This window comes from Senegalimassilia anaerobia JC110 (genome assembly GCF_000236865.1).
Lineage (GTDB): Bacteria > Actinomycetota > Coriobacteriia > Coriobacteriales > Eggerthellaceae > Senegalimassilia > Senegalimassilia anaerobia.
This window is the reverse complement of record NZ_HE611014.1, coordinates 693,937-751,607: the sequence shown is the minus strand read 5'-3', so window position 1 is coordinate 751,607 and position 57,671 is coordinate 693,937. Positions and strand designations below refer to the sequence as shown.

The window sequence follows — 57,671 nt, the reverse complement described above, 5'->3', positions numbered from 1 at the left end:
CCGCCCGATACGGCGGCCTTTTCGCAACAACAACATTATGTAAACCTTTAACCGGTTTAGTCCGAACCCCGGAACCTGCCGGATTACTCGCGATGATCCAGTGCCGCGGCGACGAAGTCGCGGAACAAGGGGTGTGGCCTGGTCGGACGGCTTTTGAACTCAGGATGGCCCTGACTTGCCACGAACCATGGATGGTCGGGCAGCTCGATCATCTCAACCAGGCGACCATCAGGGGAAACGCCTGAGATGACCAGGCCCGCTTCCGCCAAGCGGTCGCGGAACGCGTTGTTCACCTCATAGCGATGGCGATGGCGCTCGTAGATGAGCTCCTCGCCGTATGCCTTGAAGGCCATGGACGCGGGAGCGACCTTGCACGGGTAGGCGCCCAGTCGCATGGTACCGCCCTTGTCCTCGACATCCTCCTGCTCGGGCATCAGGTCGATCACGGGGAACTCGGCGTTCTCGTCGAACTCCGCAGACGTCGCGCCGGGCATGCCCGCCACATCGCGCGCAAACTCGCACACCGCCGCCTGCATGCCCAAGCAGATGCCCAAAAACGGCACGTCATGCGTGCGGGCGTAGCGCACCGCGCAGATCTTGCCCTCGAAGGCGCGCTGGCCGAAGCCGCCGGGCACCAGGATGCCGTCCATGGACCCCAGCACCTCTTCGACGTTGCCGTCATTAAGTTCTTCGCCATCGATAAGATGCACGTTGACCTGGGTGTTGTTATAGACGCCCGCATGATGCAGCGCCTCGATGACCGAAAGGTACGCGTCCGGCAGGCTGGTGTACTTTCCGACGATGGCCACGTCGCAGTCATGCTCCACATGAGCGGCCGCATCCACGAAGGAGCGCAGGGGGCTCAAGTCGATTTGACGCTCGGGAAGGCCCAGGCGATCGAGCACCTTCACGTCGAAACGCTGATCGTACAGGCCGAACGGCACCTCGTAGATAGAAGGGCTATCGGTACACGCGAGCACCTCGTCAGGTCGCACGTCGCAGAACAAGGCGATCTTCTCGCGTACCTTGTCCGAAATCTCGTGGTCGCTGCGGCAGACGATGAAGTCGGGCTGCACGCCGATGGAGCGCAGCTCCTTTACGGAATGCTGCGTGGGCTTGGTCTTCACCTCGTGGGCTGCGGCGATGTAAGGAACCAGCGTGACATGGATGAACAGAACGTCGCCGCGCTCCTTTTCCTTCCTGAACTGACGCGCCGCCTCGATGAACGGCTGGGACTCGATGTCGCCGATGGTGCCGCCGATCTCGGAGATGACGATATCGGCGCCGGACTGATCGGCGATGCGGCGCAGGCGCTCCTTGATGGCCTCGGTGACGTGCGGGATCACCTGCACGGTGCCGCCGAGGAAGTCGCCGCGACGCTCGCGGGCGATAAGGGTCTTGTAAATGGAACCCTGCGTGAAATTCGATTCGCGGGACAGGTTCTCGTCGATGAATCGCTCGTAATGTCCCAGGTCAAGGTCGCCTTCATGACCGTCTTCGGTAACGAAGACCTCGCCATGCTGAAACGGGCTCATGGTGCCCGGGTCCACGTTGAGGTACGGGTCCATCTTCTGCATGGTCACCTTGTAGCCGCGGGCCTTCAGCAAATGCCCCAGGGAGGCGGCCGTGATGCCCTTGCCCAAAGACGACACGACGCCGCCGGTTACGAAAATATGCTTGGCCATAGTTCTCCTTCGCGCTTAGAAACCGGTGTATTTCCCCACCGCCGATCGCGCTGCGCCTAGGCCGATACGCCTGCAGCACGCCAACGGCAAACTCCAAACGTTGGTTTATTGTACGCGCCGCGCAACTTCTCCCGCAGCGCCGCGCAAGCCTTTTAACAGAGGGGAAACGAAACCGAAACGAGATGGACGGCAAGGGAGGCCTCGCCGCCTTTCCGGCTTATGCGGAACCGGCCCAGCAAAGCCGAACGTCATCATGCCGGACCGAAGGACGTGCCACTGCGCTTCTCTTCGCCTTCTTTATCGGACGCGATCGCTCTGGCTTCATCTCCGCTTTTCGCGTGTTGATAGGCACATCTCTTCTCGCTTTCGCGCGCGAGCCTTATACTGGTTCGGTTAAACCTACCGTCATGGAAAGGGGTTGCGCCCATGCGCATCGGTTTCGACAACGATAAATACCTGGCTTTGCAGGCTGAGCATATCCGCGAGAGGATCGGCCAGTTCGGCGGCAAGCTGTATCTGGAGTTCGGCGGCAAGCTGTTCGACGACTACCATGCCTCGCGCGTGCTGCCGGGCTTTCAGCCCGACAGCAAGATCCGTATGCTGCAGCAGATGGCCGAGGACGTTGAGATCATCATCGCCATCAACGCTAACGATATCGAGAAGAACAAGGTGCGCGGCGATTTGGGCATCACCTATGACGAAGACGTCCTGCGCCTGCTGGATATCTTCCGCTCCATGGGTTTCGCCACCGCCGGCGTGGTGATCACCCGCTTCGAGAACCAGCCCAACGCGCTGGCATTCCGTCATCGCCTGGACAGCCTGGGCATCAAGAGCTACCTGCACTACCCCATCGCCGGGTATCCCTACGATACGGCGCGCATCGTCTCGTCGGAAGGCTACGGCAAAAACGAGTTCGTGGAGACCACGCATCCCTTGGTAGTCGTCACCGCCCCCGGCCCGGGTTCCGGCAAGATGGCCACGTGCCTCTCCCAGCTCTACCATGAGCATGAGCGCGGCGTCGAGGCGGGCTACGCGAAGTACGAGACCTTCCCCATTTGGAACCTTCCGCTCAAGCACCCGGTGAACGTGGCGTATGAGGCTGCAACCGTCGACCTGGACGACGCAAACACCATCGATCCTTTCCATCTTGAGGCGTACGGGGAAACCACCGTCAACTACAACCGCGACGTTGAGATCTTCCCGGTGCTCAAGGCCATGATGGAACGTATCCTGGGCACCAGCCCCTACCAGTCCCCCACCGACATGGGCGTGAACATGGCGGGCATGGCCATCGTCGACGACGAGGCATGTCGCGAGGCCGCGAAGATGGAGATCGTACGCCGCTACTTCCAAGCCGCGGTGGACGAGCGCCGCACCGGTTTGCATCACGAGTACGTGGAGCACCTGGAGCTTTTAATGAACCAGGTGGGCGTGGACACGAACTTCTCGCCCGCACGCTCGGCCGCCCTGCTCAAGGCCGAGGCGACCGGCGCTCCGGCTGGCGCCATGGTGCTGCCCGATGGCCGCGTGGTCACCGGCAAAACATCGGACCTGCTGGGCGCTGCCTCCTCGCTGCTCATGAACGCGCTCAAGGGCGTGGCGGGCGTCGACGAGGACCTGTTCGTCATCTCCGACGAGGTTATCGAGCCCATCTGCGACCTCAAGACGTCCACGCTGCACGCGAAGAACCCGCGCCTGCATTCCGACGAGACGCTGCTGGCGCTTTCCGTGTCCAGCGCTACCGATCCGGTTGCCAAGCAGCTGGTGGATGCAGCCGACCAGCTGCGCGGCTGCGATGCGTTCTTCAGCGTGATCTTGAGCCCCACCGACGAGAAGCTCTACCGCACGCTCGGCATCAACATCTGCTGCGAGCCGAAATACGAGCAGCGCAGGTACTTCCACAAGTAGGAGCCAACCACATATTTGCTTGGCGCTCGTCGCCAAGGTACCCACGCCCCGCGAGGTTGCTCGCGGGGCGTTTTTGTTTGGGCAAGCGTTCGCGCGCGATGAGCAGTTTCCGAACCAGGGCGAATTTGAGGGCTTTTGCGGCGCTGCATACGATGCTAGCGATTCAGGCGACCTGCATGCAAAAGGTGCACTTTACCTGGTGTATATCGGTACTTCCTGTTGGGCATATGTTTACATCGGTCTTTCCTATTTACGCAGATTGATGGCTAGTTTGGCCTAGAAATACCTTTACTGCGGTTCCTAGAGGGTTCTAGAGGCAAGCAGGTGAACGAAAGGAAATCACGGTGTCAATGACCAACAACCAAAAAAGCGTGCAGACACTAGCACACACGATAAGATGAGGATATGTTTATTTGGCTGCAAAAATGACCAGCATGCTAGACATGCAACGCCAAACGAGTGCAGCGGTGAAATCCGAACGGGCAATAAACCAGGAATCGGAGTAGAGGGCGCATGACACAACCGTTAGATGAATTCCCTCGAAGAGAGCCTGGCAACGCATGTAGCGCACAGCAAAAGCCGTGCACATATACGCCTGCAAAGGCTTAGCAACAACCCACAACGCGCATCAAGCCGGTTACAGAAAGCAGGGGCAAGCAATTCCAAGAGCCCAAACGCAAACGTGCCTTGCGCTCTTGAAGAGCGCAAGGCACGTTAAGGCTCAATAGGATTCAAAAAGCAGCAAGCAAAGCAATACCACCCTACCGAAGGCGGAACGGCTACCGGCCCAGCTTCCCGCCGATCTTGCGAACGATGGTGTTGATGAAGGCGGCCTCGGGCACGTTAAGCTTGCAAGCCGGTACAAACGTGACGGCCAAGGCAACCAGCCCACCCGCCATGACATACACTAGAGCCTGCACGATAGAACCAGACAGCGGGGAAACCAGCGTCTGCAGCAACCACATCACAGCACCGCCGGCAGCGGCACCGGCACCGCCGAGCAACACGGCCGTAGCCAAGGCGCGCGCTACAGAGCGCAGACCGAATGGGCCCAGGATTCGTCGCAGATATCCGAACAGACACACGTCCAGCACCAAGTAGAACAGCGCCTCGGCAACGGCGATGGAACTGATAGGCATGACATCGGAGTGGCTTGCGGCAAACATGGTCAGGCCGATCTGGACGGCGCCCGCAATGAAATTGAAGCCAGCGAACACGCCCATACGACGAAGGCTGGAGAACGTCTTCTGCAAGTACGTGTTCACGCCGTACAGAGGCAAGGCAACGGCCCACACTGCCAGATACGTGGCGATAGCGGACACGTTCTCCATGGTGAAGGCGCCGGCATGATACAGGGTGACCAGCGGCATGCTGAACACGGCCAGGTACATAGCGAACGGGATCATGAAGAACAGGATCTGATTGGTGCCCGACACGATGCCGCGTTTCACGCCTTCCATGTTCCCTTCCGCCTGCATATCGGAAAGCTCGGTGAACATGGCGGTGGTGATGGGCACGGCCAAGAACGAATACGGCAGCGTGAACCACAGACGCGCGTATGCCAGGATGGAAGGACCGTTGTCAGCGAAGTTGTAAGAAGCGGCGTTTTGCACCGACACGATGGCGAAGGAGCACAGCATGACGAGAACCGCAGGAACGCCGATTCCCAACGTTTCGCGAAGAGAAGGGTCGCGCAGGTTCACGCGCGGGCGGATGCGGATGCCGTTGCGTTTGAGCGCGGGCAGCTGAATAGCCATCTGAATGAACACACCGGCAGGGTTGCCGATGGCGATGATATACAGCGCCAACTGCTGATCGTACGGAGCCACAAATGAATAGGCCAAGAACGTGACGATGACGATCAGGTTGTTCGCCACCGGAGCTATGGATGACCACAGGTAGTCGCGGCTTGCGTTGAGCAGGCCCGACACAATAGCCGAGCATCCATAGAACACGATCTGTATGGCGAAGAACTGGAAGAAGAACACCGAGGTGGCCATCTGCGACTGATCGGAGTAGAAGCTTTGCGTGTAGATGACCGCCGAGGGGAACAGCATGCACAGAAGCGAAACCGCTCCAAGCAGCAGCACCACGAGCGTAAGCAGATTCGAAGCGTATTCGTTGCCGGCACGCTGCCCCAGCTTCTTCTTCACCGAAACGTACACGGGCAAAAACGCGGTGACGATCATGCCGCCGCAGACCAGCTCGTAGAGCTGGTTGGGAAGATTGTTCGCCACCTGATAGGAGCTTGACAACAGCGTGGAACCGAGCGCGAAGGCCATAGCCCAGGTGCGAGCGAAACCGGTGATGCGGGAGATGATGGTGCAGATGCTGATGAGGGCCGCAGAACCGCCGATGGCAGCGGTGGACCCTTGGTCGGCACCGCCCTGAGAGGGACGAGGTTCGCCGGACGAGGATCCCGTCTCATGCAGGGTTTGTTGGGTTTGCGGGGAAGCGGCCGAGGCCGCGAGATCGGCAGAGCGTGTGTGTCGAGCTCGTGCGAGCTTGTCGGACATGAAAATGCGCTTTCTCGTGATGGTATGATTGCTCATCATAGCAAACACGGAAAGAGGCTCCGCATGCACATCCTCATCGTGCGTAATAATTCCAACTCGCAGGCGATCGATGCATCGTTGCTGCTGGTAACGTACCTGGCCACACAGGGAATCGACTACACCGTGGTGGACTCCTCGAAGCTTGCCTCCCCCCTGGCGGCTCCCGAGCTTTCCGAGCTGTTCGATCATGGCGTGGACATGGCGGTGGCCCTGGGCGGGGACGGCACCATCCTGCGCACGGCACGTCAGGTGGGCTTCCATGGTACGCCGATCCTCGGCATCAATTACGGCCGGCTGGGCTTTTTGGCGAACCCGAACGAAGCGGGGGTCATGGAACCGCTGGTTGCAGCGCTTTCCGGCGATGCGGCCCATGAGGTGCGCACGAACCTGGACATACGGGTGGTGTGCGAAGGCGAAGCCGACCCCTATGCCGATGATGGCGCCGGCGCCGAGCCGGACGAACCGCGCGAATTCTTCGCGTTGAACGAGGTAGCCGTCACCCGCGGCGCCAACGGCCGCATCATCGACTTCGGGCTGGGCGTTTCGGGATCGCACCTGGCGAACATGCGCGGCGACGGCTTGGTGGTTGCAAGCGCCACAGGCTCCACTGCCTATGCGCTATCAGCAGGCGGACCGCTGGTGGCGCCGGGCTTCACGGGTCTGGTGGCCGTGCCCATCGCGCCGCACACGCTGCATTCCCGCGCCGTGGTCACCGCACCGTCCGACGTGGTTGAGATGGACCTGTCCGAAAACCAGGATGATCGCGATGCCACCCTGTTCATAGACGGCGAGCTGGTTGAGCTCGACCGACCTTTGCGCCGCCTGTATGTTCGCCGCGGCGACGTGCCCACCACCCTTCTGCGTTACAAGGACGAAGGCTTTTACAACCATGCAGCGAAGGTGTTCTTCTAGAAAACGTCCCTCGCTGAAACGACAAAGGGCGTGCAAGCCTTAGAACAGCTTGCACGCCCTTTCGCGATATGCCGTCGGAACGCTTCTAGCAAGAAAGCTGGTTGATAAGCAGGAAACAGCTCGAGGCGTTGTGCCGCGCAAGCCGCCCACCCCAACCGCCGAGAGCAGCAAAACCCGCATGAAACCTTACAGTTCAACTCGCTCGAAGAACTCCTTGCCAACGCCGCACACCGGGCAGACGAAATCATCGGGCAGCTCGTCGACATACTCCATATGCCCGCAAATGGTGCAACGCCAGGCAACTTTGGGCTGTTCGTCGCCGTTCGACTGTACCGACGCGACGGCGGGCTGCTCTTCACCCAGATAGCTAGACGCCTTCGGAGGCGTCTTGCCGCCCTTAACCTGATGATAGAACGCATACGTCATAGGAGCGGCCGCGTCGGCAACCTTGGCGCACTCCTGCACCTCCCCCACGAACAGCACGTGCGTGCCCAGGTCAAGTTCGGAGACCACCTTCGCAGAAAACCACGCGCAGCATTGCTCCGCCACATAGGGCATACCGGCCTCATCGCGCGCACTTGCATGCTGCGCGAACTTATCGAGTTCAGTGGAGGTGTGGAACCCGAACGTGCCGATGAGCTGCATGTCGGCCTGTTCGGACAAGCAAGATGCCGTGAAGCGACCGGCTTGACGCACGGCGGCCGTGGTGGCGTTCTCCTTGTTCAGCGCCACGCTCACCTGCAAGGGAGATGAAGTGACCTGGGCAAACGTGTTTGCTACGCAACCGTAATCCCTGCCATCGCAACGCGCGCCGATGACATACATGCCATAGCTAAGCGAATGGAACGCCTGCTTATCGAACATAGGAGCCTCCTTAGTCCAGCTTTGCTTGTTTTCACAATAAATGATAATACTTCCTAATAGTATTATCATATCACTCCTGAACCGATAACGGGAAGGGTGGGATGATGACAATCGGAAGGCTGAAGCACCCAAAAACGATGCAGCAAAAAGCAAGGAGCCGAAAGCAACCGGAAACGTAAAGCGATCTGATGCAGCACGACCCCGGCAGCGCCTTCGACTGCACGCCGCACAGCGCTCTTCACCCCTCTACACCTTCGACTATACGCCGCTCAACACCTCGATTGCGGAGCAAAAGCAAAGCGTTACCGACATGCTGCATACGCGCAATGCCCCCAAAACGCAGGAAAGCCCGCTTTCGCGGGCCTTCCTGTTGCTTTTTGTGCAGTGCTTATTGTGCTTGATGCTGTGGTGCTATTCGGCAGCGGTCTCGGCAGCAGCCTCGACCTCGGCCTCTGCGGGAGCCTCGACGGCCTCGGCAGCAGCAGTGGCAGCCTCGATCTCGGCAGCCTTCTCAGCCTCGGCAGCAGCCTTCTTGGCGAACTCCTCGGCACGCTTTGCCTTAGCGGCGGCCTTAGCCTCGCGCTCGGCCTTCTTGGCGGCCTCGATCTCAGCGGCCTTAGCGGCGCGCTCGGCCTTCTTGGCAGCCTCGCGAGCAGCCACCTGCTCCTTAGCGGAACCGAACTTGTCGGCGAAGCGCTGGACGCGTCCGCCGGTGTCGACGAAGCGCTGCTGGCCGGTGTAGAACGGATGGCACACGTTGCAGATGTCGACCTTCAGCTCGGACTTCGTCGAGCGGGTGGTGAAGGTATTGCCGCAGCTGCACTTGACGGTGCACTCCACGTACTCCGGATGGATTCCTTGTTTCATAGTCTGGTACTCCTTTTACCGTGCCTTGGTTTCCGACCAAGGCGGAAGACAAGCCTTTGCATTATAGCACGGAAAACGCCGCGCGCGATGACGTTCGCGCGCGGCGTTCACATGTTTTCCGCGAATGAGAGCCCCAGGGGAAGGCCGCCGATGCCAGCCACAGGCCGACGCCGGCTCAACACTCCCCCGAGCCGTATCCCAACCGGCGATTGCCCTACTCGGCCTTCTCGGCCGCAGGCTCCTCGGACACGGTGATGTCGGCATGCTCGAGCAGCCAGCGGTTGGCCTTCAGGCGGCCTGCGGTCTCACGCAGCACGAAGGCCTGCCCGTTGCCCTCCATCTGACGGCGCGCCGTGGTGGGGTCGGCAGGGTTCATGGCACGGCAGGCGGCCATGATGTCCTCGTCGTCGAGCGTCATCTTCTCGTGGCGGAACACCGCGTCGAGCGCGTAGCCCTGCACGAGCATCTGACGGGCCTGTATCATGAGCATCATGCCGAACTGCTGGTCTCCGCCCTGGGCCTCGACGAACTGCTCGAACGGGATGCCCTGCTGGGCAAGGGAGCCGCGCACGTTCTGCATGAGCGTGTCGCGCATGGACTCATATACCTCGTCGGAGATGGTGCCCTGGAAGCGACGGGACAGCTCGTCGGCCACCATGGTCAGCTGCATCTCCTGATACTGGGCACGCTGCTCGGCCTGCAGGCGCTCGGAAACCACCTGACGAAGCGACTCCACGTCGCGGGCCATGGGCATGTTCTTCTCGATGAACGCCTGGTCGACCTCGGGCACATGCTTCTCCTGGCACTCGAGCACCGTGACCTTGCAGTCAAGGGGAGCCTCACCCTCGGGGGCGCCGGGCATATCGAAGGCGAACTCCTTGACATCGCCCTCGGTCATGCCGATGAGGTTCTTCTCGAACTCATCGGGCATAAGGCCCATGCCCAGGATGTAGGTGCGCCCGTCGGTGCACAGGTTATCCAGGCGCTTGCCGCCCTGGGAGACCTCGAGGGCGATCTTCGCGGCGCCGGAAGCGTCGAGCGGCTTGGCATCGCACTTCTCGTAAGTGGCGAAGCTCTCAGCGAGCTGCTGGATCTGCTGATCGACCAGCGACTCGTCGAAATTCAGCGGCGGGACGGTGATGGACACGGGCTCGTAGCTGGTAAGCTCGTAATCGGGCTTGGGAGTCACCTGCACCTTGAACTCGAAGACCTGGCCGCGCTTGATGGGCTGGTCGATGATGGGCGTAGGCGGGAACGCCGGGCACAGGTTGCGCTTGTCCACGGCGAACGGCACGAGGTAGTCGATAGCCATCTGCTGGGAAACAGAGTCCAGGTCCTTGATGCCGAGCTTCTCCTCGGCTGCCTGGGCCGGCGTCTGGCCCTGTGGAACTTCCACGCCCATGCTCGCGCAGAACGAATAATGCGCCACATTGAACGCCTGGGCCACCTCGGCGGTTGCAGCGGCGGCGGTGAGCTCGATGAGGCCGTCCTCGATCTTCTTCTCGGTAACCTTCATGGGATCCCCTTCTGATTGATGATGAAACGCTCACATTGTAACGCAACCCGGCAGTTGGCAACCCCTGGGGCCGCCAAGGCGCCCCTCCGCCCGCTCGCGAGCTGGCGAAAGGGGCGGCGGGACCTTTGCTCACGCCGCCCGCCAAGGGCTACTCGTTGGACTTCAGGCTTTCCACCATGTCGATGCGGCGCAGCTTGCCGCGCATGGCAAGGGCCACGATGCCCGAGAACACCATGGTGAGCGCGAACGCGATGGCGAAGCTTGCCGCGTGGATGTCGCGGCCGAACATGACTTGATCGACCTCTGCGGTGGTGATGACGAAACCTTCCATGAAAACGCCGAGCACCAGGCCGATCGCGGCGCCGATCACCGACAGCAGGATGGTTTCGCGGAAGATGTACGCATCCACCTCGCGCGAGGTGAAGCCGAGCACTTTGAGCGTGGCGATCTCGCGGGCGCGTTCGGTGATGTTGATGTTCGTGAGGTTGTACAGCACCACGAACGCCAGCAGCGCCGCCGCGACCACAAGCACCACCACCACGCTGTCGACCGTCTTGAGCATAGTGCGATAGCTGCCGATGGTCTCATCGCTATAGGTGACGGTTTTCACGCCATCCATGGAAAGCAGCTGGTCGGAGAACGCGGTACGATCCACGCCTTCCCCAAGGTCGGCATACACGGTGGCGAAATCCGCCGGTTTTCCCATGGCCTGCTCGTACACATCGGCGGTGACGTAGGCATACTGCGCCACATAGTTCTCCATGATGCCGCCGACGGTCACCGCGTGCCCATCTCCTACCAGGTTGCCGATGTCGTCCTCGTCGTAGAGCGTCAGCGTATCGCCCACTGAAACCCCCAGTTGGCTCGCAAGCTTCTCGCTGATGATGGCGCCGCCGTCATCGAGCGTGAGAGGCCGGCCGCCTACGCGTTCGCGCATCTGTACGAAACGCTGCAGCTGCTGAGCGTCTTGAGCGCACACCAGCTCCAGGCGATGCTCGGAGCCGCCATCGGGAGCGCAAGCGATCTTGTTCTCGGTGGAAACCCATGCAAATTCCTGGCCATCCGAGCCCACCGCATCCGAAACCGCATCCTTGGCCTCCTGGCCGGCTTCGTCGGCATCCATGCGCACGATGGTGTTGAAGCTATACACCTCGCCGTACTGCTTATCGATGATGTCGTTGATGGCGTTTTGCAGCCCCAGGCCCGTGAGCAGCAGCGCGGTACAGCCGGCGATGCCGATGATGGCCATGAAGAAACGGCGCTTGTAGCGGAACAGGTTTCGCGCCGTCACCTTCCAGCTGAACGTCATCCTGCTCCACAGCGGGCGGATGCGCTCGAGCAAGATGCGCTTGCCGGCCTTCGGCGCACGCGGCAGCATCAACGAAGCCGGGCGCTCGCGCAGGGTGGCAGCCGCAGCGAACCATGTTGCGGCCACGGTAATGCCCACGCCCAATCCGGCGGCGCTTGCGGCCACGCCCGGGTTCACCGGGGTGGGCATGCAGGGCACCATATACATGATGGAATACGCGTTCATGATGAACCACGGCAGGAACTGGGAAAGCAACGCGATGCCCACGGCCGCGCCCACGCCCGACGCCACCACCGCATAGATGAGGTACTTCGACGTGATGCGCGCATTTGAATAGCCCAGCGCCTTGTACGTGCCGATGAGCACCCGCTCCTCCTCCACCATGCGGGTCATGGTGGTCAGCGACACCAACGCGGCAACCAGGAAGAACATAAGCGGGAACACCGCGGCGATCTGGTCCATGCGGCCAGCATCGCTGCGGAAGCTCTCCGCACCTAGGTTCTTCGAACGGTCGAGCACGTACACGCTGGCGTCCTTATCGGCGATGGCATCGATCTCGGCCTGCGCATCCGCCAGCTGCCGCTCGGCGTCGGCGAAGCGCTGCTGCGCCTCGGCGCGCTTCCCATCAAGCTCGGATTGCCCGCTTCGCTGCTCGGCCAAGCCGCTTTCGTACTCGGCGCGACCCTGCTCGTAGCTTTGCTGTCCGGCGGCATATTGTGCACGCCCGGACGCCAGACGAGCCGCTGCGTCATCGAGCTGGGATTGCGCGCTATCAAGCTGAGCCTGTGCCGCGGAAAGCTGCGAGGCGGCCTGTTCTCGCTGCGCATCGAGCTCGGCCCGACCTGCGGCCAGCTGATCGGGTGCGCCGGCGGTTTGGGCATCGATTTGAGCGATTGCGGCCTCCAGCCGCGCCGCCACATCGGCAAGCTGAGCCGCGCGTGCCTGCTCGAGCTGCGCCTCGAGCAGGCTGCGTTGCGCCATGGCCTGGTCGTACTCCGCTTGTGCGGCATCGAGCTCAGCCTGGGCCTGCGCTATGGCCGACTGAGCCTGTTCGCGTTGCTCGGCAAGCTGAGCCGTGCCGCTGTCATGCTGCGCCCGGCCGCTGGCAAGCTCCGACTCGCCCTGGGCAAGCTGAGCCTGGCTGCTGGAGAGCTGCGCCGCCGCGGAGGAAAGCTGAGCCGCAGCGTTATCAAGCTGGGCGCTCGCATCGTCAAGCTGCGCTTGGGCATCGTCCATCTGCGCGACGGCGTCTGCCTTCTCGCGCTCGAACTCCGCACGCTTATCGTCAAGCTCTGCCTGAGCATCACGCTGCAGCTGCTCGACACGCGATGCAGACAACCGCGGGGAAAGGTCGTTCAACCGCTGCGCCACCGCGTCGACGCGCTCCTGATAGGCGCTATCGGGCCATGCCTCGCCAGCCGCCCCGTCGACGGTGAGGAACGCTTCCGTATAAGGATAATCGGCCGCGAACGCCCCTTCGGGCACGAACACGAAGGACGAAAGCTCTCCCGAGCCAAGCGAGGTGGCGCCGGTATTGGTAGTGCACGTGTAATACGAGGACCGCACGAAACCCGCGACGGTAAAGGTACGGGTGGTGAACACGCCATCCAGGTCTTGAGTGCCCTCAAGCAGCTCGACGGTATCGCCGATATGAACCGGGGACGTCCACACGTTGTCAACGGAAAGCAGGCACTCGTCATCCGATTCCGGCCAGCTGCCCTCCACCAAGATGGGCCGGTTCACGTAGTCGTCATCGTCCGATCGCACATGCATGCCATCGTCGCAACTGCTCGCTTTCGCAGCATCAACGTCAAGCGAATGGTAGCGCAGCGTGTACTGCACGCCTGCCAGCTGAGATACGGCATCCGCCTCGTAGGCGGGCATGACGCCCGATACGCCTTCGACGCCGCGCAGCATATCGACCTGCTCATCGGACATCCCGAGCGATGATACCACGCGAAGGTCGCACAGCTCGGTTGCGTCATAATACTCGTCCCCTGCCAAGCGCATATCGGGACCGGTCATGCGCAAGCCGGCATAGAAGCCGCAACCGAGCGCCGCCATCACGGCAATGGCCAAGAACCTTCCCCACGAATGCGTGATGGAGCGCAGGACTTCTTTACGAAAGGCTCCCATGTCTACCACTCCAAATCAGCGGCGTTGCCAGGATGGGGGTTGATATAGCAGCTGGCTACTCGGCCTTCGCGCACATGGATGACGCGATCGGCGATGTCGGCGAAAGCGGAGTTGTGGGTGATGAGCACCACCGTCTTGCCGGTAGTGCGGCACGTGTCCTGCAGAAGCTTCAGGATAGCCTTGCCGGTTTTGTAATCCAAGGCGCCGGTAGGCTCGTCGCACAACAGCAACTTAGGGTTCTTGGCAAGCGCTCGGGCAATGGCCACGCGCTGTTGCTCGCCGCCGGAAAGTTGCGCAGGGAAGTTGTCCATGCGATGCGAAAGGCCCACCTGCGCAAGCACCTGCGCCGCATCAAGCGGATGCGGGCAGATCTGGCTGGCAAGCTCAACGTTCTCGAGCGCCGTAAGGTTCTGAACCAGGTTATAGAACTGGAACACGAAGCCGATATCCAGACGGCGGTACTGCGTGAGCTGACGTTCGGTGAATCGGCTGATCTCGCGCCCATCAAGCGTGATGGTGCCGGACGTGCATGAGTCCATGCCGCCGAGCATGTTCAAAAGCGTGGTCTTGCCGGCGCCCGAAGGGCCCACCACCACCACGAACTCGCCAGCTTCGGCGGAAAAAGTCATGCCATCGGCAGCGGCAACCTCCACCTCGCCCATCTTGTACACCTTACGAACATCGTTGAATTCCACAAACGCCATGTCCCCACCTTGCTCTTCGGGTGCTTTCCTTCACCTGATTATACAAAAGAGCGCCCCGGCATATGTGCCGGGGCGCTCTAAGCGGTTCAAGCGTTAGCTTGGTGTAACGTCAACCTTAGTTGGCGCCGAACAGCTCGATGGTATCGCCTTCCTTCAGCGTCACCATGGCCTTCTTCCACGTACGGGTCTGACCGACCTGATAACGCACGCGCTTGGGCTTCGGCTTGACGTTCAGGGTGTTCACCTTGACCACGGAGACGTTGAAGATAGCCTCGATGGCCTGGCGGATCTCAACCTTGTTGGAGTCCTTGGCCACCTCGAAGGTGTACACGTTGTTCTCCATCTGGTCGTAGCTGTGCTCCGTCACGATAGGACGGATGATGACCTCGCGGGGATCCTTCATTATGCGAGCACCTCCTCGATGCGCTTCAGGGCCTCAGCGGTGAACACCAGCTGCTTATTGTCGAGCAGCTCGTAGGTGTTGGCCTCGGCGACGGGCAGGATGTTGACCTTCTCCAGGTTGCGGAAGGACAGCCACGTGGTGACGTCGTCGTTGCCGATGACCAGCGTGGTGCGCTGGCCCTCGAAGCCCATGGCCTTGATGAACGCCTTGGCGTCCTTGGTGCAAGGCTTCTCGAACTTGAACTCGTCGACAACGGTGAACTGACCGTCGGCCACCTTGGCGGACAGAGCGGAGCGCATGGCCAGCTTGACTTCCTTGTTGTTCACGCGGAAGGCGTAGCTGCGCGGATGCGGACCGAACACGGTACCGCCGCCAGCCCACTGAGGGGAGCGGATGGAGCCCTGGCGGGCACGGCCGGTGCCCTTCTGGCGCCACGGCTTCTTGCCGCCGCCGCGGACCTGGCCGCGGGTGAGGGTGTTGCTGGTGCCGGCACGCCAAGACGCACGCTGAGCGCGCACAACCTGGTGCATGACGGGCACGTTCGGCTCGATGCCGAACACGGAAGCGGAAAGCTCGGCGTCGCCGGCCTTCTTACCGCTTGCGTCCTTGATCTCGATAGTCGTCATGGTAGTGAAAACTCCTTATAGATAGTCCAGGTTACGCCATGCGCACGCGCACGATGCCGTTCTTGCCGCCGGGGATGGCGCCCTTGACCAGGATCAGGTTCTGCTCCTCGTCGACGCGCATCACGGTCAGGTTCTTGACGGTGACGGTGTCGCAGCCCATGTGACCAGGCAGGCGCATGCCCTTGAGCACGCGGGAAGGCGTGGCGCACATGCCCACCGAACCGGGAGCGCGGTGGAAGTGAGCACCATGGCCGCCCGGACCACCGGCAAAGCCGTAGCGCTTCATGACGCCGGCGAAGCCCTTACCCTTGGAGGTACCGGTGACGTCGACCTTCTTGACCTCGGCGAACGCCGCCACGGTCTGCTGGTCGCCGGCCTTGTACTCGGCGGCGTCCTCGACGCGCACCTCGCGCAGGTAACGGGTAGGCTCGATGCCCTGCTTGGCGAAATGGCCGCCCATGGGTTTGTTGACCTTCTTGGCCTTGATCTCGCCGAAGCCCAGCTGCACGGCCTCGTAGCCGTCGGTGGCCTTCGTCTTGACCTGGCACACCGTGTTCGGCTCAGCCTGGATCACGGTCACGGGGATGAGCTTGTCCTCCTCGTTGAAGATCTGGGTCATGCCGATCTTCTTACCAAAAATAGCGTTAATCATGCTAATTGACACCCCTTACAGCTTGATCTCGATGTCGACGCCGGCAGGGAGGTCCAGACGCATCAGGGAATCCACCGTGTTGGGGGTGGGCTCCAGGATGTCGATCAGGCGCTTATGGGTGCGCATCTCGAACTGCTCGCGCGAATCCTTGTCCACATGGGGGCCCTTGACGACGGTGAACAGGTTACGCTCCGTCGGCAGCGGGATGGGACCGGACACCTTGGCACCCGTCTTCTGAGCGGTATCGACGATGAGCTTCGTGGACTGGTCCACGATCTCATGATCGTATCCCTTGAGGCGGATGCGAATCTTCTGATTAGCCACTTTCATTTCCTCCGTTAAGCTTTCGGACGTTCAACGCTTAAGCGTTGCCGCCGGCCTTGCTGATAATCTCTGCAGCGACGTTCTTGGGAACCGGCTCGTAAGAGTCGAACTGCATGGTGTAGGTTGCGCGACCCTGCGTACCGGAACGCAGATCGGTAGCGTAGCCGAACATCATGCCCAGCGGCACCTTCGCGGAGATGGCGACGGCGCCGTTGCGCTGCTCCTGGCCCTGGATCATGCCACGGCGAGACGGGATGTCGCCCATGACGAAGCCCGTGTACTCCTCCGGGGTCTCGACCTCGACGGCCATGACAGGCTCGAGGATGACCGGGTCGGACTTGCGCAGAGCTTCCTTGATGGCCATGGAGCCGGCAACCTTGAAGGCAGCTTCCGAAGAGTCGACGTCGTGGTAAGAACCATCGATGAGCTCGACGCGGACGTCCTCGACGGGGTAACCGGCCAGAACGCCCGTGTTGAGGGCTTCCTGGATACCCTTGTCGATGGAAGGAATGTATTCCTTCGGCACGACGCCGCCGACGATCTTGTTCTCGAACTCGTAGCCCTTGCCCGGCTCCTGCGGGTACATGTTGATGACCGCATGGCCGTACTGGCCGCGACCACCGGACTGGCGAACGAACTTGCCCTCGGCGGAGAGGACCTCGTGGCCCGGACGCTCGCGGTAGGCAACCTGCGGCTTGCCGACGTTTGCCTCCACCTTGAACTCGCGCATCAGGCGGTCGACGATGATCTCCAGGTGCAGCTCGCCCATGCCGGCGATGATGGTCTGGCCGGTCTCATGGTTGGTGGACACGCGGAAGGTCGGGTCCTCCTCGGCCAGCTTCTGCAGGGCGATCTCCATCTTGGTCTGGTCGGCCTTGGTCTTCGGCTCGACGGCGATGTCGATAACCGGGTCGGCGAACTCCATGGACTCCAGGATGATCGGAGCGTTGTCATCGGCCAGGGTGTCACCGGTGGTGGTGTTCTTCAGGCCGACGACGGCGACGATGTCGCCAGCGGAGCAGGAATCGATGTCGACGCGCTGGTTGGAGTGCATCTGCAGCAGACGGCCGATGCGCTCCTTCTTGTCCTTCGTGGCGTTGGTCACGTAGGAACCGGCGTCAAGGGAACCGGAGTAGACGCGCAGGTAGGTCAGCTTACCCACGAACGGGTCGGTCATGATCTTGAACGCCAGGGCGCTGAACGGAGCCTTCGGGTCGGAAGGACGCTCGTCCTCCTCGTCGGTGCCGGGGATGGTGCCCTTGATGGCGGGAACGTCGACGGGAGCCGGCAGGTAGTCGACGACGGCGTCGAGCAGCTCCTGGACGCCCTTGTTCTTGTAGGCGGAGCCCACGAACACAGGGTTGATCTTGCAGGCGATGACGCCCTTGCGCAGAGCGGCCTTCAGCTCCTCGACGGAGACTTCCTCCTCCATGAGGACCTTCTCCATGAGCTCGTCGTCGCAGTCGGCGGCAGCCTCGACCAGCTCCTGGTGAGCCAGCTCGGCCTCGTCGGCGAACTCTGCGGGGATGGCATCCATGGGCTCGGGGTAGGTCATGCCCTTGTCGTCGGCCTTGAAGTCCCAAGCGGTCATGGTGACCAGGTCGATGACGCCCCAGAAGTTGTCCTCGGCGCCCATGGGCAGCTGAGCAGCGACGGCGTTGGCATGCAGGCGATCCTTCATGGTCTGGATAGCATGCTCGAAGTCTGCGCCGACGCGGTCGTACTTGTTGATGAACGCGATGCGCGGCACGCCGTAGTTCTCGGCCTGACGCCACACGGTCTCGGACTGCGGCTGCACGCCTGCAACGGCGTCGAAGACGGCGACGGTGCCGTCGAGGACGCGCAGGGAGCGCTCGACCTCGGCGGTGAAGTCCACGTGGCCGGGCGTGTCGATGATCTGGAAGCGGTACGTCTCGTCGTCCTTCTTCCAGAAGCACGTGGTGGCGGCAGCGGTGATGGTCACGCCGCGCTCCTGCTCCTGGACCATCCAGTCCATGGTAGCGGCGCCGTCGTGCACCTCGCCGATCTTGTGCGTCTTGCCCGTGTAGTACAGGATACGCTCGGTAGTGGTGGTCTTACCAGCATCGATGTGGGCCATGATGCCGAAGTTACGCGTGAGTTTCAGATCATTAGCTTTAGCCATGTTAGTTCACGCCCTAGAAGCGGTAGTGCGAGAACGCACGGTTGGACTCGGCCATCTTATACAGGTCCTCGCGCTTCTTCACGGAAGCGCCGGTGTTCTCGGCGGCGTCCATGATCTCAGCGGCCAGGCGCTGCTTCATGGTGTGCTCCTTGCGCTTACGGGAGAAGTCCACGATCCAGCGGATGGCCAGCGTGGTGGCGCGGCGGGAGTTGACCTCCATGGGCACCTGGTAGGTGGCGCCGCCGACACGCTTCGGCTTGACCTCGAGGGTGGGGCGGACGTTGTCCATGGCCTTCTTGAAGATAGCCAGCGGATCCTCGCCCGTCTTGGCCTGGACCAGCTCGAAAGCACCGTAGACGATGCCCTCGGCGGTGGACTTCTTGCCGTCCAGCAGGATCTTGTTGATCAACTGGGTGACAAGACGGTTGTTGTAGACGGCGTCCGGCTGAACTTCACGGCGGACTGCTGCTGCACGACGCGGCATGTAAAACTCCTTCTGATTCCTGCGCGCTTCGGGGAAGCTTTCTCCTTCCCATTAGGTTGCCGCCTTCCCGACCCTTTCGGGAGAGGCGCTTTCATGCAACCCGCGCGGCTTAGCGGTTACTTATTTCGGGCGCTTGGCACCGTAGCGGCTGCGAGCCTGCTTGCGGTTGTCCACGGCGGCGCAGTCCAGCGCGGCGCGGATGACCTTGTAGCGCACACCGGGGAGGTCCTTAACACGACCGCCGCGGATGAGCACCATGGAGTGCTCCTGCAGGTTGTGGCCGATACCGGGGATGTAGGCCGTGACCTCCATGCCGTTGACCAGGCGCACACGGCAGACCTTACGCAGAGCCGAGTTCGGCTTCTTGGGGGTGGTGGTGTACACGCGGGTGCACACGCCACGCTTCTGCGGGTTGCCCTTCAGAGCCGGCGTCTTCTTCTTGTCGACCGACTTCTTGCGGCCCTTGCGGACCAGCTGGTTGATGGTAGGCAAAATCTTCTCCTTCTATATTTGCCTCCGGCGGTGTACGAGACCACCGCCGCATTACTCTTGGGTTTCCAAGTGCGTTCAGCTGATACGCACGCGAAAACCCTGCCCCTTTCGGAGCGCGAGTTGGAACTTTATCACCGGGTATAGGGGCTGTCAAACGCCACGCACCCGGGCGTGTCTATTGGTATTTTACCGTGTTTTGGCAGGTCATGCAACGTTTTAATGATCTGCGATGCACGTTTTGCACACAATTTCGCGAAAAGTTGTTGCAAAAGTTGCGAATCGGTGCGGGGTCCTCATCGGCATGGTCGTCGCGCATCCCCGCAAGCCCTGCAACGGGCATGAAACCAACGTTTCACGGACGCCGGCAGCATCTCCCTGGGCCCTTCCCCGTCGGCGAAACCGCTCGAGGCACGGCCGATCCGCTATTTGCGAGCCTCGAGCACGAGCCGCTCGACTAGGCGCGCGCAGCCGTTCAAGTTGTCGACGGTGATGTATTCGTCGCAGGAATGGTAGTTGGCCATACCCGTGGCAAGCGTGATCGCCGAGACTCCGCGTCCCGCCAAGATGTTCGCATCCGCTCCTCCGCCGGATGCGGCAAGGCGTGGACGCAACCCGGCCGCCCGGGCCGCGTGCATGACGCCCTCGACCAACGGGTGATCGGAGGCGTAGGAGATAGGCAGGTAGTCGGTGCGCCACTCGATGTCGACGCTGCCGCCGGCCTGCGCCGCGGCCGCGCGCATGGCCTCGTCCATGGCGCTGCGCTCGGCACGGGCGCGCTCAAGGGAGGTGGAACGGCATTCACCCGACAGCCAGCAGGTGCCAGGCACCACGTTCGTGGCCCCGTCGCACTCGATGACGCCTACGTTGGACGTGGTATGCGCGGAAATGCGCCCCAAGGGCATATGGCAGACCGCCTGCGCCGCCATGGCAAGCGCAGAGACGCCGCGCTCGGGCTCGACGCCGGCATGCGCCGACTTTCCGCGGAAGGTTGCGGTGAACGTGCAGTGGCACGGCGCCTGGTTGATGATGGTGCCCGGATCGCCGTCGGCATCCAATACATAGCACGGCGTGCCTTCCGACAGGAACGAGACATCGAGAGCGCCGGCGCCCAGCAGGTGCATTTCCTCGCACGTGGTCAGGACGACATGCACATCCGGAAGCGCCTCCCCCGCTTCGATGAGGCTGCGAACTCCCTCGAAGATGGCGGCCACGCCAGCCTTGTCGTCGGCAGAGAGGATGGTATCCCCCGCGCTGCGGATCACGCCGCCCTCCACCACGGGCTCGATCCCCTTGCATGGGCGCACGGTATCCATATGCCCGCACAACGCCACGGCGCCGGGAACGATGCCGGCGCGGAAAGCGATCAGGTTGCCCGTGTCGGAACCGGTCCGTTCCGCGGAATCATCGAAGCGGACGGTGAACCCCAGGTCCTCCAGCTCGGCCTTGCACCGTTTCGCCATAACGGCCTCACGGCGCGACGGGCTTTCGATGCGCGCAAGTTCGCAGAACAAATCGAGCAGGCGGTCGGGCTTCACAGGCTCCCCTTTCAGTCAGCATGTCGGCGAATCGGGATGCCGATTCGCCGGGATACGCGGAAAGCCGCGCTCAGGCGGCTTTCCGAAATGGTTCATATATAGATATAGGCCAGCGCCCGCGCGAACGCAAGGAATGCTTGAAACGACCACGCGGCGCGGGAAGGCGCCGTTATCGCGCGGCATGCGCTTGCGCCATGGCGTCCTGCGCGTCCTCCTCTTTGCGCAGTCGATCGCGTTCACGGTCGATGGCGCAGTTACGGAAGTACACAACCCAATTTGCGGCGATGCAGACGACGTTGAGGAAATACACGGCAAGCACCCAGTTGATGGTGCCGGACACGAACTTCGCGGCGATGCCAGCGAAATAGCCGAGCGTGATCAGCAGGATGAACTGCCAACTGGTTCCCGCAGCCGTACGGGCCTTGAAGTTCTTGTATGCGTTCATAGGCCACGAAAGCCCGAAGCAAATGAGCATGATCGCCTCAAGCGCCTCTGCCATTTCCGTCATCTCCCTTGGTGGTATTCTGCAGGTTCGCCGCGGGTGCACGCCCTCGGCGATTTGCTATGGTAAAACAGTCAACGTTATAGGTTAAGCGTTTTCCATAATCTGCGCGTTATCGTCACATTGAGGTTGAAGGAGGTGCGCATGGAGCTGTTGCAGCTGCGCTATTTTCACGAGGTGGCGCAAACCCAGCATATGACGAACTCGGCGAAGCGCCTTGGCGTGGCTCAGCCGGCACTGACGCAGGCCATCCGCCGTCTTGAGGGCGAGTTGGATGCGAAGCTGTTCGAGCGCGCCGGGCGCAACATCAGGTTGACCCCCTGCGGCGAGGCGCTTGAGGCCAAAGTAGCGCCGTTGCTTGCCGCGTTCGACGAGATTCCCCAGACCATTGCACAGGCGAAGGGCCAAGAACGCGACACGGTGCGCATCGACGTCGAAGCCGCAACATCCATGACGGTCGACGCCATCGCGGTGTTTCGCGCGACGGTTCCGCAGGCCGCCTTCGTTATCAACCAAGCGAACAGCGAAGCTCGCTGGGACGTGCGGGTTCGCACGGTGACGCCCGGGGGCGGCGGCAAGCCGGATGCGCGCACATCCCAGGTGTTCCGCGAACGCATATGCCTGGCCATCCCCAAGGAGCAGGCAAAGGGTAAGTCGGTTTGCCTGGCGGATTTCGCCGATGCGCCGTTCGTGTGCCTGGCGGGAACGCGCGGGTTCCGCGGCGTGTGCGACGAGCTGTGCCTGAAGGCGGGGTTCGCGCCGAACGTGGTGTTCGAGTCGGACAGCCCCGATGTGGTGCGCAAGTTCATCGCGCTGGGGCTTGGCGTGGGATTTTGGCCTGAACGCAGCTGGGGTGCGCTGGAGGGGTCGGACGTGGTGCTGGTGCCGATCGCGGATCCCGGGTTCGCGCGCGATATCGTGGTGGAGACGGCCAAGCACCCGTTCGGCCAGAAAGCCGCCGAGTTCCACGCGTTCCTGCTGGAGTTCATAAGACGGCGCATGGGCGAAGCGGACTCATAAGCGGCGTATGGGTCCCGCAAGCAAAGGCCGGGCACCCGGGACCGGGATGCGAGGATCGCGCAGCAAGATAGGCGAGACCGGCAGGCGAAGGCAGTGCGGGACGAAACCTGACAGATAACGCTACGTCCCCGAAGCGTCCGAGCGTCGGCGAGCGGGCGCGCAATGCGTCCGGAAGCGAAAGGAAGCCCTCGCGCGGTTGCGCGGGGGCTTCCTTTCGCGATGACGTTTGCTAACGCAGGGTTAGAGCGCCAGGATGGGTGCGGCCACCTGCTTCTTGCGGGAAAGCACGCCGGGCATCCAGACGGATTTGCCGGTGCAGTCGATGTCGAAGGCGCGGTTGACGAAGTCGGTGTCGCCCTCGCAGATGAACTGGCTGCCCTCGGCCAGGATATCGGTGGCGAAGAACAGCACGAACTGGTAGCCCTTGTCCGCGACCAGGCCCTTGATGGCCTCGCGGATCTCGGCCTCGCGGCCGAGCACGGCCTGCAGGTCGACCGTTTCATACTGGCCGATGTAGACCTTGTTGCCGTTGGACAGCTCGAACTCCTTGGCGTCGGCGTTGACCAGCTTGTCGACGGGCAGCTCGGCGGGGTTGGAGCGGCACTTGAAGATGGACATGCCGTACTCGACCGGGTCGACGCCCACGGCAGCGGCCGTGCGGGCGATGATGTCGCGATCGAAATCGGTGGTGGTGGGCGACTTCATGATGACGGTGTCGGTGAGCATGGCGCCGAGCAGCAGCGCGGCGATGCCACGCGGCAGCTCCACGCCCTCGATCTCGAACTCGCGCGCCACGATGGCGGCGGTGGAGCCCACGGGCTTGGCGTTGAAGCGCAGCGGCTGCGCGGTGACCAGGCCGCCCAGGCGGTGATGGTCGACGATCTCGACGATCTCGGCGGCGTCAAGGCCGTCGGCGGACTGCAGGGTCTCGTTGTGGTCGACAAGGATGACCTGCTGGCCCTCGGAAAGGGACTCGATCAGACGCGGCGCCTCGATGCCGTTCTCGCCCAAGATCCACTCGGTCTCCGGCGGAAGGCCGCCCAGACGGCACGCCTCGTAGACGGCGTCGGAACCGGCGCGCTTGGCCAGCTCGTTTTTCAGGTACGCATAGCCAACAGCTGCGCTGATGGCATCGTTGTCGGGGTTCTTGTGACCGAACACCAGGATGGGTGCCGCCATGTGATCGCTCCTTCGCTAGCCGGGTTACGCCCGGCCTTCATCGTCCTACCCTTTTCGGCGAAGCGTTCACAAAAGACGCGACGCCGACCAACCATTATAACCTCGCTTGGCGCACATGCCCAAAACCCTAGCGAACAGCCACGAACCGAGCGCAAACGGCCGCCGGGCGCCGCACGCCACGACCACCGCTATGCAGCCGCGATGCCCGCGACCGCGGTTTCCTCCACGTGTTGGAACCGTTAACCATGCGTAAACCGCTACGCGCGCCGGCGGCAAGCCGATATAGTGTACGGAAACGAAAACGACCGCAAGGGGCGGCGACATGCTGCCCAAGCCGCGGCCGAAGGATGACGCAAGGTCTGTCTGCCGTCCATTACAGTCAGAGATAAGCCGCCGATGAACTTCGGTGGCGAGTATTCGGCACATGGCCCACAGTTCGGCCAAGCCGCGAGGGGGCCGCCGATCGAGCATCCCCGGATGGCCCTCTGCCCCTGCCCCTCGAGGGCCCGGGGAGGTGTTGCCGCCGAGGACGCTCGCTGATCCGAACGACTGACAGGAAGCCGCCGGGCCCGGAGACCACAGCCAGGTAATGTGAGGTGTCGAGGGCAGGGTTTCCGATCTGCCCACCGTCTGGGGGACGCCACCGTGGCACCACCCCCAGCGCACGCCAGGACGAAAACCGGGCCCCGAATCGTTAACCGAACCGAACAGCGAGTTCTCACGGCAAAAAATCGCCAATTCTGCCCAGCCGTGGTCAGAATTGGCGATTCTTCGCAGCCCCAAGGCCAAAACACACGATTATTTGCGCTATCGGAAAGCCCCTACGCAAACAACCGATAAAAAAGTCCATTTCCCACTTCCGAGACCGCGAAAAACCGTCTGTTTTGACCGCCAGCGACCAAAACCGACGGTTTTTCGCATCGCGCGCCCCCCAGGGCGAGGGCACGGCGCCGAGCTCGAAGGGCTTATGCAAACGACACGGAACCAAGCACGGCTTCCTCTACATGTTGGAACCGTTAACCGTGCGTAAACGGCTACGCGCGCCGGCGGCAAGCCGGTATAGTGTACGGAAACGGAAACGACCGCATAAGGCGACGAGGGCGAAGGAGCAGGCATGGAAACGATTGGGCTGACCGATATCATCGGGCCGGTGATGGTGGGACCGTCGAGCAGTCACACCGCCGGCGCGCTGCGCATCGCGTACATGGCGCGCAAGCTGGCCGGCGAGCTGCCGGCGCACGTGGAGTTCCGCCTGCTCGGCAGCTTCGCGCACACCCTGACCGGCCACGGCACCGACAAGGCCCTGGTCGCCGGCATGCTCGGCTTCGCGCCCGACGACCTGCGCATCCGCAGCTCGTTCGCGCACGCCCGCGAGGCAGGGCTCGACTTCACATTCACCCCCCTGCCCGACTGCGACGACTACGAGCACCCCAACACCATCGATATCGTCATCGACACCGCTGAAGGCGGCCGCATGGAAGTGCGCGGCGAAAGCATAGGCGGCGGCGCGGCGGTTATCCGCAAGATCGACGGGGTGGACGTCTACATCACCGGCGAGAACCACTCGATCGTGGTGCAGCAGCGCGACCTGCCGGGCGTCCTCGCGCACATCGCCACCAGCCTTTCGGCGCACGGCGTCAACATCGCCACGGCCCGCCTGTACCGCGAGCAGCGTGGCGACACGGCATGGACCGTGCTCGAGACCGACCAGCGCATCGACGACGATGCGCAGACGGCTATTCTGGAAAACCCGCTGATCCGCGGCGTGCGCGTCATCCCCGCCGCCTCGCTCGGCCAAGCGCAGGCTGCCATCGGGGAAACCGAGCAAGCAGCGGCGCTCGAGCGTCTGCGGGCGCTCGATTTCACGAACGGGACGCAGCTGCTCGCGCTTTGCGCTGCTCAAAAGGCCGCCATCTCCGAGGTGTTCCTGCGCCGTGAGGCCGCCGTGCAGCAGGCAGGCGGGCATGCCGACGGCACGAGCGCGTATCTCGCTTACGCGCTGCGCGTCATGAAAGACGCCGCGTTCCTGCCGCTCGACGCACCGGCCGCATCCATGGGCGGGCTTTTGGGCGAAGAGGCGCAACGCATGGCGAAGGTGCGCGATTCGGCTGGCGACGTGCTCGGCGAGCCCATCGCCAGCGCAGCCGCCTACGCCATGGCGGTGCTGGAGACCAATGCTTCCATGGGCCGCATCGTGGCGGCCCCCACCGCCGGATCGGCCGGCGTCATCCCCGGCGTGCTGCTGGCCCTGCAGAAGGCGAAGGGATATTCCGACGAGCAGCTGCAGCACGCGCTTGCCTGCGCCGCCGCCGTGGGCTACCTGATCACCCGCAACGCCACGGTCTCCGGCGCCGAAGGCGGCTGCCAGGCCGAGATCGGCTCGGCGGCGGCGATGGCCGCGGCGGCGTGCGTGGAGCTTGAAGGCGGCACGCCCGAGCAATGCTTGAACGCCGCCGGCAACGCGCTCACCAACATGATGGGCCTGGTGTGCGACCCGGTTGCCGGCCTAGTGGAGGTGCCGTGTCAGAAACGCAACGCCTCGGGCGCGGCAACGGCGCTGGTGAGCGCCCAGACCTCGCTTGCGGGCATCGGCAACCTGGTGGGCTTCGACCAAACGGCGGAGGCCATGTACAAGGTGGGCCGCAGCCTTCCCTTCGAGCTGCGCGAATCGGCCCTGGGCGGCCTGGCGGCAACCCCCGACGCCTGCGCCTGGTGCGAATCGCACATGTGCGGGAAGTAAGGAGAAGCCGCTATTTATCCGAATAGTGGCTTCTTGCTGAGTAAATGCGAATGGTATCGCCTTGCATATCGTAGACAAGGCGGTCCTTTTCGTTGATTCTTCTTGACCATAAGCCCGACAAGCTACCCCTGAGCTTCTCGGGCTTGCCCAGGCCTTCATATGGATTGCGCTGGGCATCTTCCACCAGCTTATTGATGCGTTTGAGGGTGCGCTTGTCCTGGGATTGCCACCACAAATAGTCTTCCCAAGCATCATCTGACCAAAGCTTAGGCATCGTCTACCTCAATAAGTTCGTGACTTACGCCGCGCCCTTCCGCAAACTGTTTCATACCGCGCTCGATTTTGCTCATTAATCGCGCGTTCGACTGAATTTCTAGGTTCTCGATAAGGTTATCGTAGTCCATGGCGTTCATGACAACCACATTCGCGCTTGGGTCTTTGCTGGTGACCAGCAACGGAGCGGCATCGTCGCGAGTTTTATCCAAATATGCCCGCAAATCCTTACGAAACGTCGAATAAGCAACCGCCTCCATGAGAAGCCTCCTTAGCTGTACAATTTTTTGTACGATATAGGCATTTTACGAAAGCAGCTAGAAAATCGCAAGCATATAACGTCTGCTGGCGTTTTACCAAATTGCAGATGATTCCAACACCCAGAGCACGAACACCGCGAACTTGATAACAAAGCCCCGAAACAACCGACTTTCTACAATCTCACAAGCAATCACACCACACCAAAGAGCGTTCGTTACGCGAACGAAGGCAGTGATGACATGCTGTTCTTTATCGTTAGATAAAGAACATTGACCAGCTGGTCAATGGCCACAACAAAAAGGAGGGACTATGTTTTCATTTCTAGGATTCGTCGGTGTAATCATGACGATACTCGGCATCTTGGGATGGTCTTTCATGGGAATCCCATGTCTTCCAATTGGCATAATTTGCCTGCTCATTTGTTTCGTAGGAGGCTGGTATGTCTCACCGCAAAGACAAGCATGTCTCCTTGAGAAAGCTCAACAAGAACGAAATAAAAAGCAGTAAACGTAGTGAGGCGTTTAATATGAACTCCACAGACGAACAGAAAATCAGAAAATATGCCGCACTCAGCGATGAGCTAGATATCGACCTAAGCGATTTAACGCCAGCAGAGGTTAGATACCTCAAAAGTAACCAAACGCTTGTTAACAATATTCTTATCGCGACCATCGCAAGCAGCATTGTTTCTTACGAAGACGCAAGCGACAACGACCGCGCAATGATTGAAAAGCTCTGGCCAACTGTCAAATCCGACATTCCGAAGATTAAGCCGCAACTAGTTGAGGTAATCGATGATTTTGAATCGGGTAGCCTCCTTAGAACCATTAAGGCCCCGTTCAAGCTTCAAAAGTTAGGGAAGATGCTTGGCAAAGCAATGCCTCAACTATAACTGCATCGCTAGATAGGAGGCACCATGGGGTTCGTACTCGCGCTAGAGGTTTTCTGGGCAGCATTGAGCATCAAGCTAATCAGCGACGGACAATACCTTGCCGGAATGGCAATGCTTGCCTGCGGCGCTGTATTTGGTTACTACACGCTCAAAGAAAAGTAGCGATGAATAAAACCTTCGCCAAAAGCTGCACTCTTGTGCGTAAGCATGCAACGCACAAGAGTGCATCGTTCTGTTTACGCGGCCCGTTGGCTCTTCCCTACCCGATCTTGACGATGGGCGCGTAATCTTTCAGCAGCTTCTTCGTTTGGCCGGACTTGGAGAAGCGGACGTAGAGCGTGTCGCCGTCCACCTTCGTCACCTTGCCGCGGCCGAACGTCTTGTGATCGACGGTGTCGCCTGCGGCGAAGGTCATCTTCGCTGCCGCCTTCTTCTCCGCCCCGGGGCGCACGTAGGCGCCCGACACGGAACGACCTGCGCCGATACGATTCGTACGCACCTCGCGGCGCTCGCGCTCGGACCTGCCGCCGGGGGCGCTGGCGCTCGAGCGGCCGAACACGCGGCCGCCGCCGGCTTCCACGCCGCTGCCGGAGATGCCCTTGCGGCTGCCGCGCTTCTCCCAGCCGGTGCCGGAGAAGCCCTGGCTGCCCACGCCCATGGTCTGGCGAAGCTCGCCGGGGATCTCGTGGATGAAGCGCGAGACGGGGTTCGCCTGCGTCTGGCCGAAAATCTGGCGCGTGTAGGCGCAGGTGAGGAACAGCACCTTGCGGGCGCGCGTGATGGCGACGTAGGCCAGGCGGCGCTCCTCCTCGATGCCGGCGGCATCGCCGACGCTGTTCATATGCGGAAACAGCGTCTCCTCCATGCCCGCCACGAACACACAGTCAAACTCCAGGCCCTTCGAGGCATGCACCGTCATCATGGTGACCGCCTGGCCGTCCTCGTCCATGGTGTCAAGGTCGGTGCGCAGACGCACCCACTCCAAAAAGTCGGCCAGCGAATCGCCGCGCAGCACGCGCACGGGCTCGGCGGCGCCTTCGCTTTCCCCGCCCTGCTCGCCTACCGTGGGGGCGGCGTAGTCGGCATCCTCCTCGTCGTGGGTGTCCACGAACTCATCGACAACGGACAGGAACTCCTGGATGTTCTCAACGCGCCCGCGCGCCTCGTCGGTGTTCTCGGCCTGCAAGGCACCGATCAGGCCCGACTTGTCGATGACGGCTTCGATGCACTTGCGCAGGTCGCCCGAGTAGGACTGCGCGTCCTTGATGATCTGCACGAACTCCCCTACGCTGCGGCGCGTGGCGGCACGCAGCTCGGGGTCGGCGATGGCGATCTCGGCGCCCTCCATGAACGTCATGTCCATCTCGCGCGCGAACTGCTCGATGCGCTCCACCGTGGACTTGCCGATGCCGCGGCGCGGCGTGTTGATGACGCGCTTGGCCGCGATGTCGTCGGCGGGGTTGACCACCAGCGTAAGGTAGGCCATGACGTCGCGGATCTCGGCGCGGTCGAAGAATCGCGTGCCGCCGACGATGCGGTACGGAACGCCGGCGCGCAGCAGCATATCTTCAAGCATGCGCGACTGGGCGTTGGTGCGGTAAAACACCGCCACCTGGTTGTAGGACAGCCCCTTCTGGCGCTGCTTCTCGATCTCGCCGGCGATCCAGCGGCCCTCGTCACGCTCGTCGGAGGCCATGTACACGTGGATCTTCTCGCCGTCCTCCTGGTCGGTGAACAGCTTCTTCACCTTGCGATGCTGGTTGTTCGCGATGACGGCGTTGGCCGCCGCCAGCACATTGCCCACGCTGCGGTAGTTCTGCTCCAGCTTCACCGTGGTGCACTGTGGGTAGTCCTTCTCGAACTCCAAGATGTTGCGGATGTCGGCGCCGCGCCAGCTGTAAATGGACTGGTCGTCGTCGCCCACCACCATGATGTTGCCGTGCTGCTCGGCCAGAAGGCGCGTGATCTCGTACTGGGCGTGGTTGGTGTCCTGGTACTCGTCGACCATGATGTAGCGGAAGCGCAGCTGATAGGCCTCGAGCACGTCGGGATGGTTCTTCAGCAGCAGGTACGCGTACAACAGCAAGTCGTCGAAATCGAAGGCGTTGGCCTGCTTCAAGCGCTCCTGCAGCTTCTCGTACACGCGCGCGGCCACCTTGCCCACCGGGTCGTTGGCCTCCTTGGCGAAGTTACCGGGCACCTTCAGCTCGTTTTTTGCCGTGGAAATACGGTTCATCAGGGCGTTTATCGGGAAACGCTTCGGGTCGATGTCCAGCTCGGCCATGATTTCCTTATACAGGCGCTTCTGATCGTCGGTGTCGTAGATGGTGAAGCTCTTCGAGAATCCCAGGCGCTCGGCGTCGGCGCGCAGCATGCGCACGCACATGCTGTGGAAGGTGGACACCCACATGCCGCGGCTGCGTGGGCCGACCAGGCCCTGCAAGCGCTCGCGCATCTCGGCGGCCGCCTTGTTGGTGAACGTGATGGCCAAGATCTCCCATGGCGCCACGTTCAAATCCTCCAGGATGTGCGCGATGCGGTACGTGAGCACGCGCGTTTTGCCTGATCCAGCACCAGCCAAGACCAAAAGCGGGCCTTCGGTGCATTCGACGGCCTGACGCTGGGGGCCGTTGAGCGTGGTGATGTCGACGGGCATAGGGCTTCCTAACATGATGTTCACGTGCGGTTGCAAGTTCAGGGCGCACAAGGCGCGACTGATGATTGTACCGCTTCCGAGCGGCGTGCGCCCTATCCGCGCCAAGCGTGCACAGCATGGCCAGAGGATGTTCGATTCCGCACACGAAAAAAGGCGGACCGGTTTCCCGATCCGCCTTCGTTACATTATGCAAAACGCTTCGCGACCGTTAGACGATCTTCTTCCCGAACACCGCGGCGATCTCGCGCAGCTCCTCGACCAGGACGCGGAACTGCGCCGGAGTCAGCTGCTGCGGGCCGTCGGAAAGCGCCGCCGGCGGGTTGGGGTGCACCTCGATCATGATGGAGTCGGCGCCCACGGCCACTGCAGCGCGCGCCAGGCTGGGAACCAGGTCGCGAACGCCGGCCGGATGGGACACGTCCACGCAGATGGGCAGCAGGCTTTGCTTGTGGATGACGGGCACGGCCGAGATGTCGAGCGTGAAGCGCGTGGCCGTCTCGAACGTGCGCAGGCCGCGCTCGCACAACACCACGTTGTCGTTGCCTTCCATGGTGATGTAGTCCGTAGCCGCCAGCCACTCGGCGATGGTGCCCGCGAAGCCGCGCTTGAACAGCACCATCTTGTGGGAGTCCTTCGTGACCTTGCCGATGTTTTTCAGCAGGCTGAAGTTCTGGAAGTTGCGGGCGCCCACCTGCAGGCCGTCCACATAGGAATGCACCAGCTCGCAGTGCTCGGAGTCCATGACTTCCGTAAGGGTTTTCAGGCCGTACTTCTCGCCGCCGGCCTTCATGATCTTAAGGGCTTCCTCGCCAAGGCCCTGGAAGCTGTGCGGGTTGGTGCGCGGCTTGTACGCGCCGCCGCGGATCCAGGTAAGGCCCAGGTCGCTGATGCACTCGGCCACTTCGAAGAACTGCTCTTCGCTTTCGACCGAGCAAGGGCCGGCGTAGATGGTTATCTCGTCAGTACGGGTGCCGTAATCCGGCAGTTTCGCTTCGATTCTCTGCTCGCTCATGCTGACGGGGTCTCCTTCATGACTTTCAGGATAGTACCGTAGATCTCGCGGAGGTTATCGTTATAGAGCGGGCCCTCGTTATAGCTATCCACCTTCTCGAAGATCTCCTCTTCGCGTTTGGGGTCGTACAGACCCAGGTGCGCACCGGGCTTCAGGCCGCGGATGACCAGCGAATGACCGGCGCGCTTGTTGAGCAGCGCGACGATCTGGCGGTCAAGCTCGTCGATCTTTGCACGATGTTCCTGGATCTGCTCGAACGAGCTGTTCTGATCAGACATCGGCGTTCCTTCCTGTTCTTGAGCGGTAACGAGCATGGCCGCGCGGCGCGTCGAGTACCAGACGCGCGCCGTGCAGGACGAAAGCGGCCCTCGTGTGCGCATCATGATAGCAAAACCACATGCCGATTCGGGAAAATCTGAGGAATAAAGTAGGTAAATGGGCCAAGCACCCCGTCCCGGCTACAAGACGGCCGAGAACGTTGCCAACAACGGGATGGTGACCAGCGCCAAGACGGTGGTGATGAAGGTGCCCTGCGCCATGGTCTTGGCGTCGCCGCCGTACTGATAGCAGAACATGGTGCCGTTGGTGGCCACGGGCATGGCCGCCAGCACCACGACCACCCCCAGCAGCGCGCCGCCGGCAAGAGGGCGCATGACGGCGAAGATGAACAGCGGGATGGCCACCATGCGCACCAGACACGCAATCCACAGGCGAGGGGTGCCCATAAGCTTGGCGGCGGGAAGGTTCGCCAGCGACGAACCCACGATGAGCAGCGTGGCGGGCGTGGTGAAGCTGCCGATGGTGGAAAGCGCGGGGCCGACCACGGGCACGGCATGCACGCCGCAAAACGCCAGCGCCATGGTGGCAAGCGTGGCGATGTTGCAGGGTGTGACGAAATCGCGCCAGCTCATACGCACCTTGACGCCGTATTCGTTGTCCGACGCGATGAGCCAGGCGCCGAAGGTGAACGACAGCATGTTGAACACGATGTTGTACACAACCGCGTATACAACCGTCTGCGGGCCGAAAATGGCGGACAGCACGGGGTAGCCGATGAAACCCGTATTGCCGAAGATGAGCATGAAGCGGTACACGCCGCGACGGCCGTCGGGGATGCGCAGCACGTAGGTGACGATATAGGCGATGGGGATGAACAGCACATAGCTGAGCACGGAAAGCCCGATGATCTGGGCCATAAGCACGGGATCGGGCAAGCTATCCACGTTAAGCACCGACGCCAAGATCAGCGCAGGCAACGTGGCGCTCAGGACAAGCCCCGAGAGCCTCTTGTCGAAATCGGCGTCCATAACGCCCGTTTTCTTGCAGATATAGCCGACGCCTATAGCGGCGAACAGGGCCACCATCTGCGTGAAGATGCTGCTGAACTGGCTAAGCACCGCTTCCCTTCCCTTTCCCTGCGCATTGCGTGAGCTCACGGAGTGGGGCGGGAAGCGCCGGGCGCGGGCCGTTACGCCAGGATGCCCGCGGTTTGCAGCGCGAAGACGCCGAGCACCAGCGCGCCCACCACGATACGGTACCAGCCGAACGCCGTGAAGTCGTTCTTCTTAATGTACCCCATCAGGAACTTGATGGACACCACGGACATGACGAACGCCGAAACCACGCCCGCTGCGAGAACGACCGCCTCGGTTGTCGTCATGGCAAGGCCCGCGGCGGCAAACTTGATGCATTTCACCAGGCCCCACCCGAACATGATGGGGATTGCCAGGAAGAACGTGAACTCCGCCGCGGCCGTCCTGCTGCAGCCGCACAGCATGCCGCCGATGATGGTGGCGCCCGAACGGGAGGTGCCGGGGACGATGGCGAGCACCTGGAAGCAGCCGATCTTCAGGGCCGTCTTCCAATCGACGTCGTCGACATCGGCGATACGGAAGATGCCGCACTCGGCCGCGGCGTCAAGGTCGACGGCGCAGGCATGAGCGGGCACGGGACGGGACGGAACCTGCACGCGGGCATGGCGGCCGCGCGGGACCGGAGGCTGCTCGACGCGAGCGCGCGCCTGGTTTCGCACCGCGGCACGGGCACGGCGCATGCGACGGCGATTACGGCCCTCCATGACGATGAAGACCACGCCGTACAAGATAAGCATGGCCGCAACGGTGACCTTGTTGTAGAAGTGAGCGTTCACCCAATCGTCGAGCAAGATGCCCGCGACAGCCGCCGGGATGCATCCGATCGCCACCATCCCCCACAGCCGCCAGGTCGCGCGCTTCTCGTCGGCGTTTTTGCGCGGACTCAGGGGATTGAGCTTGTGGAAGTACAGCGTGAGCACGGCCAGGATGGCGCCGATCTGGATGACCACCAAAAACAGCGCAAGAAACTCCGGGGAAACCTGGAGCTGCACGAAATCATCGACGAGGATCATATGGCCCGTCGACGAGATGGGCAGCCATTCGGTGACGCCCTCGACGATGCCGATGAGGAGGGATTTCAACGCTTCGATGATCATGTTCCGCCTTTCGGTGAGCCGTACGCGTGCAGACGCAAGCCGGATAAGCCCGCAACGCCGCACGGATTCGAAATTGTAGGAGGCAGCGAAGCGCCACGCAGGCCGCGAACTTCGGTCGACCCGATAAACCAGAGCGGGCGCACGTTTTCTTTACCTGCATTTGATATTGGAAGGGCAAAACGCAGGCGATAACATGGGCCTTGCGTAGCGTTGTATTGAAGATGCACAGCCGACAGGTATGGATTAGCGCAGCTTACTGTACAATCGTTGATACGAATACGCAGACAAAAGTGCAGCCGCAAGCGCGACCGGGCAGCATGATACAACCGAAGAAGGAGCCTTCTAGTGAGCACCGCATCGTCCAGTTCCACCAACCAGAAAGTCGTCGTGTTCGACTTCGGCGCGCAGTACGGGCAGCTGATCGCCCGCCGCGTGCGCGATTTGAACGTGTACTCGGAGATCGTCCCGTGCGACATCACCGCCGACGAGGTGCGTGAGATGGCGCCCGCCGCCATCATCCTGTCCGGCGGCCCGGCCTCCGTCAACGCAGAGGACGCTCCGCGCGTCGACCCCGCCATCTACGAGCTGGGCGTGCCGATCTTGGGCTTCTGCTACGGCCATCAGGTGACCTCCGTCACCTTGGGCGGCAGCGTGTACCACCCCGAGGTGGGCGAATACGGCCCCGCCACGCTGCACGTCACCGGCGGCCAGCTGTTCGCGGGCACGCCCGCCGATCAAACCGTGTGGATGAGCCATTTCGATGCCGTGAAGGACGTTCCCGCCGGCTTTACCGTGGTCGCCTCCACCGACGTGTGCCCCGTGGCCGCCATGGAGTGCCCCGAGCGCAAGATCTACACCACGCAGTTCCATCCCGAAGTCAAGCACACCGAGTTCGGTAACCAGATGCTCAAGAACTTCCTGTTCGACATCTGCGGCCTTGAGCCAAACTGGACCATGGACAACCTGGTGGAAACCCTGACCGCCGACTTCCGCGAGAAGGTCGGCTCCGACCGCGTCATCCTGGCCCTGTCGGGCGGCGTCGACTCCTCCGTGGTTGCCGCGCTGGGCGCACGCGCCGTCGGCAAGCAGATGACCTGCGTGTTCGTCAACCACGGCTTGCTGCGCAAGGGCGAGCCCGAACAGGTCGAGGACGTGTTCACCAAGCAGTTCGACGTCGACTTCATCCACGTTCACGCCGAGGAGCGCTACGCCAAGCTGCTCGACGGCGTCACCGATCCCGAGCAGAAGCGCCGCATCATCGGCACGCAGTTCTGGGAGGAGTTCTTCACCGTGGCCCAGCAGCTCGACGGCGTGAAGTACCTGGCCCAGGGCACCATCTACCCCGACATCATCGAGTCCGGCGCGCGCAAGACGGGCGGCAAGGCGGCAACCATCAAGAGCCACCACAACCTCATCCCGTTCCCCGAGGGCGTGCACTTCGACCTGATCGAGCCGCTCGACCACTTCTTCAAGGACGAGGTCCGCGCGCTCGGCACGGCGCTGGGACTGCCCGACCACATCGTGCATCGCCAGCCCTTCCCCGGCCCGGGTCTTGCCATCCGCATCATCGGCGCGGTTTCCCCCGAGAAGCTTGAGATCCTGAAGAACGCCGACGCCATCGTGCGCGAGGAGCTTGACGCGTACAACCAGCGCCTATTCGAGGAGACCGGCGAGCGCAACAGCGAGCACAGCTGCTGGCAGTACTTCGCCGTGCTCCCCGACATCAAATCGGTGGGCGTCATGGGCGACGAGCGCACCTACCAGCGCCCCATCATCCTGCGCGCCGTGGAAAGCTCCGACGCCATGACCGCCGACTGGGCGAAGCTGCCCTACGAGCTGCTGGCGAAGATCTCCAGCCGCATCGTTGCCGAGGTGCCGGGCGCCAACCGCGTGTGCTACGACATCACCCCCAAGCCCCCCGCGACGATCGAGTGGGAGTAGGCCGATAGGGTTCTGACCTGCATTTTTGAGTGCCGCGCTGTGCCGCTGAGTTTCGTTTCGTACGACAGTCATGGCAAAGCCACCGGCGACGGCGGTGAGTAAATACGATAATCTAGCCTCCGCTCCCATGTTGGAACGGAGGCTTTTTCTTTGCCTATTTACTCCCTTTCACCTGCGATTTCGCCATTTACTCCCCGTATTTCAAGACGGCAAAGCACTGGGCGGTATTCGGAGGAATGGGAGTAAGGATTCATCCCAAATGAGTAGACGCGCGGTTTTTGTCCCCGAGGACGAAACGAGGCCGTTTCGGGGCCCGTGAAACTCAAATCGAACTCAATAGGCTTTTCGGCGGTCTCCGCACGGCGTTTCCCCAGGTCGTTAATGGGGAGTAAAGAATCTCACCGTCTCAAGGAAAACGGGAGTAATCAGGGGAAATGCCGCGGCGTGCTGTCGCGTGCCGTCATATAAGCCACCGCGTCATTTACTCCCCAGGAGCGCCGAAAATGCCTTGACATGCAATGGGGAGTAAAAACTCAGCAGACGCAGGAGCGGGCGGAGCTCACCGCCTAGCCTGGCGTCCTGATTCGGTTGCGCTGGTTGCGAAATGCGGGGAGCCGCTACAGCGAGGCTTTCCAGCCCTCGTATTCGTCGGCGTCGATCTCGCCGTTCTCGAGCTGCGCGCGCTTCTCGGCCCACAGCTCGATCGCCATCGCGGCTTTGGGAGCGTGCGGCGCCTTGGGGTTCAGGGAGAGGCCCGAGCCGTCGGCTGCGGGAACGATGCCGAAGGAGTCCTCGAGCCGCACGAGCAGCGACATGAGGTCGCCCGCGGTCTCGACGCCGTAATCCTTGAGGGCGTTGACGGAAACGCCGAGCGCGGCGGAGATGGACTCGAGCAGCTCGGGCTTGACGGCGCGGATGCCGCTCTCGTAATGGCGCACGGCCCCCTCGGTCAGACCGACCGCCTCGGCGAGCTGCGCCTGCGTCATGCCGCGCAACTTGCGGTACCGCCTTATGTTCTCGCCTACGGACATGCGCCCTCCTCCTGGAATTACGTACCCGCACATCTTATCAGCGTACGCAAATGTACGCAATTCTATTGACAGTACGGATGCGTACGTTTACTCTCAATCTGTAAACCGTACATATACGTACGCTGTTGATTGGAGGAGCCATGGACGAGAAGGTGGCGAAGACGCCGAGGCCTCACATGCTAGACGCCGACGAGGTCGCGGAGCTGCTGAGGATCAAGAAAGGCAGCGCCTACGAGGTGATCAGGAGGATAAACGCCGAGCAGGAGGCGCGCGGGCGCGTGGTTATCCGCGGGCGCGTCCGAAGCGACGTCTTCGACGCACTGTACTTCCCGGAGGTGGACTGACATGCCCGTGTACAAGGATGACAACAACGGCACGTTCTACGTGCAGTGCTACTACCGCGACGCCCGCGGCTCGAAGCGCCACAAGACGAAGCGCGGCTTCTCCTCCGAGGTGGAGGCCGCAGTGTGGGAGAGCCAGTTCAAGAGCCTTAACGGCGGGGCCATGGACATGACGTTCTCCGAGTTCGTCGAGGTGTACGCCTCCGAGGTGAAGCCGCGCATACGCGAGCACACGTGGATCACCAAGGAGTACATCATCAACGACAAGCTCGTGCCGTTCTTCGGGGACATGCGCATGTGCGACGTGAGGCCGATCGACGTCATCAGGTGGCAAAACGAGCTCACCGAGCACCGGGACGCCGACGGGAAGCCCTGGGCGCCGACGTACCTGCGCACGGTGAACAACCAGCTCAACGCCATCTTCAACCACGCCGAGCGCTACTACGGCCTCACCGACAACCCGGTGCGCAGGGTCGACAAGATAGGGTCGAAGAAGGGCGGCGAGATGCAGTTCTGGACCAAGGACGAGTACCTGAGGTTCAGCGAGGCCATCATGGACAAGCCTCTCTCGTTCCACGCCTTCGAGCTGCTCTACTGGACGGGCATCCGCTGCGGCGAGCTCCTGGCGCTCACGCCGTCCGACTTCATGCTGGAGAGCTCGCGGCTGCGCATCAACAAGTCGTACCAGAGCCTCCACGGCATGGACACCGTGACCGACCCCAAGACGCCCAAGTCGGTGCGCACGATCGTCATGCCCGCCTTCCTGCGCGACGAGATGGCGGACTTCATCGAGATGCGCGACGACGTCGCCCCCGACGAGCGCCTGTTCGCCGTGACCAAGCACTTCCTGGCCCATGAGATGGAGCGCGGGTGCAAGGCGTCTGGCGTGAAGCGCATCCGCATACACGACATACGCCACAGCCATGTGAGCCTGCTGATCGAGATGGGGTTCTCCGCGCTTGCCATCGCCGAGCGCATGGGCCACGAGGCGGTTGACATCACCTACCGCTACGCGCACCTGTTCCCCACGAAGCAGGACGAGATGGCCGCCGCGCTCGACGGGGCGAGGGGGTAAGAAGGATGCCGTGCGAGAACAGCGCCCGCAAGCGCAGCAAGACGATGGCGTTCCGCTGTACGCCCGAGGAGCACAAGCTCATATGCGAGATGGCAGCTTGGAGCGGCATGAGCAGGCAGGACTACATCATCGCCAAGCTGACCGATACCAAGGTCGAGGTGAAGCCCTCTGTGAGCGTTCAGAAGGCGCTGAAGGACACGATGACGGAGTTGGCCAAGGAGGTCCGGCTGGCGGCCTCCTACGGCGAGCTGAGCGAGTCCCTGCAGCAGAGGATCGAGCTCGTGATGAGGTTCTTCCTGGCGCTCGGCGAGGGGGTTGAGGCACCAGTGACGGAAGCGCCACCGCAAACCTCGCATTTGGAAGAGCCGACAACATCCGTCATGGATGCGGGCTCCGACACCGCAAGCATCTTCGAGATGGGGCGCATGTAAGGTTTAACGCCAGACCTCCAACGCCTTGTCCGCAAGCCATTCGGCGCGATCGGCGATATCGCCCTCGTCCCAAGACTCCTTCTCCAGGGCGCCGGCCATGGTCGCAAGGCCGGCGGCGCAGAGGGCAAGACCGTCCTTGTATCCCTTTCCCTGCTTCTTGGTGGGCCAATCGGCATCGCGGATGGAGGCGTTAAGGGAATGCGTGATGATGGCGAGGTTGCCGAGCGTGAGGAGCTTCCTGTCCCTTCGCGTGGCAGCCTCATCGTCGAGGGCTCCCCATTTGTTGCGCCACTTCTTGGGCATCATGTGTTCGAGGGTGTACTGGTTGAACCCGAGCAGGGCCGTGCTGCTCATGTCTGGGCGAATGGCGCTTTCCAGCAGATAGAGAACGCCCTTGGACTGAAGGTTGTACAGACACGATTCCTCGAACGCCCTTCGAACCTCGTCATCGCCGGGCATGTACGTCGTCGCCTCTTCGTTGGCTTCAAGAGCCTTCCTCAGCGTCTCCGCGTCCTTCACCTCGTTCAGGATCAGCGAGGTGAACAGCCTGTTGTAGTTCTTCGTGGTCGCCTGAACCAGCGTTCGGCGGACGATGTAGCTCTCAAGCAGGGCGAAGACCTCGGATTCCTCGCCCGAAGACTCCGCGTTCTTGCGAACGTAGAGCACGTACGGGATGAGCGTCGAGTTCTTGAGGCCGAATATCAGCACGTTCAGGCGCTCGACGCCGGGAGCGGAGGGGATGTCCGCGTCGCAGTAGCCGGGGTCGAACGTGGACTCGAACACCTCGTGATTTTATCAATGATATTTCGCAATAGCCAGCAATGAACGCTTGCATTGCGCAAGACGTTACATTACCTTCTGAAACATATGGCGCACCTTGTCCAGGCGGCTGTTTGGACGGCGGGGCTGGATGACTGGCTTGCCGACAGCGGCCTGATACCCTTTCAGTTCTGTAAGGCATACGCTCTGCCCGTTGGTGTAAAAGGCCAGATCAGTACGGTATGCCTGTATACAGCGGGCGGGAATCTCGCCAGTAAAGACAACTTCATCCTTTTTTACCTGGGCCGTTTCGATGGTGGCACAGTATTTCGGTGCATCATGATAAGCCCTGGAAAGATATTCCCGGGGCGCATAGAGGGTGAAGGAGAGATAAGGTTCCAGCAGTTGCGTCCCTGATTCCTTCAATGCCTGTTCCAATACAATCGGGGCCAATGAGCGGAAGTCCGCCGGCGTGCTGACCGGACTGTAATAAAGCCCGTATTCAAAGCAAATCTTACAGTCCGTTACGTTCCAGCCGAACAAGCCCTGCTCCAGCCCGTAACGGATACCATCCCTGACAGCGTTTTGAAAACTCTGGTTCAAGTATCCCAGCGAAACCCGGCTCTCGTATTGTACACCGGAGCCAAGCGGGAGTGGTGTAACAGACAGTCCGATGGATGCCCAAAACGGGTTGGGCGGCACCTCGATATGGATGGTGTGGCTGGCTGCTTTGAGCGGCCGCTCCATATAAATGACGGTGGGTTCCTTTACCACTGTTTCAAGCTTGTATTTTTCCGACAGCAAAGCGGAAACAACCTCCAACTGCACCCGGCCCAAAAAAGAAAGAATGATCTCATGGGTGATGGAATCCACCTCGCAGCGCAAAAGCGGGTCAGTATCCGCAAGTTGCGTAAGAGCGTCCAGCAGCCGTTCTCTTTGCGCTGCCGTTTTCGGCGCAATCGACGTCCGCAGCATGGGGAGGGGGTCCTCACGCCACCTTTTACGAGGGAGCCGGGTTGGGTCCCCTAATACATCGTTTAACCTCACGCTGTCGCTGGGAAGGATAACAATTTCACCCGGATAAGCGGTGTCTGTCCGAACAATTTCCCCTTTGGATGGAATACGCATCTCTGTGATTTTCAGCTTTTCTCTCCCGGCCAGAGCCACCGTATCCCGCAGGCGCAGCGTTCCGCTGTATAGCCGCAAATAGATGAGCCGCTGGCCACAATCTGTATACTCCACCTTGAAAACGCTGCCGCATAGGGCGTCGCTCCCCTGTTCCCCAATCGGTTGGAACAGCCCTGTCACCGCATCCATCAACGGTTGAATGCCAAGGCCCTTTTTGGCGCTGCCATGATAGACCGGGAACAGGGAGGCGTCTTGAACCCGCCGCTGTTCCTCCTGCGCAAGTTCTTCCCGGCTGATTGGTTCTCCTGCGATATACTTTTCCAATAATTCATCGTTATTTTCGATGACCGCATCCCATGCTTCTATGTCGGTATTTTCCTCCAGGACTATTTCCGGGGACAGCGACACCGTCTGCTTGATGATAATATCGGCGGAGAGCTTATCCCGAACAGACTGATACACGCCCTGCAAATCAACGCCAGCCTGGTCGATCTTATTGATAAAGATAACGGTGGGAATGTCCATTTTCCGCAGGGCATGGAACAGAATACGGGTCTGGGCCTGCACACCATCTTTAGCGGAGATCACCAAGATGGCCCCATCTAAAACAGCCAAAGAGCGGTACACCTCCGCCAAAAAATCCATGTGGCCGGGCGTATCCACAATGTTGACTTTACATCTGTGCCACTGGAAGGAAGTGACTGCCGCTTGAATGGTAATCCCACGCTGCCGCTCCAAAAGCATGGTGTCCGTCCTCGTTGTCCCTTTTTCGACGCTCCCCGGTTCTGAAATGGCTCCGCTGGCATATAGCAGGCTCTCCGTCAAGGTTGTCTTTCCAGCGTCTACATGGGCAAGAATCCCGATATTGATAATGTTCATGTCTATCCTCCATACAAGGCCCAAATGGGCGCAAAAATCCCCAGCGGCTAATACTTTTACCGCTGGGGATCATGACTTCGGACAAACAGAAGTATGACGGCTTACATGAGCCGCTGTCCGTCACGATATTTACTAAAAAGGCAAAAGTATTCTTAAATTGGGTACAAAAACTAAGCCCCTGCAAGGGGCAATCATTTTTGCGCCCATTATCAAATTTTATTTAAGAATACCTTGCCGCATATTTTTTACTCCTTTTCTTGATTAAATCATTGTATCACATCAGTTTTAGGAAAGCAAGTACCTAAAAGAAATTTTTCTTCCCCTTATATGTAACAATCATACCGGCTTCCTAGCGTTCAGAATGTTTTCTGCTGTCTGCTGTGGTGTTTGGTTGGAATTGTCCAACCAAAAGCCGATCCGTGGTGTTGTCTGCATTTTACTAAATACAAATTCAATGTATACAGAAAGATATAAGGAGTGGGAGGGATTCCGCCGTAGTTGGCATTGTAGGAAAATCCAAAAGTTTAGATTTTCCCACAATGCTTATCTTTTGGTCTTTGGTTCGGAATAGTGTAGTGCTGGCGGTCTATCTATTGTTTTCGGTTGCTTGCTTCTTTACCGTACATGAGCATTCTCGACGGTCATCTCGTCATCGCCCATGTAGCCGTCGCCTAGGGCCTCGTATTCGTTGTCGGCCCATATGATGTTGCGCCCCGTAGTGCGGTCGCACAGCAACGTCTTGAGAATGAAAGTCGGGTATCGGCGGTCGAAGGACTCTATGAAGCCTTCGACCGAGATGTCGTGCATTGGCTCCGTCACGGGCTATTGTCCCTTCTTCGCGAGCTCTTCGATCATGCAAGTGCGCACAAAGGCGGAGAAGCTCATGCCGCGAAGGGCAGCCTCCTCCTTCGCCGCGTCGCGCAGGGTGTCGGGGATGCGCAGGGTCACAGATACCTGGTCGCCGTTTACCAGGAAGCTCCTGATCTCGGTCTCGCCGGGGTTACCCTTGATGAGCTCCTTATAGCCATTAGACATTCGCGCCTCTATCCCTCGAAATGCAATACAAATGCGTTTTCTGAATTATAACGCAGCGGTACGCCGCGGCACTGGGAATAGGGGGACATCAGCCGCTCGGACACAATGCGACACCGGGCGGCGGAGAAGATCATCCGGCCGGAATCAAGGAACAGTTTCCGGACCGGGTTTCGTTCCTCAGTTATCGCGCGGTTTGACTTTGGCCCGCTCCTCCGCATAGAGGACCTCGTTCTGAGCCTCCAGGATGCGCGCCGCGTCGCCGATGCGCTCGGCACACCTCTCGCTTATAGACCTCAGGACCAGGATCCCCTCGACGTCGAGCGGGTCCAGCTGGTCGGCGTGAGCCAGGGACTCGAGCAGCTGGTCCAGGCCCCTCGCCAGTCTCCCGGCATCGCACACGGCATCGATGAGCTCGATGCGCTCCAACTTCTCTTCGTGGCTCAACATCAGCTCGCCTCCTTCTCTCAACAGACGTGTCGCGCAGCACCGTAGCCGTTCCATGCGGAGAACCATCTCGCTGCCCACGGTCCCGTGCACATATCGACCGCAAGCGGCGCGGGAAAGCCATCTGTCCCGACTCATACCGCGGCACCACGACTCGGGATCCCGCCTCCGTCCCCGCCGCGACGTCGTCGCCAAGTCCCGCGGGAGCCCAGGACCGCCGACGGGCCGCATCCCATGCCCGGAGGGTTTCGGCGCCCACGCCCGATTCCATGCCGCACGCCTCCGCCCCTCCGACCCGAAACTCGCCCCGGCGCTCCTTGGACGCGCAGGGTCGCACGCCGGCAGGCGGCCCGCAAGGGCCGCGACACTTTTTCGGGTTCTTCGCCCCATGCGCTGCGCGCGCGAACAACGCGAAAAACTGACGTCGGGAGATTTCTATAACCACGCCCGACTTCGCTTCCTCCCTTGCAGGCACGCCCGCGCTGCATGCGACTCACGCGGCGCAAGGCACGCCACAGGGGCGGGCCTCAGAGTCTAAGGAGCAAGGCATGAACGACATGAAGGAAAAGGCGATGGGCGCGGTCAGGGCCTTCCTCGAGCGCAAGGGCTACGAGATCGTCGACGAGGCCTGGCAGGGGCCCGAGGGCATCGGCGGGATCGACCTCGTGGCGGTGGACGAGGACGGGACCCTGGTCTTCGTCGACGCCACGGTCCGGATCGGAACGGACGGCTTCCCCGAGGCCCACAGGGCGCGCGGGCTGCGCGAGGCGCTGGCGGCGACGTGGCTCGCGGGGAACAGCGACGACTACGCAGACACCCCGGTCCGCTTCGACGAGGTGGCGATGATGGTCGTCAAGGAGAACCGAGCGCTCCTTCGCCACCACATCAACTGCTTCGGCGAGATGGAGCCGCTCTCCTAGGCGGCGCGCCCGGCCCCGGGCTCCCGGGGCCGGACTTCCCCGAAATCCGACCCTGTACCACGAAAACGTACATATACGTACGTTTTCGTGGTACACTCCGCTTGTCGGACAAATTCGTACGGTTTTGTCCCGACGCTCCGAGACTCGGGGCGCGCCGGACCGGATGCGGCGAGGCGCGCCCCACGCTAGAGAGGACGCGACCCATGCGCACGATAGCCATTTCCAACTACAAGGGAGGCGTCGGCAAGACGACGACCGCCGTCAACCTGGCGGCCATCTTCGCCGCCCGGGGCCTTCGGACCCTGCTCGTCGACCTCGACCCGCAGGCGTCGGCCACCGACTTCTTCGGCCTCTACGACCGCGCCGCCTCCGAGCGGCGCACCTCGGTCGAGCTGCTCTACGGCGGCGCGCCCGTGGAGGAGGTCGCCTACGCCGCCGGGGAGGGCCTCGACGTGGTGGCCTCGACCATCGACCTCGTCGACCAGAACGAGATGCTCCTGCGCGAGCAGCGCCTCAAGTTCGCCCTCGACGACGCCTCGGGCTCCTACGACGTCTGCCTCATCGACTGCAGCCCCGTGATGCGCAGGCTTGCCTTCAACGCCTACCTCGCCGCAGCGGAGGGCGGCATGGTCGTCATCCCCGTGAAGCTCGACTCCACCGTGATGCGCGGCACGGCGCTCACCGTGGAGGCGACGCGCTCCATTTCAGACGCCCTGCGCATGCCCACGCCCAGATGGAAGATACTGCGCACCTGCGTGCCCGGCCGCATGACCAACGCCGAGGCCACGGGCGCGGCCGTGCTCGACGGGTTCTTCCCGGGCGAGCAGTTCGAGACGGTCATACACGCGAGCAGCAAGGTCTGCGAGGGCAGCTGGCAGTGGAAGCCGGTGGCGGCCTTCGAGCCGGGGAGCCGCCCCGCGCGCGACTACGAGGCTCTCGCCGACGAGGTGTCCCGTGAGCTCGCCTAGCCAGGTGGCCGCGGGCTTCACCATCACGGGGCTTCTCGACGGCGCGTCGCGCACCCGCGGGCGCTACCCGGTGTCCGAGATAGCGGTGGCCGACATCGCCGACCACCCGGCGAACGCCGCGTACTCCATGGACCCGGCCGGCATAGCCGAGCTCGCCGAGTCCATACGCGAGGACGGCCTCACCGACCTGCCGCTGGTGCGCAAGGTCGGCGACGGCTCGTGGCAGATGGTCTCCGGGCACCGCCGCAAGGCCGCCTACGCGCTGCTCGCCAAGGACGACCCCGCCTACGAGAGGATGCCCTGCCGCGTGATAGAGGGCATCGACGACGAGCGGGCGGTGACGCTGCTCCACGCCGCGAACTACTTCACCCGCGCGCTCACCGTGACCGAGCGCGCCGCAGCGACCGAGGCGCTCAGGGGCGACGCCGTGCGCCTGCGCTCCGAGGACCCGTCGCTTTCCGGCATGCGCGTCGACGACGTGAAGGCCGCCATCATCGAGCGGCAGACGGGCCGCAAGGTCTCCGGCAAGACCATCGCGCGCGAGGAGAGGCTGGCCCGCCGCATCGCCGAGGACCTCTCGCCCGAGTGGGCCGCCGAGGCCGACCGCGGCAACCTCAGCGCCGAGGCGGTGCGCTCGCTCGCGGGCATGCCGAAGGAGCGCCAGGCGGAGATGCACGCCGCCATGGAGCCCTGGCGGCGCACCAAGCGGGAGCTCTCCGACTACGTGAGGAGCGAGAGCGAAACGCAGGCCGGCCCCGACGGGCGCATCGCGAAGGCCGCGAGGCTCGTCGCCGACTTCCTGGAGAGCCCGCCCGAGAGCCCGAGCGCGGCCGACCTCTCGCTGCTGCGCGAGATGGCGCTCATGACCGCCCCGTACGCGGATGCGGGCAGCGATGCCCGAAAGCGCCGCAGAAGGGCCTCAGGTTCGAAATCCAGCAAGTAGCCTATGGCGTCCGACATCGCGTCGGGCGTCCATAGCACTTGGGGAACGGGCGGCTTCGGACCCGTCATGCCGCGGGCCGTTTGGGAGCCCGCTTTCGCGAGGCCCGGTCCCAGAGGCGGCGCCCGGGCCGGGCCACCGCCTGCGGGGGATCCCCCGCGCCCCCAGAGAGACGCGCCCGCCGCGCGGCGGGCCCGAGGAAAGGAATCCGCCATGGAAGAGGAAGCCGGCGCCGCCAAAGGCAAGGAGCGCCGCGTCACGTTCCGCATGGAGGGAGGCGACTACGACGCGCTCTGCGAGCGGTGCGAGCGCGCCGGCCTCAGCAAGTCAGAGTACCTGCGCTACCTCGTTCGCATACCGCTGTCGACGGAGGCCAACGCTGGAGACGAGCACCGCATACTCGTGGACCGCAGGGCCCTTTGGTCGATGTCTCGGGAGCTCACGAAGTGGGGCTACCACTACAACCAGGCAGTGCACGCGATGAACCTCATCAACTTCCACGCCCGCCACGGGCACGTCGACCGGGACCTCGTCGCGGAGAGCATCCCGACGATCGAGCGAGAGCTCGCCGACGTGAACGGCGCGGCCCGCGAGATGGCGGCGGAGCTCGGTCGCATCGGTGCCGACTCGCTCGTGGAGGGCTCGCCATGCCGATCCTGAAGCCGATAAGCGGCCACGGCTCGACGGGTGGCATCCGCCGCTACCTCGAGAAGGGAGGCCGCGCCCTGGCGCGCGACCTGTTCAACCTGAGCTACGACGAGCGCGATGCCGGCGCACTGGGAAACGAGGCCAAGGAGGCCTGCGCCTGGGACGCCGAGATGGACGCCACGCGCGCCGCCTTCGGCACGGACGCCCCCTGGAGGGGAAAGCCCGCGCGGACGTTCAAGCACTTCGTGCTCTCGCCGGACCCCGGCGACGATATCGACCTGGCGGCGCTGCGCGAGCTCGCGTGCTCGTGGGCTCTCAAGCACTTCGGCGACCACGAGATCGCCATCGTGTACCACGACGACAACGCCCGCGGCATACCGCACGCGCACATCGTCGTGAATAACGCCAACCTCCGCACCGGCTACCGCATGCAGACCCAGCACCCCGAGGACCTCAACCGAGACCTGCAGGACATGGCGCGCGAGCGCGGGCTGTCGGGGCTCTCCAACGACCGAGCTCCCGAATCGCCGTCGAAGGCGCGCGGGCGGGCAGGTGCGGGCGGGCCCAGGAGCCGCAGGAGCGTCTACCTGGGCCGGGCCGAGAAGGAGATCATGCGCTCGGGCGGCTACTCGTGGGTCGGCGACATCCGCGCCCGCGTCGCGCTCGCCAAGACCACGGCGCGCGACGAGGCGGAGTTCCTCGGCGTCCTCGACGCCCTGGGCGTGCACGTCGCCGACAACTCGGCCAAGGCGCGGCGGGACGACTGGGTGTTCAGCCTGGCCGAGGAGCCGTCCAAGAAGGTCAGCGGCGAGCGCCTGGGGTTCGTCTACGGCAAGGAGATGCTCCGCCGGCGGTTCGAGCGCGGGGGCGCCTACCGTCCCACGGACGCGAGCGCCGCGCGCATCCGCGAGGCCGCCGAGCGAGCCCTCGAGCTCAACGACCTCTCGGAGCTGAGCAGGCTCTCCTCGGCGCTCGAGACCTGCGCGAAGTTCGACGTCGAGTCCATCGAGGAGTTCGGTCTCAGGATGGCGACGCTCGAGCGTCGCGGCCAGGCGGGCGGCGAGGGCTACCGTCGACTCGAGGCGGCGCGCGACTACATGGCGATGAACGAGCTCATGCCGCTCAAAACCCGCTACGGGGACGATCGCGGGCGCGGTGCTGCCGAAGGAAGCTCGCGCGACGGGCGCCGCGAGGACGAGCAACAGCGCATCCTCGCCGTCGAACGCCAGCGGGCCCAGCAGGAGCATCGCAGGGAAAGGGGCCGGAGATGATGGTGAGGATAGAGTACGAGGGCGGCAGGACGACGCTGTTCGACACGCTCTCGTTCACGGAGGGCTCGCCGTTCTCCGGCGCGAACATGCTCACGGAGTTCGAGCTCGAGATGCGCGAGGAGCCCGAGAAGGGGCTCTGGCTCACGGCGAACTGGCACCAGGTGCGCGACGACTGGCGCGCCGAGGCGCCCGCGGACGGCATCCCGGCCGCGCGGAGGTCCCGCGGGTGGCGCTTCATGCTGGCCTCGGAGGCAGAGCTCGGGCGCGCCCGCCGCGTCCTGCTCGACGGCGACGAGGCGTTCGCCCGGGTGCGAGGGTACCTGTGCGACGCGGCTGCAATTTCCGCTTGCTACCGCGAGCACGTGGGCCCTCCCTCAAAACCGCTGAAGTCGCAGATAAGGGACCTTCAGCGCGCGCTGGGGAGGGCGGAGGTCCCGGGCGTGCCGGATGAGCTGGCGAGGCTGCTCGCGGAAGAGAAGGAAGAGGGCGCCGACGAGGGCGCCCGCAAGGTCAAGGAAGATTGGGGTGACGTCGATGAAGAGGCTTGGTAGGTTCCTCATGGCGGCGCTTAAGGTCACGCTGGGCTTTTTCGTCTGGCTGTTCCGCGCCGTGTTCAAGTGGGTGATGTGAGAACGAAGGCACCTGGTGCCTAGAGTAGCCCCTTGGCTCGCTCGTCGTAGATCTTGTCAAGCTCCGATTGGAGGAACTCCTCTTTGAGCTTGGCGACGAAGCGAGCATCCGAGAACAGTCGGTAGACGAGCACCGCCGCGCCTCCGAGATCGAGACACTTGGGGTTCTTCGTGATCGATGCCTGCACGATGCTGCTCGAGGTCGCGATGGTGTCGGAGATGAGGATGATCTTCTTGGTGCGCGCCTGGTACATCTCGGTGCAGTAGTCCGACCCGTCGTCCTTGAATATCAGGGAGCAGCCGTGGAGCGCCGCTATCAGCCAGTTGATGAGCACCGTCATGCCCGCCTGCATGCCGACTTTCAATATGTCGCCGGTGCTGACGTATTTGGTGAGGGCCTCGGTGTGCGCCTTGTCGAGGACGAGGTTGGCGAACGGGATCTGTATCCCGCACGGCGTGTAGAGGTCGGTGCCGATGTGGACCAGCTGCTTGATCAGGGCCGCCGCGGCGGCATCCGGCTCGCTCACGATGCGCCTTCCCGCCGCGACCAGCATCTCCACGGTCCCGGTGGGCGCCCCGATCAGCGGGTTCTTCCCGAATGCGTCGTAGGAGACCGAGTAGGTCGCGGGGATCCGCGCGCCGATCCCGAAGACGTTGGCGTCCTTCACGCAGGTGATGCTGTTCGTCATGATGTTCGAGGTCCCGAACACGAGGCCGAGCACCGGGTCGTGGCCGAGGGTCGCGAACCGGTGGTTCGCCCCCTTGAATATCTTGAGGTTCTCAGCCTCGTAACGTGTCGCGTCGTACGGCACGCCTCGCGAGGAGAGGATGTGGCTCTTGGAGGCGAACAGGCGGCCCGATTCCGCCGGAGCCCCGTCGTCGAAGCCCGAGAAAACGCGGCCCTGGAAGCTGTGCAGGGCGTCCTCCTTGGCGTTGCCCGCTCCCGCCCGCTCGACCTCCGTCAGGGAGTTGATGACGAGCACGCGGGCGACCTGGAGCATGGTCGCGGCGACGACGAAGGCCGCGTCGGCGTCCTGCAGCCTCGTCCGCTCCTTGAACTCACGGTCAATGCGCTCGAGGCTCTCGCCGTACTCGCGAACGGATTTCTCGACTGCCTGCTCGGCCCAGTTCTCGTCAACCGCCACGCATGCCGCCCTCGCGGCCATGTAGTCGGCGAAGAGCCTGCAAGCGTGCTCCTCTTCCTCCGTCACCTCGCCGTCCGCCGCCGCGGCGACCTGCAGCTGCTCGGCGATGGAGCCCAGCGACACGATGCTCACGTTGTCCAGGCAGTCCTTGACTTGGTCGAAGGACAAGCCCTCGTTGTCCGCGATTGCCTGCACCTTCGCCTTCACGTCGTCCGGAAGGCCGCCGTCCAGCTTGAGGTAGTCGAGGCCGTCCTCGAGCCACTCCTGCTCCTCATGGGAGAAATCGCCGTCGCAGCGCATCAGGAAGCAGAGCGTCGCCACGTAGGCGTAGATGAAGTTGTAACGTTTCTCGCCCGCAAGGTAGGCCCCCTGCTTGATGCCGTCACGGAACCCCTTGATGCGCGCCTTGCGGAGGCGCGCGGAGAACGAGTTCTCCTTGATGGCGTTGATGCCGCCCTCGACGGTCGACGCCGCGCCGGATGCAAGGGACGACGCCCCCTGGGCCAAACCCATTGCGGCGCCGACGGCGATTCCGCCTACCGCGTTCGCAGCCCCTGCGATCGCCTTGCCCGCATCGGACGACGCGATCTGCTCGCCGGCGCTCGACACGCCTTCCGCAGCCGAGCACATGGCGCTTCCGACGGCTTCGGATGCCGAGGCGGCCGTATCGACGATGGCGTTCCCCGCGCCCTCGGCCGCATTCGCGACGCCTTTGGCGGCGGACTCGACAGTTGCCGATGCGCCTTTTGCCACCTCTCCTGCGGCGTGCGCAGCTTGGGACAGGGCTTCCCCGAGATCGAATTTGAGCGCCATCCTGTATCTCCTGACGTAAACGAACCTTGTGTAAGGCGCTCATGCGCAGCCGATGCAACACGGCACGCACGACACGTCTCATGTGCTCTTCATTATCCCACCATGTGCAAGCCCCTCGTCCGACGGAGCGAGGGGCTTGATCGTTCGGTTCAGTTGCGATTTCGTTTTTCGGCAACTAGTCCCGGTCGTCGTCGCCGACTGCGCAGCATGCGTAGGCAGTGAGCGTGAGGAGCCCCATGAGGAGCCCTATTCCGAAGGGCGCGAATCCCATCCTTCCACCTCCTTCGCGTAGACGACGGTGCGCGAGTTGCTCGTCTGGTAACTGCACGTCACGAAGGCCCAGGCCTGCGCGACGTCCGACGGCTCTTCCAGGACGACCTCGCACCGGGACAATTTGTCCCCGAGGTAGGCGTCGAGCTCGGCCGCGTCGGCGAAGTCGGTCCGCTTGCCCTCCGAGCTCGCGTCGACCACGTCCACGGCGAAGACCTCGAGCTCGATCTCCTTCTCGCGGGTGTAGACCCGGATGGTGCGGTGCCCCTCGGCGAAACCGCGCGACGAGTACTGCGCGAGCGGCGCGAACATGGTGCCGTCGGACATGTGGTGCCCGTAGACGATGACGAGCGGGCTCTCGGCGCCCTGCGCGCACCCGGCGTCGATGTAGGGAGCGCCCCATGCGGATCTTTCGCCGCCGACGTCGTGCGTGAGGTAGAAGTCGGGCGATTCCTGCCGGCCCTGGATGATCGGGTAGTCGACGGTCGTGCCTGGCACTCGCACCCATGCGACGACGGAGGCGGGAAGGGCGTCCCAGTCGATTCCGCCTCCCGTCTCTTTCACCTCCATAGTCGCGTCCTCTTCCGTTGCGGGTACCTCGTGCACCCCGTACGGGTTCCTCTCGGGCTGCGGCAGGACGGCGAGCGCCGCCAGCGCCAGCAACGCCACGGCGACGGCGAGCGCCGTGGCGGCTTTCCCTTTGTTCATGTCCTCCCCCGTTCGCAGGGGAGGCCCCGGGCGGGCGCCCAGGGCCTCCGGCTCGGTATCGATGCGGCGCCGCTACTCTTCCGGCTCTTCGGCAGGCTCTTCGGCTGCCGCGTCCTTGCTTGCGCCGGCCGTCTTGCGCTTGCGGTACGCGAGCGCTCCGCCCGCGCCCGCCGCAGCTGCCAGAGCGATGCCCGCGGCCACGGCGTAGCCGGTGCCGTCGGGGGCGTCGGCCCCGGTCTTGGCGTAGGGCTCCTCGGGGACCTCGGGCGTGTCGGGGTTGTCCACGACGACGCTCTGCTCGGCGGAGTCGATGTCCTCGTGGGTCGCGACGACGTTGCCGGCGGAGTCCAGGACCTTCTCGAAGACGACGAGCTCGTCTCCCTCGGCCAGGCCCTCGGTGTCGAACTCGAAGGTCACCTCGACGGTGCCGGAGGGCGCCTCGGGCTCGAAGGGCGTGCGCGCGGTCACCTCGTTGCCGTCCTTGTCGAGGAACGGCTCTCCGGTGCCCTTGTCCATGAGCGTGCCCACGGCGATGTATGTCTTGCCGGGGACGAGGCCCTTGTAGGCCACCGTGTCGACGACCTTGGCCTTGCCGGCCTCGATTACCTGGTCGCCGTCGGCGGCGTCCGCCGCCTGGGTGCCCACCTCGACGGCGACGTGGACGGTCTGTCCCTCGTCGGAGAGGTCCGCATGCGACGCCACCTCGGCACCGTCCTTGCGAAGGCTCTCGAACACGACCAGGTCGCGGCCGCCGAGCAGGCTCGCGTCGAAGGAGATCTCGACGTCATGGCTGCCGGTCGAGAGCGCGGGCTCGAACTGGGCCTTGGCCTCCACGGGCTTGCCCGAGGCGTCGGCCACGGGCTCGCCGGTCGCCTTGTCGACGAGGGTTGCCGAGAGCTCGTACGCCTCGCCGGCCTTCAGCCCCTCGTAGGCCACCGCGTCGACGACCTTGGCCTCGGCGTCGGCCGAGACGTCCTTGTCGCCATCCGCCCCGTCCTTTGCCGTGGTGGAGATGCGCGGGCCCTCCTGGTCGTCGAGGCCCATCCACACGGCCTTCGCGACCGTCGAGTCGCGCTCGATCCAGAAGCTCCTGGTGATGAGCTCGAGGCCCTCGTTGGCCTCGCAGCGCAGCTCGGTCATGGTGTAGGCGCCGTACGGCAGTGCCGCCAGCGAGTCGTCGACCGGCGCCGAGGAGCCGTCCTCGCCGAGCGAGAACCAGATGCCGGCCTTCGGGTCCATGTCGGCGGGCTCGATCGGGCCCTCATGGCCGAGCAGGGCGTCGTTGGCGTTGGTGTCCCTCGAGTGCCTGTTCCAGCTGCTCGCGGTCGACGCGTCGCCGTTGCGGTCCGTGACCAGCACGTGAATCTCGCCGGTGGCCGCGTTCTCGATGGCGAACGGGACCATGAGGCCGGCGTTGTCGGCCTCGCTCTTCTTGGAGAGCTCGAGGTCGTTGCGCACCACCTGGTCGCGGAACTCGAGCGCGGCGCCGTCCGCGGAGGCGCTCACGATCTCGCCAGCGGCGCGGACCTCGAAGGTGCGGGGCTCGCCGTCGGTCAGCAGGTAGCTCCCGTTCGTCGCCGTCTCCCGCACGTCGTAGGTCCCGTACGGCAGTGCGTCGGCCGCGGTCTGCGCGGTGTAGGCGCCGGCCTCGTCGTTCCATGCGGTGGTCAGCGTGGCCACGGCCTCGCCCGGCTCGCGCCACTCGCCGTCGACGAGGACCTTGTGCGCCGAGCGGTTCGTGACGGTGAACTCGATCCCGTCGAGGCCGGGGTGCTCGCCAGGCGCCTCCTTGTGGCCGCTGCCCGCGAGCGCCTCGGACGCCTGCAGCTCCTTGTCGGACTTGGTCACCTGCACGCCGCCGCGGAAGACCTCGTCGGTCACGGGGTCGCCCGTGAGGTCGCGCACCTCGTCGGCCTTCACGGTGAACGTGACGGAGGCGTCGCTGGCGTCGTAGCCCTCGGGCGCGCCGGACTCGACGATGCGGTAATTGCCTGCGGGAAGTGCGTCGGCGCCGGTCGCGGCGACGTGCGACCCGTCCTCGGGCGCGGTCTTGATCGTGGCGCATACCTCGCCGTCGGCGTAGTACTTGCCGCCGACCAGCACGTAGCGGCCGGTCTCGTTAACGACGGAGAAGCTCGCGCCGTCGAGCGAGGCGTCGCCCTGGGGCTCCGCGCCCGCCTCGGAGTCCGTTTTGGCGACCTTGACTCCGCCCGTGGACCAGCTGAAGCTCACGAGCGTCTGGGAGCCGCCGCCGGTCCTGACGCAGAACGCCTCGAACCCGGCGGATACCTTGCCGGCGCCCGCCTTCATCTTGGCGAAGGTCCCGCCGATCAGCTCGGATTTCGCCCAGGAGGCGAACTCGGCGCTCGTGCCGTGCGTGGCAGCCGACTCGGACCCAGAGTAGGCGTAGGCGATGAGCACATGGCTCGCCGCGGCGTACTTCGCGTCGTCCCAGCCGCCGCCGTCGTACCAGCTGCCCGGGAACATCGACGCGTCGAAGCCGGGAGAGCCGAACGAGTACCAGATCGCCGCTGTCACGTCGCCGCTCGGCACGGGGCTCGTCGAGTAGGAGCCCGGCGCGGGCGTCGGGGACGAGGGCTCGGCGCAGTAGGCGATGTTGCCGTCGGCGCTCATCCACGTGGTGGCGAAGCCGCCGTAGGGGATCTTGCCGCCGATGGACACGTCTACCGTGCTCGGCGCGGCGTAGGCGGGCGAGGCCGCCACGGAGGCGAGCAGCGCCCCCGCCGCCAGGATGAGCGCCATGGCGCATCGGAGGAGCTTTTCCTGCAGGGTGCAGTCTTTCGCTGCGTTCATCTTTCCGCCTCCCTATCTCTCGACGCTTCGCTGTGCGCGGGGCGCCTCGTGCTCGGCGGCGCGGCTCGCCTGGCGGGCGTGCTCGGCGCGCTCCGCGAGGTAGCGCGAGCGCCCTGCGTCAACGGCCTCCTTGAGCTGCGCCGGCATGACCTTCACGGTGTCCTTGACCGCGCGGCCGCCCTCGTCGAGCTCGGGCTGGCCGTCCGGGCCCATCACCGTCTTCCTCAGCCACACCTCGCGGTTCGCGAGCAGCGGTATGTCTCGGAAGTCGGCCCCCTTGAAGCGGCTCTCGTTAACGAACATGGGGCTGAACTCGTAGCCTCCCACGTCCACGCCGTCGACGACGGTGCCCTTGGGAAGGGTCGCCGAGTTGAAGGTCCTGGCCTCGCCGGTCGCGCGGTCGGTGTACTCGATGCCCTCGCGCACGAAGCTCTTGTGCAGCGAGAGGTACACGTTCTTCCTCTCTTCCATGTCTTTCCTCCTTTTCGTTTTCAATCGGTCCTTGTCTTCATCCGCCGGGACGCGTGCCCCGGCGCGGCGCCCCTATCTCATGGCGACCGCCCCCTTCCTCGCTTTTCCGCTAGAAGCCGCTCACGATGTCGCGCGCCCAGGAGCCGCTTTTCACGAGGGCCAGGATGAGCAGCGCGCACATGGCCAGGTACTGCAGCGCGTAGGTGAGCCCGTTTGCGACCGCGTCGGCCGGGGTGCCCGTCCCGGGGTTCGCCCCGGTGAGCCCGCCGAGCACGAGCGGGAACGATATGAGCAGCACGAGGATGATGACGCCGGCGATGCAGACCGCCCCGAAGCTCTTCAGGTAGCCGAGGCCTATCTGGCGCGTGGCGTCCATGCCGAGGAACGCCAGCGGGATCGGGGCGAACGCGGCCATGATGTAGAGCTGGAGCGCGCGGGCCCAGCAGACCACGAGGGCGACGACGTAGGCCGCCAGCACCACGACCCAGCTGATGAGGCTCACGACGAGCATGGCGATGAGCGACGGGATGTCGTCGTCGGTGGTGACGACGGACACCTCGGGCAGGTCGAGCGCGCCTCCGGCGCCGAAGAGCGCCTCGACTCGGTCGATGGCGAGCCCGCAGACCTCGTAGATCGACGCCATCAGGTCGAAGCTGTTCTGTATGAGGAACAGGAACACGGCGAAGAACACGAGGAGGAAAACGACCTCCTTGACGCCGGGAAGGCTCTGGCTGCCGTCCATGCGCTGGGAGATCTCGATGAGCTTCAGAGTGAAGACCAGGCCGAGCACCCCGCACCCGATCGGCAGGATGGCAGCCTGCCATACGCCCCTGGCGACGTCGTGCATGGTCAGGTCGCTCGAGCTCGTGAGCATGTGCGCGAAGTCGGCCGAGAGGATCCCGTTCGCGCCGATCGACCCGAGCACGCCCGTTTGCGCCTTGAACATCCAGTTGCAGCAGTCGCGCAGAAGGCCGCACAGCCACTCGTTGACGTCCCCGGCTATGTCGGCGTATGCCGGCTGCGCGGGGACGAGCAGGAGCGCGCAGAGGGCGAATGCCGTCGCGGCGGAGATGGCGAACGCCCTTCGGCGTTGCGATTCAAGCGCCCGCACGGCTACATCGCCTCCAGCGAGCCGCCGCGCGAGACCACGGTGACCACCGTCGAGGCGGGGTCGTCGAGCGTGAAGGTCGTCGACGCGACGTTTCCGGCGTAGTCGAGCCACACCTCCTTGTCCCAGGTGGCTCCCGTCGCCTGCGGGGACACCTCCGCCGCCTTCCTGGCGACGACGTCCTCGATGGCGGCGACGTCTGCGCCAAGCGCCTCGGAGAGGCGGTCGTCGGCGCCGGTCACGGAGAACGCTCCGACTTGCGCCTTCTGGGGCGCGTAGGCCTGCGTCAGGAGGTCGCATGCCAGGGTGCGGGCGCCCCCGTCGCCCGAGACCTGGATGAGCGACAGGCCTCCCGCCTTGTCGCCGGTTCCCTTGACCTCGATGGGTATGCTGAGCACGCCGCCGGCCTCGGAGGGCTCCTCGGCCGAGAAGAACCAGGCGCGCTCGGTGCCGCCCGCGCTCTCCACCATGGCGCCCTCGACGATCCGCAGCGTGGCTGTCGGGTCGTCGGCGCCCGTCCATGCGGTGTTCCAGAGCGCCTCGGCGCCCGAGGTGGCCTTCCCGGTTGCCGCGTCGGCGCCTGCAGCCGCGGGCTGCTCTTGCTCCTGTGGACTATCCTGCGCGCCTTCCTGCGGGGCGATGGCGCAGCGCGCCGCGCCCGCGCCGAGCGCCACGGTGAGCGCGCTTGCCGCGACGGCGGCCATGACCCTTGACTTTCCCTGCATTGGTTTCTCCTATCTCGCGGTGAGCGCGCAGCTGAAGCTGCCGATGCCGCTCGCTATGCGGCACACGTCGCCCGTTCGCGGCTCGTGTATGTACCTGTCGTCGCCGATGTAGATGGCCACGTGGCCCGAGCGGTAGAGGATGTCGCCGGGCTTCGCCTCCGAGAGCGGTATGCGCCTGAGCTCCTCGTACTGGGAACCCGTGTAGTGGCTTATGCGGATGCCCGCCTGCGCGTAGCAGTATTGCGTGAGTCCGCTGCAGTCGAGCGCCTTGCCGGGGGTCGAGCCTCCCCACACGTAGGGCACGCCGAGCTGGCTGTACGCCGCCTCGACGATCGCGTTCCCGCTCGCGGATGCGTCCTTCAGGTCCTCGACCGTCATGGAGTCGAACCTGTAGAGGCCCCATTGCGCCATGATCGACTTCAGGGACTCGACGTAGGACGAGTCGGTCGCCCAGCCGGCGTCCTTGAGCCCCTCGGCCATCCTGTCCGAGTCGCGCCTCTCGACCGCCTCGCGGATGAGGGCGTTGCCCGAGTAGCGCTCCGCCTGCAGGAAGACCCTGCTGCGGAAGCGGATGCACTCGGCGTCGCCGGTGAAGCGGATGAAGCTCGCCGTGATCTGGGTGTGCTCGCCGGGCACGTACTCCTCGCTGGTGGCCCAGTTCGCCTTGCCGGCCACCTCGGGGCAGCCCGCGTAGCCCGACCACCACTTCATGCCGAAGAGGTTGTGGTCGCGTTCTGCGAGCTGGCTCATGCGGTCGCCCTGGCCGGACTCCTGGATGATCTGCGCTATGGTGCAGCCCGCCGGGTGCCCGTACTCCTCCTGGCACTCGAGCGCCGCCTCGACCATCTCGTAGGTGATGTAGGGCGGCAGCCCCTCGAGGCCCCGCTTGGAGGCCGCGTCGTCCCAGAAGCCGAACAGCGCGCTCAGCAGCTGCGCGACGGCGAGCGCGCAGGCGACGAAGGCCACGATGCCGGCCACCGCCCCGAGCAGGGCGGGCGCGGCGCCCGAGACCGCGCCCGCGATCGCGGAGGCGGCGCCCTTCGACCCCGCGGCGCGG

53 protein-coding genes are annotated in these 57,671 nt (G+C 63.2%); 16 read left to right on the top strand and 37 right to left on the bottom strand.

All coding sequences use genetic code 11. From position 1 onward, the window contains the following. Positions 1–83: 83 nt before the first annotated feature. Positions 84–1,685: a CTP synthase gene (locus SFHG_RS03175; RefSeq protein ID WP_042433303.1), complete on the bottom strand. Its 1,602-nt coding sequence runs from the start codon at positions 1,683–1,685 to the stop codon at positions 84–86. 426 nt (positions 1,686–2,111) lie between these two features. Here SFHG_RS03175 and SFHG_RS03170 point away from each other — a divergent pair, with 426 nt between their 5' ends. Continuing rightward, on the top strand, positions 2,112–3,593 hold the full coding sequence (locus SFHG_RS03170) for a DUF1846 domain-containing protein (RefSeq protein ID WP_042433299.1): 1,482 nt from the start codon (positions 2,112–2,114) through the stop codon (positions 3,591–3,593). Positions 3,594–4,372: 779 nt separating this feature from the next. On the opposite strand, the gene murJ is transcribed toward SFHG_RS03170, so the two are convergent. Next, positions 4,373–6,109 (bottom strand): murein biosynthesis integral membrane protein MurJ, encoded by a 1,737-nt coding sequence (gene murJ / locus SFHG_RS03165; RefSeq protein WP_202898053.1) that lies wholly within the window; start codon positions 6,107–6,109, stop codon positions 4,373–4,375. A 63-nt stretch (positions 6,110–6,172) separates the two neighbouring features. Between murJ and SFHG_RS03160 the strand changes: the two genes are divergently transcribed. Beyond that, entirely contained in the window at positions 6,173–7,060 is an 888-nt protein-coding gene (locus SFHG_RS03160; RefSeq protein ID WP_042433296.1) for an NAD(+)/NADH kinase, read from the top strand. Between the two features lie 186 nt (positions 7,061–7,246). Here the strand turns inward: SFHG_RS03160 and SFHG_RS11080 are convergent, their stop codons facing one another. The 14 genes from SFHG_RS11080 to SFHG_RS03090 all read right to left on the bottom strand — a co-directional run bounded on the left by SFHG_RS11080 (position 7,247) and on the right by SFHG_RS03090 (position 21,614). Beyond that, the gene (locus SFHG_RS11080; protein WP_042433293.1) at positions 7,247–7,924 is read right to left on the bottom strand and encodes a flavin reductase; all 678 of its coding nucleotides are present in this window, start codon (positions 7,922–7,924) and stop codon (positions 7,247–7,249) included. 411 nt (positions 7,925–8,335) lie between these two features. Beyond that, positions 8,336–8,791 (bottom strand): 50S ribosomal protein L31, encoded by a 456-nt coding sequence (gene rpmE, locus SFHG_RS03150; protein ID WP_042433290.1) that lies wholly within the window; start codon positions 8,789–8,791, stop codon positions 8,336–8,338. A 214-nt stretch (positions 8,792–9,005) separates the two neighbouring features. Further along, positions 9,006–10,307 carry a trigger factor gene (locus SFHG_RS03145; protein WP_042433287.1) on the bottom strand — a complete coding sequence of 434 codons (1,302 nt, stop codon included), beginning with the start codon at positions 10,305–10,307 and terminating at the stop codon, positions 9,006–9,008. A gap of 148 nt (positions 10,308–10,455) precedes the next feature. Further along, positions 10,456–13,752, bottom strand: coding sequence for an ABC transporter permease (locus SFHG_RS03140; RefSeq protein ID WP_042433284.1), 3,297 nt, complete (start codon positions 13,750–13,752; stop codon positions 10,456–10,458). Between the two features lie 2 nt (positions 13,753–13,754). Next, the gene (locus SFHG_RS03135) at positions 13,755–14,456 is read right to left on the bottom strand and encodes an ABC transporter ATP-binding protein (protein ID WP_042433281.1); all 702 of its coding nucleotides are present in this window, start codon (positions 14,454–14,456) and stop codon (positions 13,755–13,757) included. A gap of 115 nt (positions 14,457–14,571) precedes the next feature. Next, positions 14,572–14,859: a 50S ribosomal protein L23 gene (gene rplW / locus SFHG_RS03130; RefSeq protein WP_042433278.1), complete on the bottom strand. Its 288-nt coding sequence runs from the start codon at positions 14,857–14,859 to the stop codon at positions 14,572–14,574. After that, entirely contained in the window at positions 14,859–15,485 is a 627-nt protein-coding gene (gene rplD, locus SFHG_RS03125) for a 50S ribosomal protein L4 (protein WP_042433275.1), read from the bottom strand. The genes rplW and rplD overlap by 1 nt, the downstream gene beginning before the upstream one ends. A 31-nt stretch (positions 15,486–15,516) precedes the next feature. Then, on the bottom strand, positions 15,517–16,137 hold the full coding sequence (rplC, locus tag SFHG_RS03120; protein WP_042433272.1) for a 50S ribosomal protein L3: 621 nt from the start codon (positions 16,135–16,137) through the stop codon (positions 15,517–15,519). Positions 16,138–16,152: 15 nt separating this feature from the next. Continuing rightward, complete coding sequence (rpsJ, locus tag SFHG_RS03115; RefSeq protein ID WP_042433704.1) at positions 16,153–16,461, bottom strand: 30S ribosomal protein S10; 309 nt, start codon at positions 16,459–16,461, stop codon at positions 16,153–16,155. Between the two features lie 37 nt (positions 16,462–16,498). Continuing rightward, entirely contained in the window at positions 16,499–18,604 is a 2,106-nt protein-coding gene (gene fusA, locus SFHG_RS03110) for an elongation factor G (RefSeq protein WP_042433269.1), read from the bottom strand. Positions 18,605–18,617: 13 nt separating this feature from the next. Then, on the bottom strand, positions 18,618–19,088 hold the full coding sequence (gene rpsG / locus SFHG_RS03105) for a 30S ribosomal protein S7 (RefSeq protein ID WP_042433267.1): 471 nt from the start codon (positions 19,086–19,088) through the stop codon (positions 18,618–18,620). 120 nt (positions 19,089–19,208) lie between these two features. Then, complete coding sequence (gene rpsL, locus SFHG_RS03100; protein ID WP_042433264.1) at positions 19,209–19,580, bottom strand: 30S ribosomal protein S12; 372 nt, start codon at positions 19,578–19,580, stop codon at positions 19,209–19,211. Positions 19,581–20,002: 422 nt separating this feature from the next. Next, positions 20,003–21,115: a M20/M25/M40 family metallo-hydrolase gene (locus tag SFHG_RS03095; RefSeq protein WP_042433261.1), complete on the bottom strand. Its 1,113-nt coding sequence runs from the start codon at positions 21,113–21,115 to the stop codon at positions 20,003–20,005. Between the two features lie 169 nt (positions 21,116–21,284). Next, entirely contained in the window at positions 21,285–21,614 is a 330-nt protein-coding gene (locus SFHG_RS03090) for a hypothetical protein (RefSeq protein ID WP_042433258.1), read from the bottom strand. Positions 21,615–21,761: 147 nt separating this feature from the next. Here SFHG_RS03090 and SFHG_RS03085 point away from each other — a divergent pair, with 147 nt between their 5' ends. Continuing rightward, a complete protein-coding gene (locus SFHG_RS03085) occupies positions 21,762–22,637 on the top strand; it encodes a LysR family transcriptional regulator (RefSeq protein WP_042433255.1) in 876 nt (291 codons plus the stop codon). Positions 22,638–22,877: 240 nt separating this feature from the next. On the opposite strand, the gene SFHG_RS03080 is transcribed toward SFHG_RS03085, so the two are convergent. After that, positions 22,878–23,816, bottom strand: coding sequence for a manganese-dependent inorganic pyrophosphatase (locus SFHG_RS03080; RefSeq protein ID WP_042433253.1), 939 nt, complete (start codon positions 23,814–23,816; stop codon positions 22,878–22,880). A gap of 1,114 nt (positions 23,817–24,930) precedes the next feature. On the opposite strand from SFHG_RS03080, the gene sdaAA reads away from it, so the two are divergent. Next, positions 24,931–26,556 carry an L-serine ammonia-lyase, iron-sulfur-dependent, subunit alpha gene (gene sdaAA / locus SFHG_RS03070; RefSeq protein WP_042433247.1) on the top strand — a complete coding sequence of 542 codons (1,626 nt, stop codon included), beginning with the start codon at positions 24,931–24,933 and terminating at the stop codon, positions 26,554–26,556. Between the two features lie 10 nt (positions 26,557–26,566). Here the strand turns inward: sdaAA and SFHG_RS03065 are convergent, their stop codons facing one another. Together SFHG_RS03065 and SFHG_RS03060 are read right to left on the bottom strand one after the other, a co-directional pair. Further along, positions 26,567–26,830 (bottom strand): Txe/YoeB family addiction module toxin, encoded by a 264-nt coding sequence (locus tag SFHG_RS03065; protein WP_042433244.1) that lies wholly within the window; start codon positions 26,828–26,830, stop codon positions 26,567–26,569. Next, positions 26,823–27,089 (bottom strand): type II toxin-antitoxin system Phd/YefM family antitoxin, encoded by a 267-nt coding sequence (locus tag SFHG_RS03060; protein WP_042433241.1) that lies wholly within the window; start codon positions 27,087–27,089, stop codon positions 26,823–26,825. The genes SFHG_RS03065 and SFHG_RS03060 overlap by 8 nt, the downstream gene beginning before the upstream one ends. A 440-nt stretch (positions 27,090–27,529) precedes the next feature. On the opposite strand from SFHG_RS03060, the gene SFHG_RS03055 reads away from it, so the two are divergent. Both SFHG_RS03055 and SFHG_RS10570 read left to right on the top strand, forming a co-directional pair. Next, positions 27,530–27,982: a hypothetical protein gene (locus tag SFHG_RS03055; RefSeq protein WP_042433237.1), complete on the top strand. Its 453-nt coding sequence runs from the start codon at positions 27,530–27,532 to the stop codon at positions 27,980–27,982. A gap of 24 nt (positions 27,983–28,006) precedes the next feature. Beyond that, positions 28,007–28,144 (top strand): hypothetical protein, encoded by a 138-nt coding sequence (locus tag SFHG_RS10570; RefSeq protein WP_155815085.1) that lies wholly within the window; start codon positions 28,007–28,009, stop codon positions 28,142–28,144. Positions 28,145–28,241: 97 nt separating this feature from the next. On the opposite strand, the gene SFHG_RS03050 is transcribed toward SFHG_RS10570, so the two are convergent. The 5 genes from SFHG_RS03050 to SFHG_RS03030 all read right to left on the bottom strand — a co-directional run bounded on the left by SFHG_RS03050 (position 28,242) and on the right by SFHG_RS03030 (position 34,120). Continuing rightward, a complete protein-coding gene (locus tag SFHG_RS03050) occupies positions 28,242–30,638 on the bottom strand; it encodes an ATP-dependent helicase (protein WP_042433234.1) in 2,397 nt (798 codons plus the stop codon). Between the two features lie 208 nt (positions 30,639–30,846). After that, entirely contained in the window at positions 30,847–31,650 is an 804-nt protein-coding gene (gene aroF / locus SFHG_RS03045) for a 3-deoxy-7-phosphoheptulonate synthase (RefSeq protein WP_052297781.1), read from the bottom strand. Then, complete coding sequence (locus tag SFHG_RS03040) at positions 31,647–31,928, bottom strand: chorismate mutase (protein ID WP_042433231.1); 282 nt, start codon at positions 31,926–31,928, stop codon at positions 31,647–31,649. Before SFHG_RS03040 ends, aroF begins: the two co-directional genes overlap by 4 nt. A 180-nt stretch (positions 31,929–32,108) precedes the next feature. Beyond that, complete coding sequence (locus SFHG_RS03035; RefSeq protein WP_052297780.1) at positions 32,109–33,047, bottom strand: AEC family transporter; 939 nt, start codon at positions 33,045–33,047, stop codon at positions 32,109–32,111. Between the two features lie 71 nt (positions 33,048–33,118). Beyond that, positions 33,119–34,120, bottom strand: a complete 1,002-nt coding sequence (locus tag SFHG_RS03030) for an undecaprenyl-diphosphate phosphatase (RefSeq protein WP_042433228.1) — start codon at positions 34,118–34,120, stop codon at positions 33,119–33,121. Positions 34,121–34,465: 345 nt separating this feature from the next. On the opposite strand from SFHG_RS03030, the gene guaA reads away from it, so the two are divergent. Beyond that, positions 34,466–36,061 carry a glutamine-hydrolyzing GMP synthase gene (gene guaA, locus SFHG_RS03025; RefSeq protein ID WP_042433225.1) on the top strand — a complete coding sequence of 532 codons (1,596 nt, stop codon included), beginning with the start codon at positions 34,466–34,468 and terminating at the stop codon, positions 36,059–36,061. A 617-nt stretch (positions 36,062–36,678) separates the two neighbouring features. On the opposite strand, the gene SFHG_RS03020 is transcribed toward guaA, so the two are convergent. Beyond that, positions 36,679–37,092, bottom strand: coding sequence for a helix-turn-helix domain-containing protein (locus SFHG_RS03020; protein WP_042433222.1), 414 nt, complete (start codon positions 37,090–37,092; stop codon positions 36,679–36,681). 140 nt (positions 37,093–37,232) lie between these two features. On the opposite strand from SFHG_RS03020, the gene SFHG_RS03015 reads away from it, so the two are divergent. Genes SFHG_RS03015 through SFHG_RS03005 form a run of 3 tightly spaced genes read left to right on the top strand, consistent with a single transcriptional unit; the run spans position 37,233 to position 38,939 of the window. After that, positions 37,233–37,436, top strand: coding sequence for a hypothetical protein (locus SFHG_RS03015; RefSeq protein ID WP_042433219.1), 204 nt, complete (start codon positions 37,233–37,235; stop codon positions 37,434–37,436). A 1-nt stretch (position 37,437) separates the two neighbouring features. Then, positions 37,438–38,508: a site-specific integrase gene (locus SFHG_RS03010; protein WP_042433216.1), complete on the top strand. Its 1,071-nt coding sequence runs from the start codon at positions 37,438–37,440 to the stop codon at positions 38,506–38,508. 5 nt (positions 38,509–38,513) lie between these two features. Next, positions 38,514–38,939, top strand: coding sequence for a plasmid mobilization protein (locus SFHG_RS03005; RefSeq protein WP_042433213.1), 426 nt, complete (start codon positions 38,514–38,516; stop codon positions 38,937–38,939). Between the two features lie 3 nt (positions 38,940–38,942). Here the strand turns inward: SFHG_RS03005 and SFHG_RS03000 are convergent, their stop codons facing one another. From SFHG_RS03000 to SFHG_RS02980, 5 genes are all read right to left on the bottom strand, one after another. Then, a complete protein-coding gene (locus SFHG_RS03000; protein ID WP_052297779.1) occupies positions 38,943–39,722 on the bottom strand; it encodes an HNH endonuclease family protein in 780 nt (259 codons plus the stop codon). 63 nt (positions 39,723–39,785) lie between these two features. Next, the gene (tet(W), locus tag SFHG_RS02995) at positions 39,786–41,705 is read right to left on the bottom strand and encodes a tetracycline resistance ribosomal protection protein Tet(W) (protein WP_042433210.1); all 1,920 of its coding nucleotides are present in this window, start codon (positions 41,703–41,705) and stop codon (positions 39,786–39,788) included. A 615-nt stretch (positions 41,706–42,320) separates the two neighbouring features. Then, positions 42,321–42,524, bottom strand: a complete 204-nt coding sequence (locus SFHG_RS02990; RefSeq protein WP_075843485.1) for a hypothetical protein — start codon at positions 42,522–42,524, stop codon at positions 42,321–42,323. A gap of 3 nt (positions 42,525–42,527) precedes the next feature. Next, on the bottom strand, positions 42,528–42,740 hold the full coding sequence (locus tag SFHG_RS02985; protein ID WP_172596416.1) for a YlcI/YnfO family protein: 213 nt from the start codon (positions 42,738–42,740) through the stop codon (positions 42,528–42,530). Positions 42,741–42,917: 177 nt separating this feature from the next. Continuing rightward, the gene (locus SFHG_RS02980; RefSeq protein WP_042433205.1) at positions 42,918–43,187 is read right to left on the bottom strand and encodes a hypothetical protein; all 270 of its coding nucleotides are present in this window, start codon (positions 43,185–43,187) and stop codon (positions 42,918–42,920) included. Between the two features lie 545 nt (positions 43,188–43,732). Between SFHG_RS02980 and SFHG_RS02975 the strand changes: the two genes are divergently transcribed. From SFHG_RS02975 to SFHG_RS02950, 6 genes are all read left to right on the top strand, one after another. Then, positions 43,733–44,104 carry a YraN family protein gene (locus tag SFHG_RS02975; RefSeq protein WP_015540326.1) on the top strand — a complete coding sequence of 124 codons (372 nt, stop codon included), beginning with the start codon at positions 43,733–43,735 and terminating at the stop codon, positions 44,102–44,104. Between the two features lie 203 nt (positions 44,105–44,307). Next, positions 44,308–45,072, top strand: coding sequence for a ParA family protein (locus tag SFHG_RS02970; RefSeq protein WP_042433200.1), 765 nt, complete (start codon positions 44,308–44,310; stop codon positions 45,070–45,072). Further along, the gene (locus SFHG_RS02965; RefSeq protein WP_042433197.1) at positions 45,059–46,015 is read left to right on the top strand and encodes a ParB/RepB/Spo0J family partition protein; all 957 of its coding nucleotides are present in this window, start codon (positions 45,059–45,061) and stop codon (positions 46,013–46,015) included. The genes SFHG_RS02970 and SFHG_RS02965 overlap by 14 nt, the downstream gene beginning before the upstream one ends. 210 nt (positions 46,016–46,225) lie before the next feature. After that, positions 46,226–46,672 carry a CopG family transcriptional regulator gene (locus tag SFHG_RS02960; protein ID WP_042433194.1) on the top strand — a complete coding sequence of 149 codons (447 nt, stop codon included), beginning with the start codon at positions 46,226–46,228 and terminating at the stop codon, positions 46,670–46,672. After that, positions 46,660–47,931, top strand: coding sequence for a relaxase/mobilization nuclease domain-containing protein (locus tag SFHG_RS02955; RefSeq protein WP_042433191.1), 1,272 nt, complete (start codon positions 46,660–46,662; stop codon positions 47,929–47,931). The genes SFHG_RS02960 and SFHG_RS02955 overlap by 13 nt, the downstream gene beginning before the upstream one ends. After that, entirely contained in the window at positions 47,928–48,482 is a 555-nt protein-coding gene (locus SFHG_RS02950) for a hypothetical protein (protein ID WP_042433188.1), read from the top strand. The genes SFHG_RS02955 and SFHG_RS02950 overlap by 4 nt, the downstream gene beginning before the upstream one ends. Before the next feature lie 98 nt (positions 48,483–48,580). On the opposite strand, the gene SFHG_RS02945 is transcribed toward SFHG_RS02950, so the two are convergent. The 7 genes from SFHG_RS02945 to SFHG_RS02915 form a co-directional block, all read right to left on the bottom strand. Next, positions 48,581–50,518: a tellurite resistance TerB family protein gene (locus SFHG_RS02945; protein ID WP_042433185.1), complete on the bottom strand. Its 1,938-nt coding sequence runs from the start codon at positions 50,516–50,518 to the stop codon at positions 48,581–48,583. A gap of 246 nt (positions 50,519–50,764) precedes the next feature. Continuing rightward, positions 50,765–51,496, bottom strand: coding sequence for a class B sortase (locus SFHG_RS02940; protein WP_042433182.1), 732 nt, complete (start codon positions 51,494–51,496; stop codon positions 50,765–50,767). Between the two features lie 72 nt (positions 51,497–51,568). Beyond that, positions 51,569–54,310 carry a VaFE repeat-containing surface-anchored protein gene (locus SFHG_RS11185; protein WP_042433180.1) on the bottom strand — a complete coding sequence of 914 codons (2,742 nt, stop codon included), beginning with the start codon at positions 54,308–54,310 and terminating at the stop codon, positions 51,569–51,571. 12 nt (positions 54,311–54,322) lie between these two features. Next, positions 54,323–54,781, bottom strand: coding sequence for a hypothetical protein (locus SFHG_RS02930; RefSeq protein WP_042433176.1), 459 nt, complete (start codon positions 54,779–54,781; stop codon positions 54,323–54,325). A 109-nt stretch (positions 54,782–54,890) separates the two neighbouring features. Beyond that, on the bottom strand, positions 54,891–55,892 hold the full coding sequence (locus tag SFHG_RS02925; protein WP_238318253.1) for a VirB6/TrbL-like conjugal transfer protein, CD1112 family: 1,002 nt from the start codon (positions 55,890–55,892) through the stop codon (positions 54,891–54,893). A gap of 2 nt (positions 55,893–55,894) precedes the next feature. Further along, positions 55,895–56,614, bottom strand: coding sequence for a hypothetical protein (locus tag SFHG_RS10930; protein WP_187364755.1), 720 nt, complete (start codon positions 56,612–56,614; stop codon positions 55,895–55,897). A 9-nt stretch (positions 56,615–56,623) separates the two neighbouring features. Next, the coding region (locus SFHG_RS02915; protein WP_042433173.1) for a glucosaminidase domain-containing protein at positions 56,624–57,671 on the bottom strand (1,048 nt) is incomplete at its 5' end.

Coding starts and splice junctions, on each gene's coding strand:
- rpmE (WP_042433290.1), bottom strand. CDS start 8,791: ATGAAACAAGGAATCCATCCGGAGTACGTGGAGTGCACCGTCAAGTGC.
- SFHG_RS02940 (WP_042433182.1), bottom strand. CDS start 51,496: ATGAACAAAGGGAAAGCCGCCACGGCGCTCGCCGTCGCCGTGGCGTTG.
- murJ (WP_202898053.1), bottom strand. CDS start 6,109: ATGTCCGACAAGCTCGCACGAGCTCGACACACACGCTCTGCCGATCTC.
- aroF (WP_052297781.1), bottom strand. CDS start 31,650: ATGAGCGAGCAGAGAATCGAAGCGAAACTGCCGGATTACGGCACCCGT.
- SFHG_RS03085 (WP_042433255.1), top strand. CDS start 21,762: ATGGAGCTGTTGCAGCTGCGCTATTTTCACGAGGTGGCGCAAACCCAG.
- SFHG_RS03030 (WP_042433228.1), bottom strand. CDS start 34,120: ATGATCATCGAAGCGTTGAAATCCCTCCTCATCGGCATCGTCGAGGGC.
- sdaAA (WP_042433247.1), top strand. CDS start 24,931: ATGGAAACGATTGGGCTGACCGATATCATCGGGCCGGTGATGGTGGGA.
- SFHG_RS03160 (WP_042433296.1), top strand. CDS start 6,173: ATGCACATCCTCATCGTGCGTAATAATTCCAACTCGCAGGCGATCGAT.
- rplW (WP_042433278.1), bottom strand. CDS start 14,859: ATGAAGGATCCCCGCGAGGTCATCATCCGTCCTATCGTGACGGAGCAC.
- SFHG_RS03135 (WP_042433281.1), bottom strand. CDS start 14,456: ATGGCGTTTGTGGAATTCAACGATGTTCGTAAGGTGTACAAGATGGGC.
- SFHG_RS03010 (WP_042433216.1), top strand. CDS start 37,438: ATGCCCGTGTACAAGGATGACAACAACGGCACGTTCTACGTGCAGTGC.
- SFHG_RS03140 (WP_042433284.1), bottom strand. CDS start 13,752: ATGGGAGCCTTTCGTAAAGAAGTCCTGCGCTCCATCACGCATTCGTGG.
- SFHG_RS03170 (WP_042433299.1), top strand. CDS start 2,112: ATGCGCATCGGTTTCGACAACGATAAATACCTGGCTTTGCAGGCTGAG.
- SFHG_RS03050 (WP_042433234.1), bottom strand. CDS start 30,638: ATGCCCGTCGACATCACCACGCTCAACGGCCCCCAGCGTCAGGCCGTC.
- SFHG_RS03015 (WP_042433219.1), top strand. CDS start 37,233: ATGGACGAGAAGGTGGCGAAGACGCCGAGGCCTCACATGCTAGACGCC.
- fusA (WP_042433269.1), bottom strand. CDS start 18,604: ATGGCTAAAGCTAATGATCTGAAACTCACGCGTAACTTCGGCATCATG.
- SFHG_RS11080 (WP_042433293.1), bottom strand. CDS start 7,924: ATGTTCGATAAGCAGGCGTTCCATTCGCTTAGCTATGGCATGTATGTC.
- SFHG_RS03055 (WP_042433237.1), top strand. CDS start 27,530: ATGTCTCACCGCAAAGACAAGCATGTCTCCTTGAGAAAGCTCAACAAG.
- SFHG_RS03175 (WP_042433303.1), bottom strand. CDS start 1,685: ATGGCCAAGCATATTTTCGTAACCGGCGGCGTCGTGTCGTCTTTGGGC.
- SFHG_RS02930 (WP_042433176.1), bottom strand. CDS start 54,781: ATGGAAGAGAGGAAGAACGTGTACCTCTCGCTGCACAAGAGCTTCGTG.
- rpsG (WP_042433267.1), bottom strand. CDS start 19,088: ATGCCGCGTCGTGCAGCAGCAGTCCGCCGTGAAGTTCAGCCGGACGCC.
- SFHG_RS03145 (WP_042433287.1), bottom strand. CDS start 10,307: ATGAAGGTTACCGAGAAGAAGATCGAGGACGGCCTCATCGAGCTCACC.
- SFHG_RS02970 (WP_042433200.1), top strand. CDS start 44,308: ATGCGCACGATAGCCATTTCCAACTACAAGGGAGGCGTCGGCAAGACG.
- SFHG_RS11185 (WP_042433180.1), bottom strand. CDS start 54,310: ATGAACGCAGCGAAAGACTGCACCCTGCAGGAAAAGCTCCTCCGATGC.
- SFHG_RS10930 (WP_187364755.1), bottom strand. CDS start 56,614: ATGCAGGGAAAGTCAAGGGTCATGGCCGCCGTCGCGGCAAGCGCGCTC.
- SFHG_RS03040 (WP_042433231.1), bottom strand. CDS start 31,928: ATGTCTGATCAGAACAGCTCGTTCGAGCAGATCCAGGAACATCGTGCA.
- SFHG_RS03020 (WP_042433222.1), bottom strand. CDS start 37,092: ATGTCCGTAGGCGAGAACATAAGGCGGTACCGCAAGTTGCGCGGCATG.
- SFHG_RS10570 (WP_155815085.1), top strand. CDS start 28,007: ATGGGGTTCGTACTCGCGCTAGAGGTTTTCTGGGCAGCATTGAGCATC.
- SFHG_RS02980 (WP_042433205.1), bottom strand. CDS start 43,187: ATGTTGAGCCACGAAGAGAAGTTGGAGCGCATCGAGCTCATCGATGCC.
- SFHG_RS02955 (WP_042433191.1), top strand. CDS start 46,660: ATGCCGATCCTGAAGCCGATAAGCGGCCACGGCTCGACGGGTGGCATC.
- SFHG_RS03090 (WP_042433258.1), bottom strand. CDS start 21,614: ATGGCAGAGGCGCTTGAGGCGATCATGCTCATTTGCTTCGGGCTTTCG.
- rplD (WP_042433275.1), bottom strand. CDS start 15,485: ATGACGACTATCGAGATCAAGGACGCAAGCGGTAAGAAGGCCGGCGAC.
- SFHG_RS03005 (WP_042433213.1), top strand. CDS start 38,514: ATGCCGTGCGAGAACAGCGCCCGCAAGCGCAGCAAGACGATGGCGTTC.
- SFHG_RS02975 (WP_015540326.1), top strand. CDS start 43,733: ATGAACGACATGAAGGAAAAGGCGATGGGCGCGGTCAGGGCCTTCCTC.
- SFHG_RS02985 (WP_172596416.1), bottom strand. CDS start 42,740: ATGTCTAATGGCTATAAGGAGCTCATCAAGGGTAACCCCGGCGAGACC.
- SFHG_RS02950 (WP_042433188.1), top strand. CDS start 47,928: ATGATGGTGAGGATAGAGTACGAGGGCGGCAGGACGACGCTGTTCGAC.
- SFHG_RS02960 (WP_042433194.1), top strand. CDS start 46,226: ATGGAAGAGGAAGCCGGCGCCGCCAAAGGCAAGGAGCGCCGCGTCACG.
- rplC (WP_042433272.1), bottom strand. CDS start 16,137: ATGATTAACGCTATTTTTGGTAAGAAGATCGGCATGACCCAGATCTTC.
- SFHG_RS03080 (WP_042433253.1), bottom strand. CDS start 23,816: ATGGCGGCACCCATCCTGGTGTTCGGTCACAAGAACCCCGACAACGAT.
- SFHG_RS02945 (WP_042433185.1), bottom strand. CDS start 50,518: ATGGCGCTCAAATTCGATCTCGGGGAAGCCCTGTCCCAAGCTGCGCAC.
- SFHG_RS03060 (WP_042433241.1), bottom strand. CDS start 27,089: ATGGAGGCGGTTGCTTATTCGACGTTTCGTAAGGATTTGCGGGCATAT.
- SFHG_RS03065 (WP_042433244.1), bottom strand. CDS start 26,830: ATGCCTAAGCTTTGGTCAGATGATGCTTGGGAAGACTATTTGTGGTGG.